Origin of the sequence: Streptomyces sp. KL109B, from assembly GCF_030766935.1 — a bacterium.
Lineage (GTDB): Bacteria > Actinomycetota > Actinomycetes > Streptomycetales > Streptomycetaceae > Streptomyces.
The window spans coordinates 341,878-398,807 of the sequence record NZ_JASERL010000008.1 but is presented as its reverse complement, the minus strand read 5'-3'; the positions used below and the strand labels follow the sequence as shown (position 1 = coordinate 398,807).

General features: G+C 70.3%; 50 protein-coding genes (1 of these 50 running past the window's edge). 19 read left to right on the top strand and 31 right to left on the bottom strand.

What is annotated here, in order from left to right; translation table 11 throughout:
- Together RBJ65_RS27435 and RBJ65_RS27430 are read right to left on the bottom strand one after the other, a co-directional pair.
- On the bottom strand, positions 1 to 309 hold the 5' portion of the coding sequence (locus tag RBJ65_RS27435) for a hypothetical protein (protein ID WP_306322576.1). 3 nt of this gene lie to the left of the window's left edge; 309 of the gene's 312 nt are visible here — the first part of the coding sequence; it begins with the start codon at positions 307 to 309; its stop codon lies beyond the left edge, outside the window.
- 94 nt (positions 310 to 403) lie between these two features.
- Positions 404 to 1,354, bottom strand: coding sequence for a heme o synthase (locus tag RBJ65_RS27430; RefSeq protein ID WP_306322639.1), 951 nt, complete (start codon positions 1,352 to 1,354; stop codon positions 404 to 406).
- A 403-nt stretch (positions 1,355 to 1,757) separates the two neighbouring features.
- Here RBJ65_RS27430 and tkt point away from each other — a divergent pair, with 403 nt between their 5' ends.
- Genes tkt through pgl form a run of 5 tightly spaced genes read left to right on the top strand, consistent with a single transcriptional unit; the run spans position 1,758 to position 8,443 of the window.
- Positions 1,758 to 3,845, top strand: coding sequence for a transketolase (tkt, locus tag RBJ65_RS27425; RefSeq protein WP_306322575.1), 2,088 nt, complete (start codon positions 1,758 to 1,760; stop codon positions 3,843 to 3,845).
- A gap of 34 nt (positions 3,846 to 3,879) precedes the next feature.
- Positions 3,880 to 4,998, top strand: a complete 1,119-nt coding sequence (gene tal, locus RBJ65_RS27420) for a transaldolase (RefSeq protein ID WP_306322574.1) — start codon at positions 3,880 to 3,882, stop codon at positions 4,996 to 4,998.
- 4 nt (positions 4,999 to 5,002) lie between these two features.
- Positions 5,003 to 6,538 carry a glucose-6-phosphate dehydrogenase gene (gene zwf / locus RBJ65_RS27415; RefSeq protein WP_306322573.1) on the top strand — a complete coding sequence of 512 codons (1,536 nt, stop codon included), beginning with the start codon at positions 5,003 to 5,005 and terminating at the stop codon, positions 6,536 to 6,538.
- Positions 6,535 to 7,611: a glucose-6-phosphate dehydrogenase assembly protein OpcA gene (gene opcA / locus RBJ65_RS27410; RefSeq protein WP_306322572.1), complete on the top strand. Its 1,077-nt coding sequence runs from the start codon at positions 6,535 to 6,537 to the stop codon at positions 7,609 to 7,611. Before zwf ends, opcA begins: the two co-directional genes overlap by 4 nt.
- 52 nt (positions 7,612 to 7,663) lie before the next feature.
- Positions 7,664 to 8,443 carry a 6-phosphogluconolactonase gene (gene pgl / locus RBJ65_RS27405; RefSeq protein ID WP_306322571.1) on the top strand — a complete coding sequence of 260 codons (780 nt, stop codon included), beginning with the start codon at positions 7,664 to 7,666 and terminating at the stop codon, positions 8,441 to 8,443.
- A gap of 60 nt (positions 8,444 to 8,503) precedes the next feature.
- Here the strand turns inward: pgl and RBJ65_RS42160 are convergent, their stop codons facing one another.
- The 14 genes from RBJ65_RS42160 to RBJ65_RS27335 form a co-directional block, all read right to left on the bottom strand.
- Positions 8,504 to 8,986 (bottom strand): DUF2087 domain-containing protein, encoded by a 483-nt coding sequence (locus RBJ65_RS42160; protein WP_372341410.1) that lies wholly within the window; start codon positions 8,984 to 8,986, stop codon positions 8,504 to 8,506.
- Between the two features lie 72 nt (positions 8,987 to 9,058).
- A complete protein-coding gene (pgi, locus tag RBJ65_RS27395) occupies positions 9,059 to 10,714 on the bottom strand; it encodes a glucose-6-phosphate isomerase (protein ID WP_306322570.1) in 1,656 nt (551 codons plus the stop codon).
- Positions 10,715 to 10,869: 155 nt separating this feature from the next.
- Positions 10,870 to 11,205: an RNA polymerase-binding protein RbpA gene (locus tag RBJ65_RS27390; RefSeq protein WP_072483070.1), complete on the bottom strand. Its 336-nt coding sequence runs from the start codon at positions 11,203 to 11,205 to the stop codon at positions 10,870 to 10,872.
- Positions 11,206 to 11,435: 230 nt separating this feature from the next.
- Positions 11,436 to 11,666 (bottom strand): preprotein translocase subunit SecG, encoded by a 231-nt coding sequence (gene secG, locus RBJ65_RS27385; protein WP_306322637.1) that lies wholly within the window; start codon positions 11,664 to 11,666, stop codon positions 11,436 to 11,438.
- A 113-nt stretch (positions 11,667 to 11,779) separates the two neighbouring features.
- A complete protein-coding gene (tpiA, locus tag RBJ65_RS27380) occupies positions 11,780 to 12,535 on the bottom strand; it encodes a triose-phosphate isomerase (RefSeq protein WP_306322636.1) in 756 nt (251 codons plus the stop codon).
- Between the two features lie 39 nt (positions 12,536 to 12,574).
- On the bottom strand, positions 12,575 to 13,786 hold the full coding sequence (pgk, locus tag RBJ65_RS27375) for a phosphoglycerate kinase (protein ID WP_306322569.1): 1,212 nt from the start codon (positions 13,784 to 13,786) through the stop codon (positions 12,575 to 12,577).
- A gap of 154 nt (positions 13,787 to 13,940) precedes the next feature.
- Positions 13,941 to 14,951 (bottom strand): type I glyceraldehyde-3-phosphate dehydrogenase, encoded by a 1,011-nt coding sequence (gene gap, locus RBJ65_RS27370; RefSeq protein WP_306322568.1) that lies wholly within the window; start codon positions 14,949 to 14,951, stop codon positions 13,941 to 13,943.
- A gap of 192 nt (positions 14,952 to 15,143) precedes the next feature.
- The gene (locus RBJ65_RS27365; RefSeq protein ID WP_306322567.1) at positions 15,144 to 18,083 is read right to left on the bottom strand and encodes a M14 family metallopeptidase; all 2,940 of its coding nucleotides are present in this window, start codon (positions 18,081 to 18,083) and stop codon (positions 15,144 to 15,146) included.
- A 161-nt stretch (positions 18,084 to 18,244) separates the two neighbouring features.
- Positions 18,245 to 19,270 (bottom strand): DNA-binding protein WhiA, encoded by a 1,026-nt coding sequence (whiA, locus tag RBJ65_RS27360; RefSeq protein ID WP_306322566.1) that lies wholly within the window; start codon positions 19,268 to 19,270, stop codon positions 18,245 to 18,247.
- Entirely contained in the window at positions 19,261 to 20,298 is a 1,038-nt protein-coding gene (yvcK, locus tag RBJ65_RS27355; protein ID WP_306322565.1) for a uridine diphosphate-N-acetylglucosamine-binding protein YvcK, read from the bottom strand. Before yvcK ends, whiA begins: the two co-directional genes overlap by 10 nt.
- Positions 20,295 to 21,299: an RNase adapter RapZ gene (rapZ, locus tag RBJ65_RS27350; RefSeq protein WP_372341409.1), complete on the bottom strand. Its 1,005-nt coding sequence runs from the start codon at positions 21,297 to 21,299 to the stop codon at positions 20,295 to 20,297. The genes yvcK and rapZ overlap by 4 nt, the downstream gene beginning before the upstream one ends.
- Positions 21,300 to 21,406: 107 nt before the next feature.
- Positions 21,407 to 23,488, bottom strand: coding sequence for an excinuclease ABC subunit UvrC (gene uvrC / locus RBJ65_RS27345; protein WP_306322564.1), 2,082 nt, complete (start codon positions 23,486 to 23,488; stop codon positions 21,407 to 21,409).
- An 80-nt stretch (positions 23,489 to 23,568) separates the two neighbouring features.
- Positions 23,569 to 24,372 carry a hypothetical protein gene (locus RBJ65_RS27340; protein WP_306322563.1) on the bottom strand — a complete coding sequence of 268 codons (804 nt, stop codon included), beginning with the start codon at positions 24,370 to 24,372 and terminating at the stop codon, positions 23,569 to 23,571.
- 5 nt (positions 24,373 to 24,377) lie between these two features.
- Positions 24,378 to 24,995, bottom strand: a complete 618-nt coding sequence (locus RBJ65_RS27335) for a papain-like cysteine protease family protein (protein WP_306322562.1) — start codon at positions 24,993 to 24,995, stop codon at positions 24,378 to 24,380.
- A gap of 263 nt (positions 24,996 to 25,258) precedes the next feature.
- On the opposite strand from RBJ65_RS27335, the gene RBJ65_RS27330 reads away from it, so the two are divergent.
- Entirely contained in the window at positions 25,259 to 26,209 is a 951-nt protein-coding gene (locus RBJ65_RS27330; protein ID WP_306322634.1) for a hypothetical protein, read from the top strand.
- 57 nt (positions 26,210 to 26,266) lie between these two features.
- On the opposite strand, the gene RBJ65_RS27325 is transcribed toward RBJ65_RS27330, so the two are convergent.
- Positions 26,267 to 26,689, bottom strand: a complete 423-nt coding sequence (locus tag RBJ65_RS27325; RefSeq protein ID WP_306322561.1) for a Rieske (2Fe-2S) protein — start codon at positions 26,687 to 26,689, stop codon at positions 26,267 to 26,269.
- A 281-nt stretch (positions 26,690 to 26,970) separates the two neighbouring features.
- On the opposite strand from RBJ65_RS27325, the gene RBJ65_RS27320 reads away from it, so the two are divergent.
- On the top strand, positions 26,971 to 27,912 hold the full coding sequence (locus RBJ65_RS27320) for a carbohydrate kinase (protein WP_306322560.1): 942 nt from the start codon (positions 26,971 to 26,973) through the stop codon (positions 27,910 to 27,912).
- A 110-nt stretch (positions 27,913 to 28,022) separates the two neighbouring features.
- Here RBJ65_RS27320 and uvrA read toward each other — a convergent pair whose 3' ends face one another.
- Positions 28,023 to 31,100, bottom strand: a complete 3,078-nt coding sequence (uvrA, locus tag RBJ65_RS27315; protein ID WP_306322559.1) for an excinuclease ABC subunit UvrA — start codon at positions 31,098 to 31,100, stop codon at positions 28,023 to 28,025.
- Between the two features lie 296 nt (positions 31,101 to 31,396).
- On the opposite strand from uvrA, the gene RBJ65_RS27310 reads away from it, so the two are divergent.
- Positions 31,397 to 32,128 (top strand): maleylpyruvate isomerase family mycothiol-dependent enzyme, encoded by a 732-nt coding sequence (locus RBJ65_RS27310; RefSeq protein ID WP_306322558.1) that lies wholly within the window; start codon positions 31,397 to 31,399, stop codon positions 32,126 to 32,128.
- 9 nt (positions 32,129 to 32,137) lie between these two features.
- Positions 32,138 to 32,794: an MBL fold metallo-hydrolase gene (locus RBJ65_RS27305; protein ID WP_306322557.1), complete on the top strand. Its 657-nt coding sequence runs from the start codon at positions 32,138 to 32,140 to the stop codon at positions 32,792 to 32,794.
- 52 nt (positions 32,795 to 32,846) lie between these two features.
- Here the strand turns inward: RBJ65_RS27305 and aroQ are convergent, their stop codons facing one another.
- The 8 genes from aroQ to RBJ65_RS27265 form a co-directional block, all read right to left on the bottom strand.
- A complete protein-coding gene (gene aroQ, locus RBJ65_RS27300) occupies positions 32,847 to 33,320 on the bottom strand; it encodes a type II 3-dehydroquinate dehydratase (protein WP_306322556.1) in 474 nt (157 codons plus the stop codon).
- Between the two features lie 99 nt (positions 33,321 to 33,419).
- A complete protein-coding gene (locus RBJ65_RS27295; RefSeq protein WP_306322555.1) occupies positions 33,420 to 34,520 on the bottom strand; it encodes a calcium:proton antiporter in 1,101 nt (366 codons plus the stop codon).
- A gap of 101 nt (positions 34,521 to 34,621) precedes the next feature.
- Positions 34,622 to 34,924 (bottom strand): hypothetical protein, encoded by a 303-nt coding sequence (locus RBJ65_RS27290; RefSeq protein ID WP_306322554.1) that lies wholly within the window; start codon positions 34,922 to 34,924, stop codon positions 34,622 to 34,624.
- 129 nt (positions 34,925 to 35,053) lie between these two features.
- Positions 35,054 to 36,028: a TerC family protein gene (locus tag RBJ65_RS27285; RefSeq protein ID WP_306322553.1), complete on the bottom strand. Its 975-nt coding sequence runs from the start codon at positions 36,026 to 36,028 to the stop codon at positions 35,054 to 35,056.
- A 244-nt stretch (positions 36,029 to 36,272) separates the two neighbouring features.
- Positions 36,273 to 38,150 (bottom strand): TerD family protein, encoded by a 1,878-nt coding sequence (locus tag RBJ65_RS27280; protein WP_306322552.1) that lies wholly within the window; start codon positions 38,148 to 38,150, stop codon positions 36,273 to 36,275.
- Positions 38,151 to 38,160: 10 nt separating this feature from the next.
- On the bottom strand, positions 38,161 to 38,739 hold the full coding sequence (locus RBJ65_RS27275) for a TerD family protein (RefSeq protein ID WP_306322551.1): 579 nt from the start codon (positions 38,737 to 38,739) through the stop codon (positions 38,161 to 38,163).
- 151 nt (positions 38,740 to 38,890) lie between these two features.
- Positions 38,891 to 41,032 carry an excinuclease ABC subunit UvrB gene (gene uvrB, locus RBJ65_RS27270; protein ID WP_306322550.1) on the bottom strand — a complete coding sequence of 714 codons (2,142 nt, stop codon included), beginning with the start codon at positions 41,030 to 41,032 and terminating at the stop codon, positions 38,891 to 38,893.
- A gap of 73 nt (positions 41,033 to 41,105) precedes the next feature.
- The gene (locus tag RBJ65_RS27265; protein ID WP_306322549.1) at positions 41,106 to 41,957 is read right to left on the bottom strand and encodes an MHYT domain-containing protein; all 852 of its coding nucleotides are present in this window, start codon (positions 41,955 to 41,957) and stop codon (positions 41,106 to 41,108) included.
- A gap of 281 nt (positions 41,958 to 42,238) precedes the next feature.
- Between RBJ65_RS27265 and RBJ65_RS27260 the strand changes: the two genes are divergently transcribed.
- From RBJ65_RS27260 to RBJ65_RS27250, 3 genes are all read left to right on the top strand, one after another.
- On the top strand, positions 42,239 to 43,114 hold the full coding sequence (locus RBJ65_RS27260; protein WP_306322548.1) for a glycerophosphodiester phosphodiesterase family protein: 876 nt from the start codon (positions 42,239 to 42,241) through the stop codon (positions 43,112 to 43,114).
- 76 nt (positions 43,115 to 43,190) lie between these two features.
- Positions 43,191 to 43,778 carry a methylated-DNA--[protein]-cysteine S-methyltransferase gene (locus RBJ65_RS27255; protein ID WP_306322547.1) on the top strand — a complete coding sequence of 196 codons (588 nt, stop codon included), beginning with the start codon at positions 43,191 to 43,193 and terminating at the stop codon, positions 43,776 to 43,778.
- A gap of 266 nt (positions 43,779 to 44,044) precedes the next feature.
- Positions 44,045 to 45,301: an MFS transporter gene (locus RBJ65_RS27250; protein WP_306322633.1), complete on the top strand. Its 1,257-nt coding sequence runs from the start codon at positions 44,045 to 44,047 to the stop codon at positions 45,299 to 45,301.
- Between the two features lie 47 nt (positions 45,302 to 45,348).
- On the opposite strand, the gene RBJ65_RS27245 is transcribed toward RBJ65_RS27250, so the two are convergent.
- Positions 45,349 to 45,723 (bottom strand): cupin domain-containing protein, encoded by a 375-nt coding sequence (locus tag RBJ65_RS27245; RefSeq protein ID WP_306322546.1) that lies wholly within the window; start codon positions 45,721 to 45,723, stop codon positions 45,349 to 45,351.
- Between the two features lie 215 nt (positions 45,724 to 45,938).
- Between RBJ65_RS27245 and fdhA the strand changes: the two genes are divergently transcribed.
- The 3 genes from fdhA (at position 45,939) to RBJ65_RS27230 (ending at position 49,166) form a co-directional block, all read left to right on the top strand.
- The gene (gene fdhA, locus RBJ65_RS27240; protein WP_306322545.1) at positions 45,939 to 47,165 is read left to right on the top strand and encodes a formaldehyde dehydrogenase, glutathione-independent; all 1,227 of its coding nucleotides are present in this window, start codon (positions 45,939 to 45,941) and stop codon (positions 47,163 to 47,165) included.
- Positions 47,166 to 47,355: 190 nt separating this feature from the next.
- Positions 47,356 to 48,261, top strand: coding sequence for a pseudouridine-5'-phosphate glycosidase (locus RBJ65_RS27235; protein ID WP_306322544.1), 906 nt, complete (start codon positions 47,356 to 47,358; stop codon positions 48,259 to 48,261).
- Positions 48,258 to 49,166, top strand: coding sequence for a carbohydrate kinase family protein (locus RBJ65_RS27230; RefSeq protein WP_306322543.1), 909 nt, complete (start codon positions 48,258 to 48,260; stop codon positions 49,164 to 49,166). The genes RBJ65_RS27235 and RBJ65_RS27230 overlap by 4 nt, the downstream gene beginning before the upstream one ends.
- A gap of 547 nt (positions 49,167 to 49,713) precedes the next feature.
- Here RBJ65_RS27230 and RBJ65_RS27225 read toward each other — a convergent pair.
- Positions 49,714 to 50,514 (bottom strand): methyltransferase domain-containing protein, encoded by an 801-nt coding sequence (locus RBJ65_RS27225; protein ID WP_306322542.1) that lies wholly within the window; start codon positions 50,512 to 50,514, stop codon positions 49,714 to 49,716.
- Between the two features lie 182 nt (positions 50,515 to 50,696).
- Here RBJ65_RS27225 and RBJ65_RS27220 point away from each other — a divergent pair, with 182 nt between their 5' ends.
- Entirely contained in the window at positions 50,697 to 51,824 is a 1,128-nt protein-coding gene (locus RBJ65_RS27220; protein ID WP_306322541.1) for a magnesium and cobalt transport protein CorA, read from the top strand.
- 21 nt (positions 51,825 to 51,845) lie between these two features.
- Here the strand turns inward: RBJ65_RS27220 and RBJ65_RS27215 are convergent, their stop codons facing one another.
- Positions 51,846 to 52,487: a uridine kinase gene (locus RBJ65_RS27215; RefSeq protein ID WP_306322540.1), complete on the bottom strand. Its 642-nt coding sequence runs from the start codon at positions 52,485 to 52,487 to the stop codon at positions 51,846 to 51,848.
- Positions 52,488 to 52,522: 35 nt separating this feature from the next.
- On the opposite strand from RBJ65_RS27215, the gene RBJ65_RS27210 reads away from it, so the two are divergent.
- The 3 genes from RBJ65_RS27210 (at position 52,523) to RBJ65_RS27200 (ending at position 55,567) form a co-directional block, all read left to right on the top strand.
- A complete protein-coding gene (locus tag RBJ65_RS27210) occupies positions 52,523 to 53,308 on the top strand; it encodes a DUF2293 domain-containing protein (protein ID WP_306322539.1) in 786 nt (261 codons plus the stop codon).
- 62 nt (positions 53,309 to 53,370) lie between these two features.
- Positions 53,371 to 53,856 (top strand): DUF1772 domain-containing protein, encoded by a 486-nt coding sequence (locus tag RBJ65_RS27205; RefSeq protein WP_306322538.1) that lies wholly within the window; start codon positions 53,371 to 53,373, stop codon positions 53,854 to 53,856.
- A 148-nt stretch (positions 53,857 to 54,004) separates the two neighbouring features.
- Positions 54,005 to 55,567, top strand: coding sequence for a glutamate synthase subunit beta (locus RBJ65_RS27200; RefSeq protein WP_306322537.1), 1,563 nt, complete (start codon positions 54,005 to 54,007; stop codon positions 55,565 to 55,567).
- A gap of 160 nt (positions 55,568 to 55,727) precedes the next feature.
- Here the strand turns inward: RBJ65_RS27200 and RBJ65_RS27195 are convergent, their stop codons facing one another.
- Positions 55,728 to 56,000: a DUF397 domain-containing protein gene (locus tag RBJ65_RS27195; protein ID WP_306322536.1), complete on the bottom strand. Its 273-nt coding sequence runs from the start codon at positions 55,998 to 56,000 to the stop codon at positions 55,728 to 55,730.
- Positions 56,001 to 56,870: a helix-turn-helix transcriptional regulator gene (locus RBJ65_RS27190; RefSeq protein ID WP_306322535.1), complete on the bottom strand. Its 870-nt coding sequence runs from the start codon at positions 56,868 to 56,870 to the stop codon at positions 56,001 to 56,003.
- Positions 56,871 to 56,930: the final 60 nt, after the last annotated feature.

The window sequence follows — 56,930 nt, the reverse complement described above, 5'->3', positions numbered from 1 at the left end:
GCCGCCGAGCTGGATGCCCGCCATCCGCTTCCACTCGTACGGGCCGGTCTCGACCTTGGCCGCGAAGTCCCCGTCGAAGTCCTCGTGGACGGTGATGCCCGCCTTCTCGACGGCCTTCTGCGCGATCTCGTACGTGCGGGCCACCAGGTCGCCCCAGCCGCCGTCCTCGCCGACGAGGACGATGCGCGTGCCGTGCTCGCCGATGTACGCGAGCTGTCCCTCGGCGCCGCCGTGCGCCTTGGCGAACACGCCGATCTCCTTGGCCAGCTTGGCCGCGCGCCGCTCATCCTTCACCGCTGTCTCTGCCATGGACAGGATGCTACCGACGAGTAGCCGAACAATCGAGAAGTGGGGTGCGTGGCCTGGGCCACGCACCCCACTCCCAAGGGAACTTCTCAAGCGGTCAGCGCAGGAACGGGTCCACCGCGATCGCCACGAACAGCAGCGAGACATAGGTGATGGACCAGTGGAACAGCCGCATCTCCTTGAGCTTCGCGCCCGTGATCTCGGCCTTGGCGCGGGTCTGCAGGCCGTGCGCCTCCCACAGCCAGAAGCCGCCGGCGAGCACTGCGACCGCCGTGTAGAACCAGCCGGTGTAGCCGAGCGGCTGAAGCAGCAGCGACACCGCGACCATCACCCAGCTGTAGGCGACGATCTGCTTGGCGACCACCTTGTTGGAGGCGAGCACGGGAAGCATCGGAACGCCCGCGCGCGCGTAGTCGTCCTTCACCTTCATGGAGAGCGGCCAGTAGTGCGGCGGCGTCCAGAAGAACATGACCCCGAAGAGGATGATCGGCGCCCACGACATGGAGTTCGTGACGGACGACCAGCCGATGAGGACGGGCAGGCAGCCCGCGATGCCGCCCCACACGATGTTCTGCGCGGTACGCCGCTTCAGGATCATCGTGTAGACGACTACGTAGAAGAGCAGCGCGCCCAGGGACAGCCAGGCCGACAGCCAGTTCACGGCGAAGCCGAACAGTAGCGTCGAGATCACCGCGAGGGAGATGCCGAAGACCAGGCATTCGTTGGGGCTGACCATGCCGGTCACCAGTGGCCGCTGCGACGTGCGCTCCATAAGGGCGTCGATGTCGCGGTCGTACCACATATTGAGGGCATTGGCCCCGCCTGCCGAGAGGTAACCGCCGAGGCAGGTGATCAGCACCAGCCAGAGGTCGGGAACGCCCTGTTCGGCAAGGAACATCACCGGAACCGTGGTGATGAGAAGCAGCTCGATGATTCGCGGCTTGGTCAGCGCCACGAACGCCTTGACGCGGGCCCCGAACGGCCGCTGGCCCCGACTGCTGCTGGTCAGCGCTCCCGCTGGACGGGATTCGACGGCCGTCACGCACACCCCTGACAGAGACTCCAGCGAGCCCCCGTTACGGACCACTTGATGTGAAGTCCCGGTAAAGGCTCGCGCGTACCACGCCACTCTAGACGTTGCCCATACCCAGCCCTTCGTGGGGGTGGGTCGTGTTGGCCCGCATGCCGTAAAGCCTCTTCGACGGCCTCTTCGACGGCCTCTTCGCGGACCCCATCGGATGAGCTTTTCCCGCCACGCATGAGCCCCCATATGAGCAGCTCCGTATTCACGTGTCGAAAGCGCGTCGATCCCTGTCAGGAGGCGGATCCGACAGACTCCCGGCAGTCTGGAATGAGTCGAAAAAAAGCACGTTCCAGCGAGGGTAGGCTCGACAGCGGCCGGTGACAGACGTCACCGGCATGAGACATGTGGAGAGGAGCCCTGACTCAGGGTGAGCACCAAGCCGACCACCACAGACTTCGAGTGGACCGAAATGGACCAGCGGGCCGTTGACACCGTCCGCGTCCTGGCCGCCGACGCCGTACAGAAGGTCGGCAACGGCCATCCCGGTACGGCGATGAGCCTGGCCCCGGCCGCGTACACCCTCTTCCAGAAGGTGATGCGGCACGACCCGGCGGACGCCGACTGGGTCGGGCGCGACCGGTTCGTCCTTTCCGCGGGCCACTCGTCCCTGACGCTCTACATCCAGCTCTACCTGGCCGGTTTCGGCCTGGAGCTGGACGACCTCAAGGCGTTCCGCACCTGGGGCTCCAAGACGCCTGGCCACCCGGAGTACGGGCACACCACCGGCGTCGAGACCACCACGGGCCCGCTCGGCCAGGGTGTCGCCAACGCCGTGGGCATGGCGATGGCCTCGCGCTACGAGCGCGGTCTCTTCGATCCGCAGGCCGCGGCCGGGGAGAGCCCGTTCGACCACTACGTCTACGCGATCGCCGGTGACGGCTGCCTCCAGGAGGGCATCTCCGCCGAGGCGTCGTCGATGGCCGGTCACCAGCAGCTCGGCAACCTGATCCTGCTGTGGGACGACAACCACATCTCGATCGAGGGCGACACCGAGACCGCCGTCTCCGAGGACACCTGCAAGCGCTACGAGGCGTACGGCTGGCACGTCCAGCGCGTGGAGCCGAAGGCGGACGGCGACCTGGACCCCGAGGCGGTCTACAACGCCATCGAGGCCGCGAAGGCCGTCACCGACAAGCCGTCGTTCATCGCGCTGCGCTCGATCATCGCCTGGCCCGCCCCGAACGCCCAGAACACCGAGGCCGCGCACGGCTCGGCGCTCGGCGACGACGAGGTGGCCGCCACCAAGCGCGTCCTGGGCTTCGACCCGGAGAAGACCTTCGAGGTCTCCGACGAGGTCATCAACCACACGCGTGGCGCCCTGGAGCGCGGCGCGCAGGCGAAGGCCGAGTGGGAGAAGTCCTTCCAGGAGTGGCGCACGGCGAACGCGGAGCGGGCCGCCGAGTTCGACCGCATCAACGCGGGCGAGCTGCCGGCCGGCTGGGAGGAGAAGCTCCCCGTCTTCGAGACCGGCAAGGGTGTCGCCACGCGCGCCGCCTCCGGCAAGGTCCTCCAGGCGCTCGGCGGTGTGATCCCCGAGCTGTGGGGCGGCTCCGCCGACCTCGCGGGCTCGAACAACACGACGATCGACAAGACGTCGTCGTTCCTCCCGGCCGGCAACCCGCTGCCGGAGGCCGACCCGTACGGCCGCACCGTGCACTTCGGTATCCGTGAGCACTCCATGGCCGCGGAGATGAACGGCATCGCGCTGCACGGCCACACGCGCATCTACGGAGGCACCTTCCTGGTGTTCTCCGACTACATGCGCAACGCCGTCCGCCTCTCCGCCCTCATGTCGCTGCCCGTCACCTACGTGTGGACGCACGACTCCATCGGCCTCGGCGAGGACGGCCCGACCCACCAGCCGGTCGAGCACCTGGCCTCGCTGCGCGCGATCCCCGGCCTCAACGTCGTCCGCCCCGCGGACGCCAACGAGACGGCGATCGCCTGGCGCGAGATCCTGCGCCGCGGCAAGAAGGAGTACGGCGTCTCGCACCCGCACGGCCTGTCGCTGACCCGCCAGGGCGTGCCGACGTACGAGGCGAACGAGGACACCGCCAAGGGTGGTTACGTCCTGGCCGAGGCCTCCAAGGAGACCCCGGACCTGATCCTGATCGCCACCGGCTCCGAGGTGCACCTGGCCGTCGAGGCCCGCGAGCAGCTGGAGGCCGAGGGCATCGCCACGCGCGTCGTCTCGATGCCGTGCGTCGAGTGGTTCGACGCCCAGGACCAGGGGTACCGGGACAGCGTCCTGCCGCCCGCCGTGAAGGCGCGTGTCGCGGTCGAGGCCGGGATCGGTCTGACCTGGCACCGCTTCGTCGGGGACGCCGGTCGCATCGTTTCGCTGGAGCACTTCGGTGCGTCCGCCGACGGCAAGGTGCTCTTCAAGGAGTTCGGCTTCACTGCCGAGAACGTGGCCGCCAAGGCGAAGGAATCCCTCGCCGCGGCTCAGCGCTGACGCCCGTACACGACACGTAGGAGATGCAATTTCCATGACAGACGCACTCAAGCGCCTCTCCGAAGAAGGCGTCGCGATCTGGCTGGACGACCTGTCGCGCAAGCGGATCACGTCCGGCAACCTCGCCGAGCTGATCGACCAGCAGCACGTCGTGGGCGTCACCACCAACCCGTCGATCTTCCAGAAGGCGATCTCCAGCGGTGACGGCTACGAGCAGCAGCTCGCCGACCTCGCCGCCCGCAAGGTCACCGTCGAAGAGGCCATCCGCATGATCACGACGGCGGACGTCCGCGACGCCGCCGACATCCTGCGCCCGGTCTTCGACGCGACGGGCGGCCAGGACGGCCGCGTGTCGATCGAGGTCGACCCGCGCCTGGCGCACAACACCAAGGCGACGGTCGCCGAGGCCCGCCAGCTGGCGTGGCTGGTGGACCGGCCGAACACGCTGATCAAGATCCCGGCGACCAAGGCGGGCCTGCCCGCGATCACCGAGACGATCGGCAACGGCATCAGCGTCAACGTCACGCTGATCTTCTCCCTGGAGCGCTACCGCGAGGTCATGGACGCCTACCTCGCGGGCCTGGAGAAGGCGAAGGCCAAGGGCCTGGACCTGTCCCAGATCCACTCCGTCGCGTCCTTCTTCGTGTCCCGCGTGGACACCGAGATCGACAAGCGGATCGACGCCCTGGGCACGGACGAGGCCAAGGCCGCGCGCGGCAAGGCCGCCGTCGCCAACGCCCGGCTCGCCTACGAGGCGTTCGAAGAGGTGTTCAGCAGCGACCGCTGGGCCCCGCTCGACAAGGCGCAGGCCAATAAGCAGCGTCCGCTGTGGGCCTCGACCGGCGTGAAGGACAAGGCGTACAAGGACACCATGTACGTCGACGACCTCGTCGCGCCCGGCACGGTGAACACCATGCCGGAGGCCACCCTTGAGGCGACCGGCGACCACGGCCAGATCACCGGCAACACGATCGCGGGCACGTACGACCAGGCCCGCAAGGAGATCGCGGCCGTCGAGAAGCTGGGGATCTCGTACGACGAGGTCGTGCAGCTTCTGGAGGACGAGGGCGTCGAGAAGTTCGAGGCGTCCTGGAACGACCTGCTGAAGTCGACCGAGGCGGAGCTCAAGCGCCTCGCCCCCTCGGAGGGCTGATCCCTTGACCGCACACGGAGCGAACGGCAATCCGCTCCGTGACGCCGCCGACCGACGGCTCCCGCGCATCGCGGGGCCGTCGGGCCTGGTGATTTTCGGCGTTACGGGCGATTTGTCACGTAAAAAGCTGATGCCTGCCGTCTATGACCTCGCGAACCGGGGTCTGCTCCCGCCCGGCTTCTCGCTGATCGGGTTCGCCCGCCGCGAGTGGCAGGACGAGGACTTCGCGCAGGAAGTGCACGACGCGGTCAAGCAGCACGCGCGCACGCCGTTCCGCGAGGAGGTCTGGCAGCAGCTCATCCAGGGGATGCGCTTCGTCCAGGGCAACTTCGACGACGACGACGCGTTCGAGCAGCTCAAGGCGACCATCAACGACCTGGACAAGTCGCAGGGCACGGGCGGCAACTTCGCGTTCTACCTCTCCGTACCCCCGAAGTTCTTCCCCCAGGTCGTGCAGCAGCTCAAGAAGCACGAGCTGGCGGACGCGCCCGAGGGCTCCTGGCGGCGCGCCGTCATCGAGAAGCCCTTCGGCCACGATCTCGCCTCCGCCAAGGAGCTGAACGCGATCGTGCACGAGGTGTTCGACCCGGACCAGGTGTTCCGGATCGACCACTACCTCGGCAAGGAGACGGTCCAGAACATCCTGGCGCTGCGCTTCGCGAACCAGATGTTCGAGCCGATCTGGAACCGGTCCTATGTCGACCACATCCAGATCACGATGGCCGAGGACATCGGCATCGGCGGCCGGGCCGGCTACTACGACGGCATCGGCGCCGCGCGCGACGTCATCCAGAACCACCTGCTCCAGCTGATGGCACTGACCGCCATGGAGGAGCCCGCCTCCTTCGACGCCGACGCGCTCGTCACGGAGAAGGCCAAGGTGCTGGGCGCCGTGAAGCTGCCGAAGGACATCGGCAAGGACACGGTGTTCGCGCAGTACGCGGCCGGGTGGCAGGGCGGCGAGAAGGCCGTCGGCTATCTCCAGGAAGACGGCATCGACCCCAAGTCGAAGACCGACACGTACGCGGCCGTCAAGTTGGAGGTGGACAACCGCCGTTGGGCGGGCGTGCCCTTCTACCTGCGCACCGGCAAGCGTCTCGGCCGCCGCGTCACCGAGATCGCCGTCGTCTTCCAGCGCGCCCCGCACTCCCCCTTCGACCACACGGCGACGGAGGAGCTGGGCAAGAACGCGATCGTGATCCGCGTCCAGCCGGACGAGGGCATCACGGTCCGCTTCGGGTCCAAGGTGCCGGGCACATCGATGGAGATCCGGGACGTGTCGATGGACTTCGCGTACGGCGAGTCCTTCACGGAGTCGAGCCCGGAGGCGTACGAACGGCTCATCCTGGACGTCCTGTTGGGCGACGCCAACCTCTTCCCGCGCACGGAGGAGGTCGAGCTGTCCTGGAACATCCTCGACCCGATCGAGGACTACTGGGACACGCACGGCAGGCCCGCGCAGTACCCGTCCGGCACGTGGGGGCCCGCCGAGGCGGACGAAATGCTCGCACGAGACGGACGGAGCTGGCGCCGGCCATGAAGATCGATCTCACGGACACCACCTCCAGCAAGGTCAACAAGGCGCTCGTACAGGCCCGTCGGGCGCTCGGCACCCCTGCCGTCGGCATGGTGCTGACCCTCGTCATCGTCACCGACGAGGAGAACGCCTACGACGCCCTGAAGGCGGCCAACGAAGCCTCGCGCGAGCACCCTTCGCGCACGCTGGTCGTCATCAAGCGCGTCTCCCGCTCGCCCCGCGACCGTACGAAGTCGCGCCTCGACGCCGAGGTACGGGTGGGCGCCGAGGCGGGCACGGGCGAGACCGTCGTGCTGCGCCTGTACGGCGAGGTCGTCAACCACGCCCAGTCGGTCGTGCTCCCGCTGCTCCTGCCGGATGCCCCCACGGTCGTCTGGTGGCCCGTGGACGCCCCTCTGGACCCCGCGAACGACCCGCTGGGCGCCCTGGCCCAGCGCCGCGTCACGGACACGTACGCGGCCGAACAGCCGGTTCACGAGCTGGAGGCCCGCGCGGCGTCCTACTCCCCCGGCGACACGGACCTGTCGTGGACCCGGATCACGCCGTGGCGCTCCATGCTGGCCGCCGCGCTCGACCAGGTGACCTGCGACGTCACCTCGGTCGAGGTCGAGGGCGAGGAGTTCAACCCGAGCTGCGAGCTGCTCGCGATGTGGCTCGCGGACCGGCTCGACGTCCCGGTGAAGCGCTCGCTGTCGGCGGGCCCGGGCCTGACCGGCGTACGCCTTGAGTCCACCTGCGGCCCCATCGTGCTCGACCGGGCCGACGGCACCCTGGCCACGCTCTCCATCCAGGGCCAGCCGGACCGCGCGGTCGCGCTCAAGCGCCGCGAGACGTCCGAGCTGATCGCGGAGGAGCTGCGCAGACTCGACCCGGACGACACGTACGCCGCTGCGCTGAAGTTCGGCGTGGACCGGCTGGGCGAGCCGGAGGAGCAGAAGACGGTGCCGGAGTCGGTGTCGTCGTCGGCCTCCGCCGCTCCCACCGCGGCGCCCGCCCAGAAGGCCGCCGCGAAGAAGGCACCGGCCAAGAAGACCCCCGCCAAGCGGGGCGCGGCCAAGAAGGCCTCGACGAAGTGAGCGCAGAAGAATGAGCGCAGAGAAGTGAGTACAGACAAGTGAGTGCAGACAAGTGAGCGCAGCACCCCAGCTCGTCGTCCACCGCGACAAGGAGCTGATGGCGCAGGCGGCCGCGGCCCGGCTGATCACCAAGATCGTCGACGCCCAGTCCGCCCGCGGCTACGCCTCCGTCGTCCTGACGGGCGGCCGCAACGGCAACGGCCTGCTGGCCGCGTTGAATTCGGCGCCCGCGCGGGACGCGATCGACTGGGGCCGCCTCGACCTGTGGTGGGGCGACGAGCGGTTCCTGCCGGACGGCGACCCCGAGCGCAACTACACGCAGGCGAAGGAGGCGCTGCTCGACGCGGTGCCGCTCGACCCCGCGCGCGTGCACCCCATGCCCGCGTCGGACGGCCCCTTCGAGGCGGACGCCGCGGCCGAGGCGTACGCGGCCGAACTCGCCAATGCGGCGGGCCCGGAGGACCACGGCCCGGTGCCGACCTTCGACGTCCTGATGCTCGGCGTGGGCCCGGACACGCACGTCGCGTCGCTCTTCCCGGAGCTTCCGGCGGTTCGCGAGACGGAGCGCACGGTCGTCGGCGTGCACGGCGCCCCCAAGCCCCCGCCCACCCGCACCACGCTCACGCTCCCGGCGATCCGGGCGGCGCGCGAGGTGTGGCTGCTGGCGGCGGGCGAGGACAAGGCGAAGGCGGCGGCCATCGCCCTGTCCGGCGCGGGCGAGATCCAGGCCCCGGCGGCGGGCGCGTACGGGCGCTCGCGCACGCTGTGGCTGCTCGACTCGGCGGCGGCCTCGCAGCTGCCGCCGGAGCTGTACCCGCCGGCGATCGCGTAACGCCGCTCTACGTAGGCGCCACGTAGCGCGTAAGGCCCCACCTCCTAAAGAGGTGGGGCCTTACGCATGCTGCGGCACCCGGTAGTCCGAGCCGTCCTTCTCCCGTACGAGGAGGCCGTCGATGACGCAGTAGCGGCGCAGCGCCGCCGTGTCGTCGTGGACGGTGCGCAGCGCCGCGTTGACCTCGCGCTCGCTGTACGTGCGGTCGGCGTCGAAGAGGGTGTCGGTGAGGTGCACGAGGAGTTCGTGCCGCACGGCGGGCCGCACCGGTATGGCCGTGAGCCGGCCGCGCGCGAAGAAGCCGGTGAGGTGGCGCGGCACGCCCGTGGCGGGCTCGGGGGCGCGGTGCCGCCGGAACACCTCGGGGCCGGCCCGCAGCGAGCCGTCGTCGAGGCGCTCGACGAGTCCGGCGGCGATCAGCTTGCCGAGGTGCTTGCGGGCCGCCGGGGAGTCGGCCTCGCGCGGCGGCAGCTCGTCGAGGACGATGCGCGCGTACAGCCTGAGTCGTTCGGGATCGGCGAGCGCCGACATGAGCTGGTCCACTGAGTGCCTCCCGGCTGGGTCACGGAGACGCAGTCTCACCCGCCGGGAGGATTTTGCGCACCCCAATAATCGTTAACGCCCTCGCAGCTCGCGGTACTTCGCGACCAGCGCCTTCGTCGACGTGTCGAGCCCCGGCACGTCCACGCCCTCGGTGAGGGCCGGTTCGACGCGCTTGGCGAGGACCTTGCCGAGTTCGACGCCCCACTGGTCGAAGGAGTCGATGTTCCAGACGGCGCCCTGCACGAACACCTTGTGTTCGTAGAGGGCGACCAACTGCCCGAGCACGGACGGCGTGAGGTTCTTCGCGAGGATCGTGGTCGTCGGGTGGTCGCCCTTGAACGTCTTGTGCGGCACCAGCTCCTCGGGCACCCCCTCGGCGCGCACCTCGTCGGGCGTCTTGCCGAAGGCCAGCGCCTGGGTCTGCGCGAAGAAGTTGGCCATGAGGAGGTCGTGCTGGGCGACGAGCCCCGGCAGCAGGTCGGCCACGGGCTCGGCGAAGCCGATGAAGTCCGCGGGGATCAACTTCGTGCCCTGGTGGATGAGTTGGTAGTAGGCGTGCTGTCCGTTGGTGCCGGGCGTGCCCCACACCACCGGGCCGGTCTGCCAGCCGACCTCCTCGCCGTTCCTCTGCACGTACTTCCCGTTGGACTCCATGTCGAGCTGCTGGAGGTACGCCGTGAACTTCGACAAGTAGTGGCTGTAGGGCAGCACGGCGTGCGACTGGGCGCCGTGGAAGTTGCCGTACCAGATGCCCAACAGGCCCATCAGCAAAGGGACGTTGGACTCGGCGGGCGCGGTGCGGAAGTGCTCGTCGACGAGGTGGAAGCCGTCGAGCATCTCGCGGAACGCGGCCGGCCCGATGGCGATCATCAGCGAGAGCCCGATCGCGGAGTCATACGAATAACGTCCGCCGACCCAGTCCCAGAACTCGAACATGTTGGCGGTGTCGATGCCGAACTCCGACACCTTCTCGGCGTTCGTCGAAAGCGCCACGAAGTGCTTGGCGACGGCTTCCTGACCGGCCCTCAGCTCGGTGAGCAGCCAGTTGCGCGCCGAGGTCGCGTTGGTGATCGTCTCGATGGTGGTGAAGGTCTTCGAGGCGATGACGAACAGCGTCTCGGCCGGGTCCAGGTCCCGTACGGCCTCGTGCAGATCGGCCCCGTCGACGTTCGACACGAAGCGGACGGTCAGCTCGCGGTCGGTGAAGGAGCGCAGGACTTCGTACGCCATCGCGGGCCCGAGGTCGGAGCCGCCGATGCCGATGTTGACGACGTTCTTGATCCGCTTGCCGGTGTGCCCGGTCCACTCCCCCGACCTGACCCGGTCGGCGAAGGCGGCCATCTTGTCGAGGACGGCGTGCACGCCCGGCACCACGTTCTCGCCGTCGACCTCGACCACGGCGTCGCGCGGGGCGCGCAGCGCGGTGTGCAGGACGGCCCGGTCCTCGGTCGTGTTGATCTTCTCGCCGCGGAACATGGCGTCGCGCAGGCCGAACACGTCGGTCGCCGCGGCCAGCTCGCGCAGCAACCGCAGCGTCTCCTCTGTGACGAGGTGCTTCGAGTAGTCGACATGCAGGTCACCGACCCGCAGCCGCCAGCCGGACCCCCGCGCGGGATCGGCCTCGAACAGCTCCCGGAGGTGTACGTCGCCCAACTGCTGCCGGTGCTTGACGAGCGCCTGCCACTCGGGCGTCTGGGTGAGTGCTACCTGCTTGTCGGACGCGTTCATCTCGACCTTCAGCCTTCTGTTGAAACCGCATGCGTACGAACCCCGCCGCTGCCACCCAACCTAATTGATCAGGGTGAATCGGGCCTTTCGGCGCAGCGAATAGGGCCGGGCACGTGAACGTGCCCGGCCCTATTCGCTGGATCAGTTCTACGGAGTCAGATCTCGCCCCGCAGTTTCGCGAGCGCCTCGGCGAGGATCGCCTCGCCGTCCGCGTCGCTGCGCCGCTCCCTGACGTAGGCCAGGTGCGTCTTGTACGGCTCCGTACGCGGCGGGTCCGGCGGACTGTCCCGGTCCTGCCCGGCCGGGAAGCCGCAGCGCGGACAGTCCCAGGTCTCCGGCACCTGCGCGTCGGAGGCGAAGCTCGGCTGCGTCTCGTGCCCGTTCGAGCACCAGAAGGAGATGCGCAGGCGGGGCGCGGACTCGCCGCGCTCGGCCTCACCCATCGGCCCCGCCCCGACCCGACTTCCTCGGATCGCGTTGCCACTTGCCACGGTCGTAACTCCCTGCGTGATGGTGCCGCGAAGCGTGTCGGCGTGTCAGCTTCGCCGCGGAGCGCCTCAGTCTACGTAAGGCCCAACGCGCGTCCAGTGATTGGAGTTACATCGCTCCCCAGACGCAAGCCCCATGATAGGCCGCGTTGTTGAGCGCGTACCGAACATGGGGCTTTACGTAGAGGCGATATGCGATTGTCGCTGCCGACCGGTGGCCGGTCAGGCGCGGATCAATTGTTGATCTTCATCAGAATGCCGAGCACCACGATGCACGCGAACCACAGCAGACCGACCACGATCGTGATCCGGTCCAGGTTTCGCTCGGCGACCGAGGAGCCGCCGACGGAGGACTGCATGCCGCCACCGAACATGTCGGAGAGGCCGCCACCCTTTCCCTTGTGCATGAGCACAAGGAGCATCAGCAGCAGGCTGAAGACGATCAGGGCGATCGAGAACCCCATAACCACGGCTGGACCAACTTCCTCGGACTTATCGGGAGACGGGGCCGGGTGTCAGACCACCCGGCCCCGCAAGGGTACGACGTAAGGCGGCTATCGCCTACTCGCTGCTCGTGTCACTGCTCGTGGAAGCGAACGATCTTGACGAACTCGTCGGCGTCCAGCGAGGCGCCGCCGATGAGCGCGCCGTCGATGTCGGGCTTCGCCATGATCTCCGCGACGTTGCCGGACTTCACCGAGCCGCCGTACTGGATGCGGATCTTGTCGGCGACGTCCTGCGAGTACAGCTCGGCGAGCTTGCCGCGGATGGCCGCGCAGACCTCCTGCGCGTCGTCGGCGCCGCACACCTTGCCGGTGCCGATGGCCCACACGGGCTCGTAGGCGATGACGATGGTCTCGGCCTGCTCGGCCGGGAGGTCCTTGAGGGCGCCCTCGACCTGCGCGAGCGTGTGGGAGACGTGGTTGCCCGCCTCGCGGACGTCCAGCTCCTCACCGACGCACAGGATCGGCGTCAGGCCGTGCTTGTACGCGGCCTTCACCTTGCCGTTGACGATCTCGTCGGTCTCGTCGTGGTACTGGCGGCGCTCTGAGTGGCCGATCGCCACGAAGGTGCACTTCAGCTTGGCGAGCATCGGGCCGGAGATCTCTCCGGTGTACGCGCCGGAGTCGTGCGCCGAGACGTCCTGGGCGCCGTACTTGATCTTCAGCTTGTCGCCGTCGACCAGCGTCTGCACGGAGCGCAGGTCGGTGAACGGCGGCAGGACGGCGACCTCGACGGCCTCGTAGTCCTTGTCCGCGAGAGCGAAGGCGAGCTTCTGGACGTGCGCGATGGCCTCGAGGTGGTTGAGGTTCATCTTCCAGTTGCCCGCCATCAGCGGCGTGCGGCCCTGTACGGGAGCAGTCATGCGGGGTCAGTCCTCCAGTGCGGCGAGACCGGGCAGCGTCTTGCCCTCGAGGTATTCGAGGGAGGCGCCGCCGCCGGTCGAGATGTGGCCGAATGCCTTCTCGTCGAAGCCCAGGGTACGGACCGCCGCGGCGGAGTCTCCGCCGCCCACCACGGTGAAGCCCGGGGAGTCGATGAGGGCCTGGGCGACCGCCTTGGTGCCCTCGGCGTAGTCGGGGTGCTCGAAGACGCCCATGGGGCCGTTCCAGAAGACGGTCTGCGCGTCGGTGAGCTTCGAGGCGTACAGCTTGCGGGTCTCGGGGCCGATGTCCAGGCCCTCCTGGTCGGCCGGGATGGCGTCCGCGGCGACGGTGGTGGGGTTGGCCGGGGTCTTGCCCTTGAGGTCGGGGAACTCGGACGAGACGAGGACGTCCACGGGGAGCACGAGCTCCACGCCGTTCTTCTCGGCGCGCTCCATGTACTCGGTGACGGCAGGCAGCTGGTCCTCCTGGAGCAGCGAGATGCCGACCTCGTAGCCCTTGGCCTTGAGGAACGTGTACGCCATGCCGCCGCCGATGAGGAGGCGGTCGGCCTTGCCGAGGAGCTGGTCGATGACGGCGAGCTTGTCGGAGACCTTGGCGCCGCCGAGCGCTACTACGTAGGGGCGCTTGACGTCCTCGGTGAGCTTCTTCAGGACGCCGACCTCGGTGGCGATGAGGAAGCCCGCGTAGTGCGGGAGGCGCTTCGGCAGGTCGTACACGGAGGCGTGCTTACGGTGCACGGCGCCGAAACCGTCGCCTACGTAGACGTCGGCGAGGTTCGCGAGCTGCTCGGCGAAGTCGCCGCGCTCGGCGTCGTCCTTGCTCGTCTCGCCGGCGTTGAAGCGCAGGTTCTCGATGACGGCCACCTGGCCCGGCTCCAGGCCGTCCACGGCGTCGTTGGCGGCGGGGCCGACGGTGTCCTGGGCGAAGGCGACCGGCTTGCCAAGGAGCTCGGCGAGGCGCTCGGCGGCCGGCAGCAGCGAGAACTGCGGGTCCGGGGCGCCCTTGGGGCGGCCCAGGTGGGAGGCGACGATCACCTTCGCGCCGGCGTCGGCCAGGGCCTTCACGGTCGGCAGGACGGCGCGGATGCGGCCGTCGTCGGTGATGAGGCCGTCGGCCAGCGGCACGTTGAGGTCGGCGCGGACGAACACCCGCTTCCCGTCGACCCCTTCGGCGAGAAGTTCCTCAATCGTCTTCATGGATGGGCTCCTTGAGAGGGCTGGTCGTGCAAGTTCCTGGAGGCTGTGCCTTGACGGCTGACGCGCGAAGGGTCCGGACTGTCGCGCGGCCTCGCGCGGGTCCGGACCCTTCGCTCACATCTAAGTGCCTTGCTGCTCTAGAACCTTAGAGGGCTCAGAGCTGGCCGCCGACAAAGGTGGTCAGGTCGACGAGGCGGTTGGAGTAGCCCCACTCGTTGTCGTACCAGCCGAGGATCTTCACCGTCTTGCCCTCCTGGACCATCGTCAGGGAGGAGTCGAAGGTGCAGGAAGCCGGGTCGCTGACGATGTCGGACGACACGATCGGGTCCTCGGTGTAGAACAGGATGCCCTTGAGCGGACCGTCGTCGGCCGCCTTCTTGAACGCGGCGTTGACCTCGTCCTTGGTGACCTCGCGCTGCAGGTCGACGACCAGGTCGGTGGCCGATCCGGTCGGGACCGGGACGCGCATCGCGATGCCGTCGAGCTTGCCCTTGAGCTGCGGCAGGACCAGGGCGGTGGCCTTGGCGGCACCCGTCGTGGTCGGGATGATGTTCTCCGCGGCGGCGCGGGCGCGGCGCAGGTCCGAGTGCGGGAAGTCCAGGATGCGCTGGTCGTTCGTGTACGCGTGAACCGTCGTCATAAGGCCCTTGACGATGCCGAAGTTCTCGTCGAGAACCTTCGCCATCGGCGCCACACAGTTGGTGGTGCAGGACGCGTTCGAGATGACGTGGTGGTTCGCCGGGTCGTACTGGTCCTGGTTGACACCCATCACGATGGTGATGTCCTCTTCCTTGGCCGGAGCCGAGATGAGGACCTTCTTGGCGCCGCCGGCGATGTGCTTCTCGGCGTCGGCCTTCTTCGTGAAGATGCCCGTGGACTCGACCACGATGTCGACGCCCAGCTGGCCCCACGGGATGTCGGCGGGGTTGCGCTCGGACAGCACCTTGATGGTGTGGCCGTCGACGGTGATGGTGTCCTCGGTGTGCGACACCTCGGCCTTGAGGCGGCCCAGGATGGTGTCGTACTTCAGGAGGTGCGCGGTGGTCGCGGTGTCACCCAGGTCGTTGACAGCCACGATCTCGATGTCCGCACCCTGCTCAAGCAGCGCGCGGAAGTAGTTACGACCGATGCGGCCAAAGCCGTTGATGCCTACGCGGATCGTCACGAACCGATCTCCTCGTTGGTACGCCGGAGTATCGACGCCGGCGAGATTTATTGGGATGTCCCCGACCGCCTCCGACCCTACCCCCCATAAGCGTTTGGGGTGACATCGAGCGACTCTATGTAGGGCACAGCGGCCCGTACTCGTCAGTAACGTACGGGCCGCTGTGTATTTCGCGGGTAATTCCGGCCTTGATCAGTCGCTAATTGAGCGCAGGGCCTTTCTGATGAGCGCATTTCTGTCGGCGGTCGCGGTGACGTGTTCCAGGCCGAATCCGAGGAGCACGGTGTCCGGGGTGCTGATGGCGCCGTACGTCGTGAACAGGTCCTTGGCGAGCGCCCAGTCCTTCACGGCGGGCGGGCTGCCCGCGGGCGGTCCGGGGACGCTCCAGACGCCCAGGGACGTCTCGAAGCCCTCGGTCTCGGTGGCCTGTCCCCCGATGACGACGGAGGCGTTGTCCGCGCGCACGCCCTCACCGCCGGTGCCGGGGTCGCTCACGTAACTCAGGGAGACCTCCACGGTCTTGCCCGCGTAGGCGCTCAGGTCGTACGTGACCGTCTTCCAGTCGTCGGAGGAGCCGGTGAGGCTGTTCCACTGGCCGGAGGTGCCGGTGTTGCCGCAGGCGGAGCCGCTCGGCGTCAGGTAGCGGGTGAGCGCCGGGTGGTCCTGGACGAAGAAGCCCGCCTCGCACTCGGTGGGCACCTTGTTCGAGGTCAGACCGTCCTTGTCGGGGAGCGTCGTCCAGTCCTCCGCTCCGGTGGTGTGCGCCTCCAGGAGTACGTGGTCGTAGCCCGGCTCGGTGTCCCACAGGAGCTGCGTCCGCAGGGACGGCTGCTGGGCCGCGGTGACCTGGGTGAGGTCGATCGTGCGGGTCAGGCGCTTGTACGCGTCGTCGGTGTGGACGGCGGCGGCCATGCCCGCGCCTTCGTACTGGCCCGCCCCCGCGCTGGTGAACTGCGGCAGCGTGGCGGAGGTCGCCTCGTACAGGCCGGGGCTGTTGAGCGGGTTGCCGGGGGCGTCGCCGAGGTCCGCGGCGACGCCGTCGAGGGCGCCGGAGCCGTCGAAGCGGGTCGCCACGGGGGCGGCGGTGCGGGAGTAGGCGCCGAGGTAGTACTGGCTGAAGTCGTTCGTCGTGGTGTCGACGATGTCGACGGAGCCGCCCGCCTTCTCGCCGGCCTCGACGAGCTTGCCGCCCTCGTTCAGGTAGTCGCGGATGGCGAGTTGGGTGGCGAGGGTCGGCCGGTCGGCGCTCGTGTAGTGGACGACCGCCTTGAAGTGACCGAGGACCGCGAGGGGGTCGGGCGCGCCCTGCCTGGCGACGTTCCAGACGACCGGGGAGCGGCCCGCCGCCTTGAGCGCGTCTACGTAGGCGCCTGTTTGGGTACCTGCCGCGTCGTTCTCCGCGACGACAAGAGTGTCACCCTTGTCGCGTACGGCCACGGAGTAGGTGAAGTGCTCACTACTAGTGGGCTTTCCGGATTTCGTTCTCCCGGTGAACCACACCTCTACCTTGTCACCCACATCGGCACCCTCGACCTTCGCCCTATAGGCGTCGAAGTGCAGATTGTCGTCGCCTCCGTAGGTCTCGCCGCCCTTCCAGGCGCGCAATTCCTCATCGTGCGAACGACCGCCATTGATCCGGTAGTTCAGCTCCTTCTCACGGACCGACTTCCGCGCGATCACGGAGACTTCCTGGTCACCACCGCGCGCGTACGAAGTCGTGAACTTCGCCGGGGTGAAGTCGGGCGCCTCCATGCCGACCGAGGACGACGGCTGGTCCGGGTGCGTGGCGGTCTCGGCGACGGACATCGCGAAGGGGATGTTCTTCTCGAACTCGGCCTGGATGAGCTTCTCGTCGTCCGGGAACGTGAAGATGGACGCGCAGTCGGCGGCGTTCCACTCGTCGCCCGGGTCGCTGTTCGACGCGGTCTGGCAGGTGCTCATCTCGGGCGTGAACATCGAGATGCCGTTCACGTTGCCCGCGTGCCCGTCGGCCTCGCCGTTCGTCGTGTACAGCTCGGACGACACCTGCGGGTGGTAGCCGGGGATCGCGGACTTCTCCGGGGTGCCGGCGAGCGCCTTGTAGATCACGTCGTCCGGGGTCGGCGTGGCGACCTGCCAGCCCACTCCGTAGAGGAGCAGTTCGGCCGCGGAGTGGTAGTTGATGGCGTAGTCGAAGCCGATCCGCTTCTCGAAGGCGTCCAGGGCCTTGGTCTCGGGCTCGGAGCCCGGACCCGTGCCGCGGTACGTCTGGCTCGCGGGCTGGGGTGAGGAACCCTCGTCGTCGTAGCCCCACTTGTAGGCGAAGTTGCGGTTGAGGTCGACGCCGTCGCCGGTAGTGTACTTGCCGTCGCCGTTGTTGTCGCGCATGTTCTTGCGCCACTGGCGGTTGGCCGGGTCCTTGAACGTCCAGTCGTAGCCGTCGGGGTTGGCGGAGAGGACGAACCACATCTCCGTGGAGTCGACGAGCTTCTTGATGCGTGCGTCCTTGGAGTAGTTGTCCACGTAGTGGTGCATCAGGCGGCGGGTCATCTCCGGGGTGATCCACTCGCGCGCGTGCTGGTTCGACATGTAGAGCACGGACGGCTTCGCGCCGTCCGTGACCTTCTTGGCGCCCTTGCTGAGCTTGAGCGCGAGGATGTCCTGGCCCTGGAGCGTCTTGCCGATGGAGACGACCTTCGTGAGGTCGGGGTGCTCCTGGCCGGTGCGCAGGATCTCCTCCTGGAGGCCGCCCGCGCCGCTGTACGGGCGGAAGACTCCGTCGCCCGCGGCCTTCACGCGGGCCGTGGCCTTGGCGGTCAGCTCGTGCTCGGTGAGCTCGACGCCCTTCTTACGAAGACTGTCGGCCTGCTTGTCGGTGAGGTAGACCTCGACCTTCGCGGTGCCCTTCTTCGGCGCCTGCTCGCTGAGTTCGTGGCCGTCCTGGCCGGCCTGGAGCAGCAGCGGTATCTGCTCCTTCGACACGTCGGCGCGGAACACCTTGATGGCGTCCGCGCCCGGGTTGTCCTTCGCCGGACCGTTGTCCGCGTGAGCGACGGGCGCGAGTGCCGCGCCGCCCACCCCCAGAACAAGCGCTCCGACAGCGAGGATCGATCTCGCTCTTCGTCCCGCTCTTTGCCCCGCTCTTCGACGCATGAGCCCCCCTTGCAGTTGTCTGCCACGGTTGTGGCGCGATGCCGCAGAAGCGAACAAGCGCCAGACTCATGACGGTTCATGGTCAAGTCAAGGGGGCGAAAAGGCCGGTGGTGACGCCCTCAACTGGGCGTCACCACCGGCCGGTTGAACTTCAGGCGGATTCAGCCCGCCAGGTTGTCCGCCATCTCCTCGGCCATGTCCTCCGCCATGTCCTCGGTCATGTCCTCCGTGATGTTGGACTCCGTGCCGGGGATACCGAGGTCCTGCGCCCGCTTGTCCGCCATGGCGAGCAGCCGGCGGATGCGGCCCGCGACGGCGTCCTTGGTCAGCGGCGGGTCGGCGAGCGCGCCCAGCTCCTCGAGGGAGGCCTGCTTGTGCTCCATGCGCAGCCGCCCGGCGGCGGCGAGGTGCTCGGGCACGTCGTCGGCGAGGATCTCCAGGGCGCGCTGCACGCGGGCTCCTGCGGCGACCGCGGCGCGGGCCGAGCGGCGCAGGTTCGCGTCGTCGAAGTTCGCGAGGCGGTTCGCCGTGGCGCGCACCTCGCGGCGCATCCGCCGCTCCTCCCAGGCGAGCACCGACTCGTGCGCGCCCATCCTGGTGAGCAGCGCGCCGATCGCGTCGCCGTCACGCACCACCACGCGGTCCACGCCGCGCACCTCGCGGGCCTTGCCCGCGATCTGGAGGCGGCGGGCGGCGCCGACCAGCGCGAGCGCCGCCTCGGGCCCGGGGCAGGTCACCTCCAGCGAGCTGGAGCGCCCCGGCTCGGTGAGCGAGCCGTGCGCGAGGAACGCGCCGCGCCAGGCCGCCTCCGCGTCGCAGGTGGCCCCCGAGACCACCTGCGGGGGCAGGCCCCGGATCGGACGGCCGCGGCCGTCCACCAGGCCCGTCTGGCGGGCCAGCTGGTCGCCGCCCGCCACCACCCGTACAACGAACCGCGAACCGCGTCGCAGCCCGCCGGGCGCCATCACGATCAGCTCCGAGCTGTGCCCGAAGATCTCGAGAATGTCCCGCTTGAGCCGCCGTGCGGCCATCGCGGTGTCCAGCTCCGCCTCGATCACGATGCGGCCGCTCACCAGGTGAAGGCCGCCCGCGAACCGCAGGATCGCCGAGACCTCGGCCTTCCTGCAGCAGGTCCGGGTGACGGGAAGCCGGGAGATCTCGTCCTTCACCGCTGCCGTCATCGCCATGGGCCGATCCTTCCATGCATCCGAAAAATACGGTCGTACGCGGCGGCCAACAGCTCCGGATCATGCCTCGGTGTGCCGTCGGGCCTGGCCACCGGCGCCAGCTCGACCGCGGCACCGAAGCGCTCCTTGGCTTCTTCGGTGAGGGACTCGCGATCGGGCACGGCGGCCTCGTCGGCCAGCACCACGTCCAAGGCGAGTTTAGGGGCGTGTCGTCCCAAAACCTCCAAATGACGCTGCGGGGAGAACCCTTCGGTTTCTCCCGGTTGGGGCGCGAGGTTCAGTGAGAGGACCTTGCGGGCCTTCGTCTCGACCAGCGCGTCGAGCAGCTCCGGGACCAGCAGGTGCGGGATCACGGAGGAGAACCAGGAGCCGGGGCCAAGCACCACCCAGTCCGCGTCGCGCACGGCGGCCACGGCCTCCGGAACGGCCGGCGGATCGCGCGGCACCACGTGCACCGACTGGACCTCGCCGCGGGTCAGCGCGACCGTGGCCTGACCCCGTACGGTCTCGATGTCGTCCGGGCGTGTCGGATCGTGCCCCTTGACCTGCGCCTGGAGCTCCAGCGGCACGGCGGACATGGGCAGCACCCGGCCCTGCGCGCCGAGCAGCTTGCCGACCAGGTCGAGCGCCTGGACGTGGTCGCCGAGCTGCTCCCACAGGGCGACGATCAGCAGATTGCCGACCGCGTGCTCGTGCAGGTCGCCCTTGGACTGGAAGCGGTGCTGGATGACGCGGGCCCAGGTCTGGCCCCAGTCGTCGTCCCCGCACAGCGCCGCGAGGGCCTTGCGCAGGTCGCCGGGCGGCAGCACGCCCAGTTCGTCGCGCAGGCGTCCGCTGGAGCCGCCGTCGTCGGCGACCGTGACGACGGCGGTGAGGTTGTTCGTGATGCGGCGCAGCGCGGCCAGGGACGCCGACAGGCCCATGCCGCCGCCGAGGGCGACGACCTTCGGGGTGGTGCCCTTGCCGGGCGTCACCGGTGAGGTTCTGCGGCGGATCCTGCTGGTGAGCCGCAGCGTACGTCCTGTCATTCCCGTCCCATGTCCCGATGGACGACCACCGTCTCGACGCCTTGCGAAGCGAGGCGGGCGGCGAGCTTCTCCGAGGTCGCGACGGAGCGGTGCTTGCCGCCCGTGCAGCCGACGGCGATCGTCACGTAGCGCTTGCCCTCGCGGCGGTAACCGGCGGCGATGAGCTGGAGCAGCTCGGTGTAGCGGTCGAGGAACTCCTTGGCGCTGGGCTGCGAGAAGACGTAGTTCGACACCTCCTCGTTGAGCCCGGTGAAGGGGCGCAGCTCGGGGACCCAGTGCGGGTTCGGCAGGAAGCGCATGTCGACGACGAGGTCGGCGTCGACCGGGAGGCCGTACTTGAAGCCGAACGACATGACGGTGGCCCGCAGCTCGGGCTCCTCCTCGCCGGCGAACTGGGCGTCCATCTTGGCGCGCAGCTCGTGCACGTTCAGGCTGGAGGTGTCGATGACCAGGTCCGCGTCGCCGCGCAGCTCTCTCAGGAGCTCGCGTTCGGCGGCGATGCCGTCGACGATGCGGCCGTCGCCCTGGAGGGGGTGCGGGCGGCGCACCGACTCGAAGCGGCGCACCAGGGATTCGTCGGAGGACTCCAGGAAGACGATGCGCCGTGTGACGTGCTTGGCCTCCAGGTCGGCGAGGGACTGCCGGAGGTTGTCGAAGAAGCGGCGTCCTCGTACGTCGACGACGACCGCGATCCGCGCCACGTTGCCCTGCGAGCGGGCGCCGAGCTCCACCATGGTGGGGATCAGCGCGGGCGGCAGGTTGTCGACGACGAACCAGCCGAGGTCCTCCAGGCACTTCGCCGCCGTGGAGCGGCCCGCGCCCGACATCCCGGAGATGATCACCAGCTCGGGGATGGCGGTGTCGGGGACGCCGGGGGCGCTCGGCGTGTCGGCGGGCTTGCCCGCGCCGGGGTCGCCGCCCGTGCCCGTGCCGGCGCTGGTGCTGGTGCTGGTGCTGGTGTCCTTGCCTTCTCCTGTGCCTGATCCCGTGCCCGTGCTCACTTGTGCTCCGTGCTGTGGTTGCGGCTGTTCGTGTGCTGCGGGGCCCTGTGGCGTGCCGCTCGTGTCACTGTGGTCGCTGTTTTCGCTGCTCTCGTGGTCCTGCTCGCTCATGTCTCCTGCCCCCGTCGTTCCTCCGGGGCCCCCGCTCTGACGGGTTCCCCACTGGTCGGCACGTCCGTCGTACCGACCGCTTCGTCTTCAATGATCTCTCCGGTGGCCGTATTCACAGCCGGAGCCGAGGGCGCGGCCTTGGAGAAGGCCGCCACGATGGCCTCGGCCGTCTTGCGGCCTATCCCGGGAACCTCGCAGATCTGGTCGATGGTGGCAGCCCTCAGCCGCTTCACCGAACCGAAGTACTTGAGCAGCGCCTGCTTGCGCGAGTCCCCGAGCCCCGGCACCTCGTCCAGCGGGCCCGCCCGGAAACGCTTGGCCCGCTTGGTGCGCTGGTACGTGATCGCGAAGCGGTGCGCCTCGTCGCGCACGCGCTGGAGCAGGTACAGCCCTTCGCTGGTGCGGGGCAGGACCACCGGGTCCTCCTCGTCCGGCACCCAGACCTCTTCGAGGCGCTTGGCGAGGCCGCACACCGCGATGTCGTCGATGCCCAGCTCGTCCAGGGCCCGCTTGGCCGCCGCGACCTGCGGCTGCCCGCCGTCGACCACCACGAGCTGCGGGGGGTAGGCGAACTTCTTGGGCCTGCCGTCGTCCTCGGTGAGGCGCGACTCCTCGGGGCCCGTGTCGTCCGCGGTCTCGGCGGCGGCCAGCTCCTCGTCCGACCACTCGCGCGACTTCTCCTGGGCGGCGAGGTAGCGCTTGAAGCGGCGGGTGATGACCTCGTGCATGGAGCGGACGTCGTCCTGCCCCTCGAAGCCCTTGATCTCGAAGCGGCGGTACTCGCTCTTGCGGGCCAGGCCGTCCTCGAAGACGACCATGGAGGCCACGACGTCGTCGCCCTGGAGGTGCGAGATGTCGTAGCACTCGATGCGCAGCGGGGCGCTGTCCAGGTCGAGGGCCGCCGCGATCTCCTCAAGCGCGCGCGAGCGCGTGGTGAGGTCGGAGGCGCGCTTCGTCTTGTGCAGGACGAGCGCCTGCTGCGCGTTGCGGTGGACCGTCTCCATGAGGGCCTTCTTGTCGCCGCGCTGCGGGATGCGCAACGACACGTTCGACCCGCGGCGCTCGGTGAGCCAGGCCTGGACGGGCTCCAGGGGGTCGGGCAGCGCGGGGACGAGGACCTCCTTGGGGACGGCGTCCCCGGACTCCTCTCCGTAGAGCTGCTGGAGCGCGTGCTCGACGAGGCCCGCGCTGGTGACCGCCTCGACCTTGTCGGTGACCCAGCCGCGCTGGCCGCGCACGCGTCCGCCGCGCACGTGGAAGATCTGGACGGCCGCCTCCAGCTCGTCCTCGGCGAGGGCGACGAGATCGGCGTCGGTGGCGTCGGTGAGGACGACGGCGCTCTTCTCCATGGCCTTCTTCAGGGCCTCGATGTCGTCGCGCAGGCGGGCCGCCCGCTCGTACTCCATCTCGTCGGCCGCCGACGCCATGTCCTTCTCCAGGCGCCGGATGTACGTCCCCGTGCGGCCCGCCATGAAGTCGCAGAACTCCTCGGCGAGTTCGCGGTGCTCCTCGGGGGTGACGCGGCCGACGCAGGGCGCCGAGCACTTGCCGATGTAGCCGAGCAGGCAGGGCCGGCCGGTGCGCTCCGCGTTGTTGAACACGCCCTTGGAGCACGTGCGGACGGGGAAGACGCGCAGGAGCAGGTCCACCGTGTCGCGGATCGCCCACGCGTGCCCGTACGGACCGAAGTAGCGCACGCCCTTCTTCTTCTGGCCGCGCATCACCTGGACCCGCGGGAACTCCTCGTTCATGGTCACCGCGAGGTACGGATAGCTCTTGTCGTCGCGGTACTTGACGTTGAACCGGGGGTCGTACTCCTTGATCCAGGAGTACTCCAGCTGCAGCGCCTCGACCTCCGTGGACACCACCGTCCACTCCACGGACGCCGCCGTGGTGACCATCGTGCGGGTCCGGGGGTGCAGGTTCGCCAGGTCCTGGAAGTAGTTCGCCAGGCGCTGGCGCAGGCTCTTCGCCTTCCCGACGTAGATCACCCGGCGGTGCTCGTCGCGGAACCTGTACACCCCTGGGGAGTCGGGGATCTGTCCCGGCTTGGGGCGGTAGCTGGAGGGGTCGGCCATGTCAGACACCCTACTTGCGGGGTGTGACAGTCCGGGGTGCCCGGCGGCGGTCGCGCCGGGCACCCCGGGGCGGGGGACGGTCAGTTCACGCGGCGCGAACGGGCGCGGCGCACGGCGACGCCGGTCAGGCCGAGGGCCGCCGCGAGGACTCCGGCTCCGGCGACCGTGGCGGTCGGTTCCGGGCCGGGCTTCCCGGGTGCCGTCGCGGCCGCCGGGCCGTAGCCGCCCGCCTCGCCCTTCTTCGCGTACGCGGAGCCGGGCAGCTTGTCGCCGTAGGCGCGGGCGACGCGGGCGCGGTAGGCCGACACGGAGGTTCCGGCGCGGCCGACGGCTCGTACGGCGTCCGCGTCGAGCGGCAGTACGCGCGCGTGGTCGGCCACGTACCAGGCGTTGATCTGTGGTTCGTGGAAGACGGTGCCGCCGGGGAGCTCGCGGTGGCCGAGGTCGGCGTAGCGGGTCTCGTCGTCTCCGGAGGCGATGTTGACCACCTTCCAGGAGCCGTTCTGTTCGACGGTCCACAGGGACGCCTTCCGGCCGTCCGACGCCACCGCCTTCGAAGCAAGGAATTCCGGCTCCGCGATGTCCGCGCCCTTCTTGCCCGCGACGAAGTCACGCGACAAGTAGTAGACGGGTACGGCCCGCTCGCCTTCTATGCGGGGCGCGGCGGCCGACTTGGTGAGCGCGCCGTCGCGGGCGAAGAAGCGGGACAGCGTGTCCAGGGTGCCGTCCGCCACCGCCGCGTCGTGGGCCGCCACGCGCGCGTGCTCGGAGACCGGGGTGGGTGTCGTGGGCGTCGCGCTCGCGTGCGGGGCCGCGAGGCCGAGCAGGAGGGTCGCGGCGGCGCCGGTGACGGCGGAGGCGGCGATGCGGGTGCGTCGTGTCATCGCGCTCACGCCCCGATCCGGTACAGCGAGTGGGTCCAGGAGAAGGAGCTGTTGCCGACGTACCAGGCGTGGGACGCCCAGTTGTAGCGGCTGTTGGAGGGCCAGGGGTCGCCCCAGTAGACCCAGCTGTTCGCGTCGTCGTAGCCGTACAGGACGTGCATGTGGCCACCGCCGCTCGACCACTGGATGCGGGTCTCGACGGGCCGGTTGCCGTTGATCTCGCCCTGTACGGTCGGGTAGCGCAGCCAACCGGTCACGTACGAGCCGGGGTTGACGCCCGCCCAGTAGAGGCCGTCCTGCACGTTGCCGAGGGTGGCCTGGTAGTTGGGGCAGTCGGAGCCCTGCGCGCGCCCGAAGGCGGCGTTGCAGAACTGGTTCTGCGAGTAGTTCCCGCCGAACCACGTCGCGATGGTGTTGCCGCTCGCGGCCCAGCACCAGTTCGTCTTCTGCTGCGCCTGCATGGTGATGTTCAGGCGCTTGGATGCGAGGACGGAGTCCTCCGCGTGTGCCGTGCCGACGGGCAGCGTGAGCGCCGCCGTCGCCGCGACCGCCAGGGCCGCCGTACGCAGCCGTCTGCGGCGTCCGACGCCTGTGCGTGGTCGAGTGGTGGGGCTTGTGCGCATCGCGGTCCTCCCTGGACAGTACGAGCGGTACGTGGGGTGAGGAGCGCGTCCGGACGCGAGGACGAGCATCAAGTCTTGTCGGGGGCAGGTCAACACGCTTCAATGCCGGGTGACTTGGGGCGGTGAACGACCTCGTACGCATGTGAAACAACCTCGTACGCCCACCAGCCGCCCCGCTCCGACCGGCGCGAACACCTCGCGCGGCGATGTGAATGTTCACAGCGGCGGCCCGCGGGTGGAGCGCGCACAAGCAGGAGGCCCGGATGCGGCTCGGCGAACGACAGACGGAAGCGGCACAGGTACCGGACCTGGAAGCGGCGCTGCGCTCCGGCCCGTTCCACAGCGCCCTGCGCGCCGCGATCACCGCCCGTAGGCTGCCGCTGCACCGCGTGCGCCACCATCTGGCCCGCCGCGGCGTCAACATCGGCGTCACCAGCCTGAGTTACTGGCAGCAGGGCGCGCGACGACCCCAGCGCCCCGAGTCGATGCGGGCCGTGCGGGCGCTGGAGGAGATCCTCGAACTGCCCGAGGAGTCACTGATCCGGCTGCTCGGCCCGGCTCCCGACAAGGCCGCGACGCAGCGCCCGGCGGCCCGTTCGTACCGTTCGCTCATCGAGGCGTCCGGGGCCGTCGAGCGGCTGCTCGCGGAGCTGGAGTCGCCGCTGGACGGCGGGCTGCACACCGTCGGTCACCACGAGCGGGTGCGGATCGGGGCGCGCCGGCAGCTCCTCGGCAGGGACTCGCAGCAGATCGTGCGGGCACACCGCGACGGCGTGGATCGTTATGTGGCCATCCACCATGGCGACCCGGGGTGCACCCCGTCGAATGTGGCGGTGTCCGCCATGGAGAACTGCCGTACGGGGAGGGTGCGTTGGGACGACGGGGCGGGCGTCCTGGTCGCGGAACTCCTCTTCGACGCGCGGCTTCGGGCCGGTGACACCCATCTGTTCCAGTACGGCTTCGAGGACGGGACGGCGGGCTCCTCCACCGAGTACGTGCGCGGGTTCAGCTTCGCCGGGGGCCAGTACGCGCTCCAGGTCCGTTTCACGGACGACGCGCTGCCCGTACGCTGCCACCGCTTCGCCCAGCAGTCGGCCGCGGGCCCGCGCGGCGGCCGGCACGAGCTGACGCTGAGCGGCCGACACCGGGCGGTGCACGTGGTGGAGCCGCAGGTGCGGGCGGGGCTTGTGGGGATCGGGTGGGACTGGGAGTGAAGCCGCGGGCCGCTTCTCGGGGCGGGCGCCGGGCTGCTGTTGGGGGCGCGCGATTGGCTACTTCTTGGGGCTCGCGACCAGCTTGCCGCTCTTGACCTTCACCGACAGCTCCTCCAGCGGCTCGGTCGCCGGGGCGTGCAGCACCTTGCCGGTCGTGGCGTCGAACTTGCTGCCGTGGCAGTTGCAGGTGAGTTCGGTGCCCTTCAGCATGCCGATCGGGCAGTGCGCGTGGGTGCAGATGGTGCTGAACGCCTTGTAGTCGCCGTTCTCCGTACGGCTCACGACGACGTGCTCGTCCTTGTAGAGCTTCGCTCCGCCCTCGGGCACGGCGTCGGCCTTTCCGAGGTCGACCGGTTCCGTGGGTGCCGCCGCGCCGCCGGACTCCGTGGAGCACGCCGTGAGGCCGAGGCCTGCCGCCCCCGCGACGGCCGCTCCGCGCAGGGCGGTGCGGCGGGACATCGGAGAGGACGGGCCGGGCATGGGGACTCCACGGGTGGGGCGGGACGGGGGCGCCCGCGCGGGGCAACGGGGGGCGCCCGCGCAGGGGAACGAGGGCGACAGATCAGACGATACCGGTGGGGATTCGGGCACTTCACGGGGCCCCTGTGCCCGCCTGGGCCCTCGGCGTGCCCGCTTCGGGAGAGGTGGGTGCCACGGGCGCCGGGAGGCTCTAGCGTCGTCGTTGCCCACAGTTGACCACAGGCGAAGTTGCCCACAGTTGACCACAGGCGAAACCGTCCGCCCGCCCGAGAGGAAGCACCGTGATCGTCGTCGCCGGAGAGGCCCTGATCGACCTCGTCCCGCAGGACGTGGATGCCGACGGCGGCCCGGCCCCCGAGCTGCCCGCCCTCGCCCCACGGCTCGGCGGCGGCCCGTACAACACGGCGGTGGCGCTCGGCCGGCTCGGCTCCCCCGTGGCGTTCTGCTCACGGGTGTCGCGTGACGCCTTCGGCGAGGCCCTGCTGGGCGGCCTGCGGGCGGCGGAGGTGGATGTGACCCCGGTGCAGCGGGGCGACGAGCCGACGACGCTCGCGGTCGCCTCGATCGGCGCCGACGGCTCCGCCGGGTACTCGTTCTACGTGGAGGGGACCGCAGACCGGTTCTTCGCGGCGCCACAGGCGCTTCCGGCCGGTACGCGCGCGGTGTCGTTCGGGACCTGCTCGCTGGCCCTTGAGCCGGGCGCCACGGCGTACGAGGACATGATGCGGTCGGCCGCCGCGCAGGGCGTGTTCACGACGCTCGACCCGAACATCCGGGCCGGACTGATCCCGGACGCGGACGCCTACCGGGCCCGCTTCAAGAGCTGGCTCGCCTCGACGACGCTGCTGAAGCTCTCCGAGGACGACGCCGAGTGGCTCGGTGGCACGCCGCAGGAGTGGCTGGCCGCGGGGCCCGCCGCCGTGGTGGTGACGCGCGGCGGGGACGGGCTCCGTGTCTGCACGCGGGACGGGGGCGAGCACGCGGTGCCGGGTGAGCGGGTCGACGTCGTGGACACGATCGGTGCCGGTGACACCGTCAACGCCGCGCTGCTGCACGGGCTCTCGCGCCAGGGCGCCCTCTCCCCCGGCGCGCTCGCCGGGCTCGACGGCGAGGACTGGTCACGGCTGCTGCGGTTCGCCGCGCGGGCGGCGGCGATCACGTGCTCACGGGCGGGGGCGGAGCCGCCGTATGCGACGGAGCTGGTGGGGCCGGCCTGGTCGTAGCTGCCTAGCTGCCTAGCTGCCTAGCTGCCTAGCTGCCTGAATGCTCAACGCCCGGCGTCCCGTGGGGAGTTCCCACGGGGCGCCGGGCGCTGTCGCGCGTGCCGGACGGCTCAGGCCTTGCGGGCCCGGCCGGTCGCCTTCTTGGCGGCGGGCTTCTTCGCCGCGGCCTTGGTGGTCTTGGCCGCGGTGGTGGACTTCGCCGCCGACGCCTTCTTCGTAGCAGCGGTCGCCTTGGTGGCGGCCGTCTTCGCCGTGGCCGTCTTCTTGGCGGGTGCCTTCGTGGCCGCCACGGTCTTCTTCGCCGCCTTGCGGGGGCGCGCCGCGGGCACGGCCGCGTCGCTGACCCGGTCGGAGCCGAGACTGTCGCGCAGGAACTTGCCGGTGTGGCTGGTCGTGATGGCCGCGACCTGCTCCGGGGTGCCCTCCGCGACGACGAGACCGCCGCCGCTGCCGCCCTCGGGGCCCATGTCGACGATCCAGTCGGCGGTCTTGATGACGTCGAGGTTGTGCTCGATGACGATGACCGTGTTGCCCTTGTCGACGAGGCCGGACAGCACCGTGATGAGCTTGCTGATGTCCTCGAAGTGCAGGCCGGTGGTCGGCTCGTCGAGCACGTACACCGTGCGGCCCGTGGACCGCTTCTGCAGCTCGCTGGCGAGCTTGACGCGCTGCGCCTCACCACCGGAGAGCGTCGGCGCGGGCTGGCCGAGCCGGACGTAGCCGAGGCCCACGTCGTTGAGCGTCTTCAGGTGGCGGGAGATCGCCGGGACGGCCTCGAAGAAGCTGAGCGCCTCCTCGATCGGCATGTCCAGGACCTCGGAGATGGACTTGCCCTTGTAGTGGACCTCAAGGGTTTCCCGGTTGTACCGGGCTCCGTGGCAGACCTCGCACGGGACGTAGACGTCCGGCAGGAAGTTCATCTCGATCTTGATGGTGCCGTCGCCGGAGCAGTTCTCGCAGCGGCCGCCCTTGACGTTGAAGGAGAAGCGCCCCGGCAGGTAGCCGCGGACCTTCGCCTCGGTCGTCTCGGCGAACAGCTTGCGGACGTTGTCGAAGACTCCGGTGTACGTCGCCGGGTTCGACCGCGGGGTGCGGCCGATGGGCGACTGGTCGACGTGCACGACCTTGTCGACGAGGTCGTCGCCGTCCACGCGCGTGTGCCGACCGGGAACGGAGCGCGCCCCGTTCAACTCCCTTGCCAGGTGCGTGTACAGGATGTCGTTCACCAGCGTCGACTTGCCGGATCCGGAGACGCCGGTGACGGCCGTGAGGACGCCCAGCGGGAAGGACACGTCGATGTCCTGGAGGTTGTTCTCCTTGGCGCCGTGCACGGTGAGGCGGCGCCCCGGGTCCACGGGGCGGCGGATGTCCGGGATCGCGATGGCCTTCTTGCCCGCCAGGTACTGGCCGGTCATCGACTCGGCGTTGCTCAGCAGCTCCTTCAACGGGCCGCTGTGCACGACCTTGCCGCCGTGCTCGCCCGCGCCGGGGCCGATGTCGACGATCCAGTCGGCGACCTTGATGGTGTCTTCGTCGTGCTCGACGACGATGAGCGTGTTGCCCATGTCGCGCAGCCGCACGAGCGTCTCGATGAGGCGGTGGTTGTCGCGCTGGTGCAGGCCGATGGACGGCTCGTCGAGCACGTACAGGACGCCGACGAGCCCCGAGCCGATCTGCGTGGCGAGCCGGATGCGCTGGGCCTCGCCGCCGGAGAGGGTGCCCGCCGCGCGGTTCAGGGACAGATAGTCGAGGCCGACGTCGACGAGGAAGCGCAGCCGCTCGTTGACCTCCTTCATGACGCGCTCGGCGATCTTCTTGTCGCGCGCGTTGAGCTTCAGCTCGCTCAGGAAGTCGGCGCAGTCGCTGATCGACATCGCCGAGACCTCGGCGATCGACTTGCCCATGATCGTGACGGACAGGATCAGCGGCTTGAGGCGCGTGCCCTCACAGGTGGGGCAGGGCACCTCGCGCATGTAGCCCTCGAAGCGCTCACGGCTGGTGTCCGACTCGGCCTCGCTGTGGCGGCGCTTCACGAACGGGACGGCGCCTTCGAAGGGCGTCGTGTAGCGGCGCTCGCGCCCGTACCGGTTGCGGTAGCGGACCTCGATCTGCGTCTTGTGGCCGTTCAGGAGCGCCTTCTTGGCGCGCTGCGGGAGGCCGGCGAAGGGGATGTCCGTACGGAATCCGAGGGCGTCCGCGAGTGCGCCGATGAGGCGGCCGAAGTAGTCCTTGGTGTGGCCGTGCGACCACGGGTGGATGGCGCCCTCGTCGAGCGACTTGTCCTCGTCCGGGACGATCAGCTCGGGGTCGACCTCCATGCGCGTACCGATGCCGGTGCAGTCGGGGCAGGCGCCGAAGGGCGAGTTGAAGGAGAAGGAGCGGGGCTCCAGCTCTTCGAAGGACAGGTCGTCGTGCGGGCAGTACAGGTGCTCCGAGTACATGCGCTCGCGCTCGGGGTCGTCCTCGGGGAGGTCGACGAAGTCGAGCACGACCATGCCGCCGGAGAGGCCGAGGGCGGTCTCCACGGAGTCGGTCAGGCGGCGCTTGGCGGTGCTCTTCACGGTGAGGCGGTCGACGACCACCTCGATGGTGTGCTTCTCCTGCTTCTTCAGTGTCGGCGGCTCGGACAGCTGGATGGTCTGCCCGTCCACGCGTGCGCGGGAGTAGCCCTTGGTCTGCAGGTCGCTGAAGAGGTCGACGAACTCGCCCTTGCGCTCGCGCACCAGCGGCGAAAGGACCTGGAAGCGGCTGCCCTCGGGCAGCTCCAGAACCTTGTCGACGATGGCCTGCGGCGACTGGCGGGCGATGGGGCGGCCGCACTCGGGGCAGTGCGGCTTGCCCACGCGCGCGAAGAGCAGCCGCAGGTAGTCGTAGACCTCGGTGATGGTGCCGACCGTCGAGCGCGGGTTGCGCGAGGTCGACTTCTGGTCGATGGAGACGGCCGGCGAGAGGCCCTCGATGAAGTCGACGTCCGGCTTGTCCATCTGGCCGAGGAACTGGCGGGCGTACGAGGACAGCGACTCGACGTACCGGCGCTGCCCCTCGGCGAAGATCGTGTCGAACGCGAGGGAGGACTTACCGGAGCCGGACAGACCGGTGAAGACGATGAGGGAGTCGCGCGGGAGGTCGAGCGAGACATTCCGAAGATTGTGCTCGCGCGCGCCACGGACGATGAGACGGTCGGCCACGCCGGTCCGCACCTTTCTTGAGATAAGTGACAGGGGCGGGCCCCCGCCTCTCGAGGTCTGACTCTCGCGGGCGCTCACGCCGTGATCGGGACGGAGCGGCCCTGAGAAGGCTGTCCTTCGAAGACTAGAGGGAGCCACTGACAACGCCGGTCGGATTCCCTGGTTGGTAACAAAACGCCCCGCCCAGAACTTCCAGCATGCCCGACGCCGCCTTCGACCATATAGCACGCACATTCGATTCATGTGGGCCGTCGGCCACCTTCACCCGAACGTGTCACAGGGCTATCGTCGGCGCCATGAGTGATCATGTGCGCGACCTGGCGTCAGTACGCGAAGCGACCGACCGGCTGCTCGCCGCGGTCGGCACCCTGGACAACGCCGCCGTGGCCGGGCCGTCACGGCTACCGGGGTGGAGCCGCGGGCACGTTCTCGCCCACCTCGCCCGCAACGCGGACGCGCTCGTCAACGTCCTCGAGGGCCGCCCCATGTACGAGAGCGCCCAGGCCCGGGACGCCGACATCGAGCGGGATGCCCCGCGCGGACTGCGCGAGCAGCTCGGCGACGTACAGGACAGCGCCGAGCGGTTCCAGCGCCTCGGGGCCGCGGACGCCGACTGGGCGCGCACGGTGGAGCTGCGCAACGGCGTGAAGGACCTTGCCTCGAACGTGCCGTTCCGGCGCTGGATCGAGGTCGAGCTGCACCATGTGGACCTCGGGATCGGATACGAACTGGAGGATCTTTCGGCCGAGTTCACCCAGCGGGAGATCAACTTCCTCGCGAAGCGCTTCCGGGACCACCCCGGGCTGCCACCCCTGCTGATCAAGCAGGACGACGGCCGGATGATCTCCACCGGGGACGTGCAGAAGTTCTCCCTGGAGGAGATCAAGGCGGGCGCGAAGCCCGACCCCGAGCTCGGCATCGTCGTCACGGGCCGCCAGGCCGACCTCCTGGGCTGGCTCGCGGGCCGCAGGGACGGCGGCGCCCTCGCCGTCGACCGGGGCTCCCTGCCGACCTTGCCCCCGCTATAGGCTGAATCCATGACGTACAGCGGAGCGGTGAAGGTCGGCGGCCCGGCGGATGTGCACGAGTTGCAGGACCTGATGATCTCCAAGGTCGCGGTCGGCCCGATGGACAACAACGCGTATCTGTTGCGGTGCCGCGCGACCGATCAGCAGCTCCTGATCGACGCGGCGAACGAGCCGGAGACCCTGCTGAGCCTCATCGGCGCGGACGGCATCGCGGCCGTCGTCACCACCCACCGGCACGGCGACCATTGGCAGGCCCTCCAGGAGGTCGTGGCGGCGACCGGCGCGCGCACGTACGCGGGGCGCGAGGACGTCGAGGGCATCCCGGTGGCGACGGACGTGGCGGTCGCCGACGGGGGCACCATCGAGTTCGGCCGGATCACGCTCACGGCCCGCCACCTGGTCGGCCACACGCCCGGTTCGATCGCCCTGGTCTACGACGACCCGCACGGCCACCCGCACGTCTTCACGGGCGACTGCCTGTTCCCGGGTGGCGTGGGCAACACGTGGAAGGACCCCGAGGCCTTCGCGAGCCTGATCGGCGACGTGGAGACGAAGATCTTCGGCACGCTGCCGGACGAGACGTGGGTCTACCCGGGACACGGGAACGACACGACGCTGGGCGCCGAGCGTCCCCACATCCAGGAGTGGCGCGAGCGGGGTTGGTGACCTTTTTGGTGCCCCCTATCGGGTAGGCGCGCGTTCGTCGGGGAAGCGCGCGTTACGCCTGCGCCGTCCCCGGCGCGGCGAGCGCCGCCACCCGCTCCACGCCGAACGCGTAGCCCTGCACGCCGCACCCGGCGATCACGCCGTCGGCACGCAGCGATACGTAGGAGTGGTGCCGGAACTCCTCGCGCTGGTGGATGTTGGAGATGTGGACCTCCACCACCGGCATGCCGTCGCAGGTGTTGAGCGCGTCCAGGATCGCCACGGAGGTGTGCGAGTAGGCGGCGGGGTTGATGACGATGCCGACGTGGTTCTCGCGTGCCTCGTGGATCCAGTCGACCAGCTCGCCCTCGTGGTTGGACTGCCGGAAGTCCACGGTGGCGCCGTGCGCGGTGGCGGCCTTCACACACAGGGCCTCGACGTCGGCGAGGGTGTCGCGGCCGTAGATCTCCGGCTGGCGCTTGCCGAGCAGGTTCAGGTTCGGGCCGTTGAGAACCATGATCGGGGCGTTGGCGAGCGTGCGCGGCACGATGACCTCCGTAGAAGAGCGTTTGCTCCTTGAGGGTCTATCACGGCGCCACTGCCGCCCGAAGGGCGGTGGGTGCACAGGCGACCACGCGCGCAACGGTCAGGGCGTGACCGCGAGTTCGATGTACGCGGCGAGGATCACCAGATGCACGCCTCCCTGTAGAGGCGTGGCACGGCCGGGCACGATGGTGAGGGTGGCGACCACCATGGTCAGCGCGAGCAGCACCATGTGCGTGGCGCCGAGCCCGAGGACGAGCGGGCCTGTCAGCCAGTACGAGGCGATGGCGACGGCCGGCACCGTGAGGCCGATGCTCGCCATGGACGAGCCGAGCGCGAGGTTGAGGCTCGTCTGCACGCGGTCCCGGCGCGCAGCGCGCAGAGCAGCGATGGTCTCGGGCAGCAGCACGAGCAGCGCGATGATCACGCCGACCACCGCCTGCGGCATCCCGGCCGCCGCCACTCCGTGCTCGATCGTCTTCGAGACGCCCTTGGTGAGCCCGACGACGGCGACCAGGGCGAGCGCGAGCAGGCCGAGGCTGATCAGGGCGGTCTTCGTGCTCGGCACCTCGGCGTGGTCGTCGGCGTCGATGACCTCGCCGTGCTTGGTGATCGGCAGGAAGTAGTCGCGGTGGCGCACGGTCTGCGTCGCGACGAAGAGTCCGTACAGGACGAGCGCGGCGACGGCGGCGAAGACCAGCTGCGAGGTGGAGAACTCGGGGCCGAGCTTGCTGGTGGTGAAGGTCGGCAGGACCAGGCAGAGCGTCGCGAGCGTGGCCACGGTGGCGAGGGCCCCGCCGGTGCCCTCGGACTGGAAGACGGCCACGCGGTGCCGCAGCGCGGCGGCGAGCAGGCTGACACCGACGATGCCGTTGCAGGTGATCATGACGGCGGCGAACACGGTGTCGCGGGCGAGGGTGGAGCTCTTGGCGCCGCCGTCGGCCATCAGGGTGACGATCAGCGCGACCTCGATGATCGTCACGGCGACGGCGAGGACGAGCGAGCCGAAGGGCTCGCCGACCCGGTGGGCGACGACCTCGGCGTGGTGCACCGCCGCGAGCACGGAGACCGCGAGGACCACCGCGACCACGGCGACCACGGCCCCCGGCAGCTCGCGCCCCCAGGTGAACGCGAGCAACACGATCGCGATCAGTGGCACCACCGCGGTCCACTGCGTACTCAGCGCCCGGACTTTGGTGATCATTCATCGATGGTGCCCGCGGCGGGGCGGGGGCGCGACTTCTCGAAGCGGCGCGGCTTCTCGAAGCGCGGCGCCCGGCGGACGCAGGGCGCCGCGCCCGTACGTCACTTGAGCTCGCGCATGTCCTTGAGGTCGCAGTTGATGAAGGCCGGCGGGCGGCTGCACAGGGCTGTAAGGCGCTGGTTGAGCTCGGCCACCTCGGGGCGTTCGTTGTTGCGCATCGCGTCCTCGTAGGACTCGAACTCGATGATCGCGAGATAGCGTCCCGTGGTGTCCCGGTCCTTGAGCATGATCCGGTGCGTGGGGCCGCCCTCGGTGCCCTTCATGCGCTGCTCGAAGGCCTCGAGGAGCTCGCGCATCTCGCCGAACCGCTGGGACTCGAAGTCGATGATCTGGACGTACTTCATGGGGACCTCCCCCGTCGTGCTCCCACGCCCCTGCGGAACGCGCTCAGGGCACAAAGAAGCACCGGGAGGGGCACGCGACAATCGGCCGCGCACCGCTCCCGGTGCTGGTAATTCCTACGCTCGACGCCGTCAGGCCTCGATGCTGTCCTTCTGAGCCCCTTCGGCCGCGTCCTTCTCGGCCTGCTTCTTCGAGGCGATGAGGCTGGTGATCGTCGTGATGATCAGGACGCCGCAGATGACGGAGAGCGAGACCGGGATGGAGATCTCCGGTACGTGCACCCCCGACTCGTGCAGCGCGTGCAGGATCAGCTTCACGCCGATGAATCCGAGGATCACCGACAGGCCGTAGCTGAGGTGCACCAGCTTCTTGAGCAGTCCGCCGATGAGGAAGTACAGCTGGCGCAGACCCATCAGCGCGAACGCGTTGGCGGTGAAGACGATGTACGGGTCCTGGGTCAGGCCGAAGATCGCCGGGATCGAGTCCATCGCGAACAGCACGTCGGTCATGCCGATGGCCAGCATGACGACGAACAGCGGCGTCATGACCTTCTTGCCGTGCTGCTGGATGAACAGCTTGGTGCCGTGGTACTTGTCCGCGACGCCGAACTTCTTTTCGATCGACTTAAGGACGCGGTTCTCGTCCCAGTCCTCCTCCTCGTCCGACATCGCGTCCTGGATGAGCTTCCAGGCGGTGTACAGGAGGAAGGCACCGAAGATGTAGAAGACCCACGAGAAGCTGGCGATGATGGCCGCGCCCGCCGCGATGAAGATCGCCCGCAGCACGAGCGCGATCAGCACACCGAAGAGCAGCACGCGCTGCTGCAGGTGTGAGGGGACCGAGAACTTCGCCATGATCAGGATGAAGACGAAGAGGTTGTCCACACTGAGCGACTTCTCGGTGATGAATCCCGCGAAGAACTCGCCGCCGGCCTGGCCGCTGCCCCAGATCGAGACGCCGACGCCGAACAGCGCGGCGAGCGCGATCCAGACGACGGTCCAGATGCCCGCTTCCTTGATCGATACGTCGTGGGGCTTTCGCCCGATGAAGAAGTCGACCGCGATGAGGGCGCACAGACCGAGAACGGTCAGCACCCACACAGTCATTGATACGTCCACTACTGCGCCTCCGGCGTCGTACGGCTACTGATCAGCGTCGTCGCTGCCGGAGGTCTCTTCCACCCGAGCGCCTGAGCGCGCCTCGGGCCGACGCCCCGGGATCGCAGGCACAGGGCCTGTGTCCGTACTGACGGGAACGCCGCGTTGGAATACTCCCCTCCGCGTCAAGGAGCGTACTCGAAACACCCATGAAAGGTAAAGGGAAAGGTAAAAAAGTCACCAAGTTCGCAGGTCAAAGGCCTCTCTCCCGACGGGCTTCCGCCACCTCCGCGAGCACGTCCCGGAGGATTCCGCTGCCCTGCGGGACCAGCGACGGCTCGTACGTCCACGCGTGCCCCACCCAGGGGTCGGCCAGGTGGTCGTCGGGCACCGGCGTGAGGCGCAGCAGCGCGCGCCACAGCGGATCGAGCAGCGGCCCGTACTCGGCGGCGTCCTCGCGGTCGGCGACGAGCATCAGATGCACGCCGACCCGCGGCCCTTCGTCCGCCAGATAGCGCAGCCTGGTGATGGACCGGTCGTCGAAGCCGTGCGGGAAGTCGTGCACGATCAGAAGCTGCTCGGCGACGTCCAGGTCCGCCGGCAGCGCGTCGGCCGCGCCCGCGCGGACGGCCATCTGGACGAGGTCCACGCGCTCGGTCAGGCGCGTCAGCGTCTCCGCGACGCCCGCCGCTCCCCCGGCCGGAGGCCCGGCGAGCACGCCCGCGTCCACGAGCGGGGCGAGCGCGCCCGCCGCGGCACCCGCCGGGTCGATGACGTGGACGCTGAACTCGCCCGCCGGGTACGCCGCGAGCAGCCGCGCCGCATGGAGGACGGCGGTGTGGGCGGCACGCGCGCGTAGTGCGTCGGCGTCGGTGAGGCTGTCGGCGGCGGAGGCCCCCGCGTCGATCCACAGTCCGCGCTCCAGCGGCAGCCGTACGAGCATGGGGACGCGCAGCCCCACGCTTTCGCTCTCGGGCAGGCTCAGCTCCCCGATGCGGACGGCCATGGCGGGCTCCGAGGGGCTGCGGTAGGCGTGCCAGCAGGGGCTGTCCCAGCCCGCGTACGCCGCCGGGAGCGCGGGGTCGACGACCTCGGCCTCGGCGGTGAGCTGCGCCAGGTCCCGGTCGAGCGCCTCCCGCGCGCGGTCGACGAGGTCGCCGTGCTTGGCGCGGGCGGCCTCGCGCGCGGCGTCGCCGGCTCCGCCGAGGCGGCCGCGCGGATCGGAGAGTGCCTGGTCGAGCTCCTGCTCCAGGCGGGAGTCGGCGAACTCCACGGCACCCCGGTACGCGGCCGTGGTGCGGGCCAGGTCCTCGAACATGCCCCACACCTGGTTGTAGAGCCGCTCCTCGGGGGTCCAGCCCGTCGCGTCCCCTGCGACCGGTGGCGCGGGCCGCTGGGCCGGTGCGGACGGCGGGGGCTGCCTGCGGCCGGGGTGCGTGTAGTCGACGGGGCCGCCGGGCGGCGAGGCGGGCGGCGACGGGGTCGTGGGCGGCAGGGCGCCGGAGGCGTGGCCCGCCGTGGCCGCCGCGCGGACGTGGGTCTCGTCGCTCGTACGCGAGGAAGGTGTCGCCGCGCGGTCACGGCCATCGGAGACGGCGTCGTGGATGGCGCCCGCGACGGCCTGCGCGTCCGGCAGGCCCTGGTCGGCGAGGAGCGCGGCGAGGCCCTCGGCGTAGCCCTGGCCGACGGCGCGCACCTTCCAGGCGCCCTGCCTGCGGTACAGCTCCAGGGCGACGACGGCCGACTCGGTGTCGAGGTCGGTGATCGTGTAGCTGGCCTGCTCCGTGCCGTCAGGCCCGGTGACAGCGAGGAACGGGGCCGCCGCCGCGCCGAACCTGACCGGGCCACCGCCGCCCACGGGCAGCGCGAGCAGCACGGCGACGCGGTGCACGTCGTGCGGCATCGCGTCCAGGTCGACGGCCAGGCGGTGGTCGGCCGCGGCCAGACGCGGGACTTCGAGGCCCGGCAGCGTGGGCGCGCCGGGGTGGGCGATCCGGTCGGTGGCCCGCACGGCACCCCGGTCGTCGGCGAGCGTGGCGCCCGCGACGACCGGGTGGCCGGCCGACACACGGATCTCCAGACAGGTCTGGGTGAGGGGGTGGTTCTGCCCCCTCACCAGTTCGGCCGCCATCGTGGGTCCGCTACAGGCCGGGCAGGATCGAGGGCATCAGGTCCTGGAACGTGCGGCCGTTGGCCGCCGCGCCCAGGGCCGTCATCTTCCAGCCGCTGCCCGCCCGGTGCACCTTGGCCATGATCTGCGCCGTGTACTGGCCGCCGCCGTCGAGCGTGTAGCGGGCGAGTTCCTGGCCCGTCGTCTCGTCGACCAGGCGGCAGAACGCGTTCTGCACTTCCTGGAAGGTCTGTCCCGTGAAGGAGTTGACCGTGAAGACGATCTGGTCGATGTGGACCGGGACGCGCTCCAGGTCGACGAGGATCGACTCGTCGTCGCCGCCCTGTCCCGCGCCGCCGACCAGGTTGTCCCCGGTGTGCCGCACCGAGCCGTCGTCGCTGACGAGGTGGCGGAAGAAGACCACGTCGACGGGCTGCTTGTCCGCGAAGAGGACCGCTGACGCGTCGAGGTCGACCTCGCGCGTGCGGGTGCCGAACAGGCCGCGCCGCGGGGCCGCCTGCCAGCCGAGCCCCATCCGTACGGCGGTGAGGGATCCCCCGCCCTGCTTCTCCAGGCTGATGGCCTGACCCTTGGTCAAGTCGATGCCCACGTGCTGTCCCCTCTCGAACCGTCCCCTGTTGCCGCGGTGTACGCGCGGTTGGCCCAAACCCTAGAGGGCTGCACTGACAGCGCCGCCACCGCGGGCGGGGTTTTGTGGCGGTGTTGCAACACGCTCCCGGTACCCCGCCCGTCGTGGCAGGTCAGGCGATGCCTGCCTCCTTCATCTGCCGCAGTTCCTTCTTCATCTCCGACACCTCGTCGCGCAGCCGTGCCGCGACCTCGAACTGGAGGTCCGCGGCGGCCGCCCGCATCCGCTCGGTCAACTCCTCGATCTGCTCGGACAGTTCGGCCGCGGGGCGGTCGGTGGGAACCGTCTCGTCGGCCTTTCCGCGCTTCTTCTTGGCCGGTGCCTTCTCCGCCTTGCCTGCCGACGGCACGGGGGCCTTGGCGCCCTTCCCGTCCTTGCCGCCCTTGCGGTATCCGGTGCCGAGCAGCGCCTCCGTGTCGACGTCCTCGCGCGCGATGGACGCCACGATGTCGTTGATCTTCTTGCGGAGGGGCTGGGGGTCGATCCCGTTCGCCTCGTTGTAGGCGATCTGCTTCTCCCGGCGGCGGTTGGTCTCCTCGATGGACTTCTCCATCGCCGGGGTGATCTTGTCGGCGTACATGTGGACCTGGCCCGACACATTGCGCGCCGCGCGGCCGATCGTCTGGATCAGGGCCGTGCCGGAGCGCAGGAAGCCCTCCTTGTCGGCGTCGAGGATCGCGACCAGGGAGACCTCGGGAAGGTCGAGGCCCTCACGCAGCAGGTTGATGCCGACCAGGACGTCGAACTCGCCCGCGCGCAGCTCGCGAAGGAGCTCCACACGGCGCAGCGTGTCGACGTCGCTGTGCAGGTAGCGCACCTGGATGCCGAGCTCGACGAAGTAGTCCGTGAGGTCCTCGGCCATCTTCTTGGTGAGTGTGGTGACCAGGACGCGCTCGTCCTTCTCGGTGCGCGTACGGATCTCGTGCACCAGGTCGTCGATCTGCCCCTCGGTGGGCTTCACGACGACCTCCGGGTCGACGAGTCCTGTGGGGCGGATGATCTGCTCCACGTAGCCGTCCGCACGCGAGAGCTCGTACTTGCCCGGGGTCGCGGACAGGTAGACGGTCTGGCCGATGCGCTCCTGGAACTCCTCCCACTTCAGGGGGCGGTTGTCGAGCGCGGAGGGCAGCCGGAAGCCGTGGTCCACGAGGGTGCGCTTACGGGAGGCGTCGCCCTCGTACATGGCGCCGATCTGCGGCACGGTGTTGTGCGACTCGTCGATGACGAGCAGGAAGTCGTCCGGGAAGTAGTCGAGCAGCGTGTTCGGCGGGGAGCCGGGCTCGCGGCCGTCGAAGTGCATCGAGTAGTTCTCGACGCCGGAGCAGGAGCCGATCTGGCGGAGCATCTCCAGGTCGTACGTGGTGCGCATGCGCAGGCGCTGGGCCTCCAGCATCTTGCCCTGCTTCTCCAGTTCGGCGAGGCGCTCCTCCAGCTCCTTCTCGATGTCGTTGGCCGCGCGCTCCAGGCGCTCGGGGCCCGCCACGTAGTGCGTCGCCGGGAAGATGTACAGCGACTCGTCGTCGCTGATGACCTCGCCGGTGAGGGGGTGGAGCGTGGAGAGCGATTCGATCTCGTCGCCGAACATCTCGATGCGGACCGCGAGCTCTTCGTAGACGGGGAAGATCTCGATGGTGTCGCCGCGGACCCGGAAGGTGCCGCGCTGGAACGCCACGTCGTTGCGCGTGTACTGGATGTCGACGAAGCGGCGCAGCAGGTCGTCGCGGTCGATCTCGTCGCCGACCTTCAGGGGGACCATGCGGTCCACATACTCCTGCGGGGTGCCGAGGCCGTAGATGCAGGAGACGGAGGCGACCACGACGACGTCCCTGCGGGTCAGCAGTGAGTTCGTCGCGGAGTGCCGCAGGCGCTCCACCTCCTCGTTGATCGAGGAGTCCTTCTCGATGTACGTGTCCGACTGCGGAACGTACGCCTCGGGTTGGTAGTAGTCGTAGTACGAGACGAAGTACTCGACCGCGTTGTTCGGCAGCAGCTCGCGGAACTCGTTCGCCAGCTGGGCGGCCAGCGTCTTGTTCGGCGCCATCACGAGCGTGGGGCGCTGGAGCTTCTCGATCATCCACGCGGTGGTGGCGGACTTGCCGGTGCCGGTCGCGCCGAGCAGGACGACGTCCTTCTCGCCCCCGGTGATGCGCTTCTCCAGCTCGGCGATGGCCGCGGGCTGGTCACCGCTGGGCTGGTACGGGCTGACGACCTCGAAGGGCGCCACCGTGCGTTCGATCTTGGATACGGGCCGCATGGAACCAACCGTACGACCCACCACTGACAACCGGGCCCGAACCACTGCCGGACCGGCCCTCGGGGGCTCCCGGTCACCAGTCCTGCGGGGCGCGCGGGGCCTGCCGGCCCAGGGGGCGGCGCAGGCGCTTGACGGTCGGCGCCGGGGTGCCGAGCCGGTCCTGCGCGGCCCGGGCGTCGCGCCAGTCGGGGCGGCCCGTGACCAGCATCGGGTCGAACATGACGACCACACCGGCGAGGAGCAGGAAGCTCAGCGGGCCGATCAGCATGGGGGCGAGGAGGGAGGCGGCCGAGTCCCCGCCGGGAGAGCCGACGGGATCGGTGTGCACATGGACGCTGACGCCCGCCATCGCCATGTAGTGCATGCCCGAGACGGCGAGGCCCATGATCAGACTCGCGCCGAGGCTCCACATGATGCCGCGCACCTGGACGGCGGCCCACAGTGCGGCGGTCGCGGCCACCATGGCGATCACCACGGAGGCGGTGACGGTGAACGTGCTGTAGCTGATCGTCCCGTGAAGACGCATTCCAGCCATTCCCAGGTAGTGCATTGACGCCACTCCGAGGCCCGTAATGGTGCCTCCGGTGAACAGAGCGGTGCCGGTCGCGCCCTTGTAGCCGACGATGAAGACGCCGATGCCGACCATCACGATGGCCAGACCGAGACTCGCGAAGGTGGTCGTCGGGTCGTAGCGGATCGGCATGCCCTTCACGCTGAAGCCCATCATCGCGATGAAGTGCATCGTCCAGATGCCGGAGCCGATCGCGGCGGAGCCCAGCGCGAGCCAGCCCACCCGCCAGGTGTTGGCGACGAGCAGGGATCTGGTGGTGCAGCGCAGCCCCAGGGCCCCTCCGAGACAGGCCATGACATACGCCACCACCGGGGTGACGAGCCCGTAACTGAAGCCGTCGACCGAGCCCTGCATAGGTGGCAGCCCTTCCGCCTGTTTTTCCGTGAGATGTGCAGCTCGTCCCCTCGCGCGCGGCTCGCGCACGGCGGCCGGAGCGGCCGCGGTTGAGGCAGAGATTAAAGCGCACGCGGGAACGCTCGAACGATTTTCCGGCAAAGAAGCCCAGCCCCCAACACTGGGGTCGGCCGCAGGCGGGCGAATCCGTTCAACTCATGACCATCCTGCGCCTACTTTTTGTTCGCTCTCCGGTGTCAACCTCATACAGTCCGTGAACAAACGACGCATGAGGAGCACACGTGTACGTACGCGCAGCAACCGCCCTGACCTCAGTGGCGGCCTCCGTCGTCATCGGTGTCCTGGTCCTGCCCACCGCCGCACAGGCCGCCACCGCACACAACAGAACCGTGGTCGTCGCCCACCGCGGGGCCTCCGCCTACGCCCCCGAGAACACCCTTGCAGCCGTCGACAAGGCACACGACCTGGGGGTCACCTGGGTCGAGAACGACGTGCAGCGCACCAAGGACGGCGCCCTGGTCGTCATCCACGACACCACGCTGGCGCGCACCACCAACGTCGAGCAGGTGTATCCCGACCGCGCGCCGTGGAACGTGGCGGACTTCACCTCGGCCGAGATCGCCAAGCTGGACGCGGGCGGCTGGAAGGGCGCCGAGTTCGCGGGCGCGCGGATCCCGACACTCCACGACTACCTGCGGCGCGTCGAGCGCAACCACCAGAAGCTGCTCATGGAGGTCAAGGCGCCCGAGCTGTACCCGGGCATCGAGGACCAGATCCTGGGCCAGCTGCTCACCGAGGGCTGGCTGGACCACCGGCACGTCAAGAACCGGCTGATCGTCCAGAGCTTCAACGCGGACAGCGTGCGGACGGTGCACCAGCGGCGCCCGGACATCAAGACGGGCTTCCTCGGCAAGCCCGCCGTCTCCGATCTGCGCGCGTACGCGAAGTTCGCCGACCAGATCAACCCGTCGTACACGACGCTCACGTCGGACTACGTCGACGCGGTGCACAAGCTCAAGGGCCCGCACGGCAAGCGGCTCCAGACCCTGGCCTGGACCGTCAACGACGCGGCGAGCGCCCAGCGGGTGGCCGGCTACGGCGTCGACGGGATCATCAGCAACGCCCCCGACGTCGTCCGGTCGGCCGTCCGCGGCTGAGCCGTCCACGGCTGACAGGACCGGGTGTTTTCGCTGGTCGGGGCCGTTGTCAGTGGCAGGCCGTAGCTTGGTCGGCATGAACGCCACTGAGCTGAGCGAAAGCACCCCCGCCGCGCCGCGGCAGGCCGTGTGGGCCGTCGTGCGCAGCGGCGGCGGCAGCGTCGACATCGGGCCGCTGCTGCTCGCCGCGACGGACACCGGTCTGGTGAACGTGGTCTTCCACGCCACCGACGCGGTGCGGGACAAGGCGCTGGACCGACTCGCGGCCCGGCTCGGAGCCGCGCCGGTCGAGGCGCCCGACTCCCCGCTGCTCGCCGAGGCGATACGGCAGCTCGCCGAGTACTTCGCCGGGCGGCGGCGCGACTTCGAGCTGCCGCTCGACTGGTCGCTGATCACCGGGTTCAACCGGGAGGTGCTGCGCGAGCTGGCCGCCGGGGTGCCGTACGGGGCGGTCGCCGGGTACGGGGATCTGGCCCGCCGGGTCGGGCAGCCGGGCGCCGCGCAGGCCGTGGGCATGGCGATGGGGTCGAATCCGCTGCCGGTCGTGGTGCCGTGCCATCGGGTCGTGGAGCGCGACGGCGGGATCGGCGGCTTCGGGGGCGGCCTGGAGACGAAGCGGAAGTTGCTCGCGCTGGAAGGGGTGTTGCCAGAGCCGTTGTTCTGAGACGGTCCTGGGCGGGGCGGACCTGCGGGGTCCGCTGATGCCGTGGGGTTCACAGGGGCGGGGGTTGTGCGTTGAGCACGGATGAGGGGCGGATCGGGCGGCCGAAGGACGCCTCGGCGCCAAGCCGGCGCGCGGTGGACGGCGGGCCTGCCGAGAGCCGAGGGCCGGACGAGGGCGGTGAGTCGGCCGAGAGCGACGGGCCTGCCGCGGGCAGCGACTGCGTGGGGAACATCGGCCTCGCCGAGGCCCTCGGACGCGGCGGCGGCATCGGGCGGGACACGGGGTCCGGACCCGCGCCGGAGACCGGGGCCCTGCAGCGGCGTACGCAGCGCGTGCTCGTCGCCTCGCAGATACTCGGCGGGCTCGGTACCGCCACCGGCGTCGCGCTGGCCGCCGTGCTCGCCAAGAAGGTCAGCGGGGACGAGGCGCTCTCCGGGCTCGCGTCCACGGCGAGCGTCGTGGGGTCCGCGGTCCTGTCGATGCCGTTGGCCTCGCTCATGAATGCCCGCGGGCGGCGCGCCGGCCTCGTACTGGCCTATCTGATCGGCACGTTGGGCGCCGTGGTGAGCGTCGTCGCCGCGGCGATCGGGAACTTTCCGCTGCTGCTCATCGGCCTGATGGGGTTCGGCGCGGCCTCCTCCGCCAACCTCCAGGCCCGGTACGCGGCCGCCGACCTCGCCGCGCCCGACCGGCGGGCCCGCGCCATCTCGACCGTCGTGTGGGCCACCACCATCGGCGCCGTCCTCGGGCCGAACATAGCGGCGCCCGCCGGTCGCAGCGTCTCCGGGCTCGGCATACCGGTGGAGGCGGGGCCGTTCGTCTGGGCGGCCGGAGTGTTCCTGATAGCCGCGGTCGTGGTGCACGTACTGCTGCGCCCCGACCCGCTGTTGACCGCGCGGGCCCTGGCCCCCGCCGAGGAGCGGTCGCCCGCCGCGCGTTCCATACGGGCGGGGTTCGCGGCCGTGTCCACGTCCCCGCGCGCCCGCCTCGCCCTTGTGACGGTGGCGGTGTCGCACACGGCGATGGTGTCCGTCATGTCGATGACTCCGGTGGACCTCGAACACCACGGCGCGGGCATCGAGTTGATCGGGCTCGTGATCAGTGGGCACATCGCGGGCATGTACGCGTTCTCGCCGATCATGGGGCGGCTCGCGGACAAGTTCGGGCGGCTCACCGTGATCGGGCTCGCGGTGGCGCTGCTCGCGTGTGCCGCGCTGCTCGCCGGGACCGCGGGCGGGCACCACGGGCAGAGCGCGGCGGCGCTGTTCCTGCTCGGGCTCGGCTGGTCGGCCGGGCTCGTCGCGGGCTCCGCGCTGCTCACCGACTCGGTACCGCAGGCCGCGCGGGCCGCCGCGCAGGGCCTGTCCGATCTGACGACGAGCCTGGCGGCGGGGATCGGCGGTGCGACGGCGGGCCTCGTGGTGGCGACGGCGAGCTACGCGTGGCTGAACCTGGCGGCGGCCTGCCTGCTGCTCCCGCTCGGGGCGCTCGCGCTGTTCACGCGGCGCACCCAACACTCGTAGCCGGAGAGGGAGTTCGTACGGGGATCAGCTCAAGGTGAGGACAGGGATCAGCTCAGGGTGATGTGGTACGCCTTGCGCAGCGTCTCGTGCACGGTCCACGTCGTGCGGTCGCCCTCGCGCAGCACGGCGGCCGTGCCGGGGCCGAGTTCCAGGGTCCCGCCGCCCTCGACCGCGACGGTGGCGCGGCCACTGACGACCACGAACAGTTCGTTGGCCTCGGTATCGGTGACCACGCCCGGCGTGATCTGCCAGATGCCGCGCAGCTGTTTGCCGTCGGCCGACTCCCACAGCACCGTGCCGGTGACCTCGGGGGTGCCGGAGACGATCTGGGCGGGGTCGAGCGGCTCCGGTTCGAGGTCCGCGTCGGGGACGTGGACGGCGAAGGAGCCGGGGGCGGTCGCGGGGCCGTCGTTCGTGGTCATGGGCAGTCACCGTAGATGACCTGCGCCTCTCCTCTCACTCGACGGCCTGTGACATACAACGCCCGCCGACTGGACGGCTCGTCGAGGCTTCAACGACCCCGCCCGGCAGGTCTCCTCAGAACGCCGTTTCGGTAGCAGACTCCGCCGTGCGCACAGCCGGAGCATCCGCCGTAGACGAGTCGACGAGTCACGAGCCGAAGGGACGGCGATCAGGCATGAGCGGAAACAGGGCAGTCGCATATCTCAAGCCGGGCACGGTGGAGGTCAGGACCATCGAGCACCCGACGCTTGAGCTGAAGGACGGGCCCGGGGTGGCCCCGCAGAACGTGGGCAGGACCTGTCGGCACGGCGTGATCCTCAAGGTGCTCGCCACCAACATCTGCGGCAGCGACCAGCACATGGTGCGCGGCCGCACCACCGCGCCCGAGGGCCTCGTCCTGGGCCACGAGATCACCGGCGAGATCGTGGAGAAGGGCCCGGACGTCGAGTTCCTGGACGTCGGGGACCTCGTCTCCGTGCCGTTCAACATCGCCTGCGGGCGCTGCCGCAACTGCAAGGAACGCAAGACCGGCATCTGCCTGAACGTCAACCCGGCCCGCCCCGGGGCGGCTTATGGCTATGTCGACATGGGCGGCTGGGTCGGCGGTCAGGCCGAGTACGTCATGATCCCGTACGCGGACTTCAACGCGCTGCGCTTCCCCGACGCCGACCAGGCGCGCGAGAAGCTCCTCGACCTGACCATGCTCTCCGACATCTTCCCGACCGGCTTCCACGGAGCGGTGACGGCGGGCACGAAGGTCGGTTCGACGGTGTACGTGGCCGGGGCCGGGCCCGTCGGGCTCGCGGCGGCGGCATCGGCGCAGCTGCTCGGCGCGGCCGTGGTGATCGTCGGCGACATGAACCCCGAACGGCTCGCGCAGGCCCGCAGCTTCGGCTGCGAGACGGTCGACCTCACGCGCGCCGCCGTGGAGGAGCAGGTCGCCGAGATCCTCGGCGTGCCCGAGGTGGACGCGGCCGTGGACGCCGTCGGCTTCGAGGCCCGCGCGCACGGCCCGGACGCGCCCGAGGCACCGGCCACGGTCCTCAACTCCCTGATGGGGCTCACCACGGCCGGCGGCGCGCTCGGCATTCCCGGCCTGTACGTCACCGACGACCCGGGCGGCGTCGACCAGGACGCGCGCACCGGGACGCTGAAGGTGCGGCTCGGCCGCGGCTGGGCGAAGAGTCACCGGTTCACGACCGGCCAGTGCCCGGTGATGGAGTACCACCGGGGCCTGATGATGGCGATCCTGCACGACCGCGTGCACATCGCGAAGGCCGTCAACGCGACCGTGATCGGCATCGAGGACGCGCCGCGCGGCTACGCGGAGTTCGACCAGGGCGCGAGCCGCAAGTACGTCCTCGACCCGCACGGCGCGCTGAACGGCGTCCGGCCGGTCTGAGGTTCCGCGGGGGAATTGGGCTCCACGGTGCGCTCCACGCGCGCGTGGAGCCCAATTTCCGGTTCGCGGGCCGTGCACGACCTGGAGGTGGTGCGGTCAGGTGTTTGAACGCGAGTCGCGTTCGCCAGGGATGTCAGTGGTGCCTCAGAGGTGACTCGTACGTGACAGCCAACTGGCAGGAGGCGGCGGCATGTTGATCGTTTCGGACGAGGTGCGGGACGCGGTCGAGGCGGGGCGCCCGGTGGTGGCACTCGAGTCGACGATCATCGCCCACGGGCTCCCGAGGCCGCGCAATCTACGGGTCGCGCACGAGCTGGAGCAGGCCGTACGCGACGAGGGCGCCGTCCCCGCCACGATCACGGTGCTCGACGGGCGGCCGCATGTCGGCCTGGACGAGCGGCAGTTGGAGCGGGTCGCGAGCGAGGACGGGTTCCGCAAGCTCGGCACACGCGATCTGCCGCCCGCGGTGGCGACGGGCGCGAGCGGCGCGACGACCGTGTCCGCGACGGCGCTGCTCGCGTCGCGGGCCGGGCTGCGGGTGTTCGCCACGGGCGGGCTCGGCGGGGTGCACCGGGGGTGGACGCAGACGCAGGACGAGTCGGCGGACCTGGGCCTGCTCGCGCGCACCCGGATCACCGTGGTGTGCGCGGGGGTGAAGTCGATCCTGGACGTGCCCGCGACGTTGCAGCGCCTGGAGACCCTGGGCGTGACCGTGGCGGGCTACCGGACCGGGCGCTTCCCGGGGTTCTACCTCGCCGACTCCGGTGAACCGGTGGACTGGACGCTGCACACTCCGGGCGAGGTCGCGGCGGTGATGCGGGCCCAGGACGGTCCGGCCGGGGGCGATACGGCGCTGATCGTCGCCAATCCCGTACCGGAAGCGGAGCAGTTGGATCCGGCGCTGCACGCGCGCGTGCTGGAGAGCGGGCTGCGGGAGTGCGAGCGGCGGGGCGTCGGCGGGCAGGCGGTGACGCCGTTCCTGCTGGACTACTTGGCGCGGCAGACGAAGGGCGCGTCCCTGGAGGCCAATCTGGCGGCGGTGCGCGGGAACGTACGGCTCGCCGGGCGGATCGCGGCGGCCTGGGCCGCGGCGTGACGGCAGCCGGGGGCGGGGGCCTGCTGGTGGTCGGTGACGTCGTCACGGATGTCGTCGCGCGGCACCGCGGGCCGCTCGCCACGGGTACGGACACGGTGGCGGCGATCCGTACGGTGCCGGGTGGCGCGGGGGCCAACGTGGCGTGCTGGGCGGCGTATTCGGGCTGCGAGGAGGTGGCGCTGCTCGGCCGGGTCGGCGCGGATTCCGCGCGCTGGCACGAGGAGGAGATCGTACGTTGCGGGGTGCGGCCGCGGCTCGTGGTGGACGCGGAGGCGCCTACGGGGGCGGTGATCTGCCTCGTGGACGGGGCGGCCGGGGCCGAGCGGACGTTCCTGACGGACAGCGGGGCGTCGCTGCGGGTGGGGCCCGGGGACTGGTCGCCGGAGCTGCTCGACGGGATCGGCTGGCTGCACCTGTCCGGGTACCTGTGTTTCTCCACCACGGGGCGGGAGTTGGTGTCGGTCGCGATCGCCGACGCACGCGCGCGTGGAGTGCCGGTGAGTGTGGATCCGGCGTCGGCCGGGTTTCTGCGGGAGCTCGGGGCCGGGCGGTTCCTGGCGCTTGTGGACGGCGTGGACGTGCTGGTGCCGAGTCGCGACGAGGCCGCGCTGCTGAGTGGGGTGGAGGGTGCGGAGGAGGCGGGGGCGAAGCTGAGCGGGCGGTTTCCCGTGGTGGTGGTGAAGGCGGGGGCGGCGGGGGCGTGTGTGGCGCGTGGTGGGGTGGTCCGTGAGCGGGTGCCGGCCCGGTGCGGGGTGGTGGTGCGGGATTCCACGGGGGCGGGGGACGCGTTCACCGGGGCGGTGCTCGCTGCGCGGCTTCGGGGGGAGGGGTGGCGGGATGCGGTGGGTGAGGGGTGCCGGGCGGGGGCGTTGGCGGTGGGGCGGGTGGGTGGTCGGCCGGGGTAGGCGGTGCCGGGGCGGCGCCGACGTTCCTGTTGCGCGGCACCGGGCATCGGACCTGTGCCGGGGTCGGCGCCCGACGTCCCTGTTACGCGGCACCGGCGCATCGGACCTGTGCCGAGGTCGGCGCCCGACGTCCCTGTTACGCGGCACCGGGGGCCGCCTTGCCCACCCTGCCGCCCAAGGCGGCAGATTGCCCAAGGCGGTGGCGCCCACCGTCAAGGCGCAGGTCACCCAAGGCGGGGGCGCCCAAGGCGGTGGCGCCCACCGTCAAGACGCACGCGACCCAAGGCGGGGCGCCCAAGGCGGTGGCGCCCACCGTCAAGACGCAGCCCCCAGGGCGGGTGGCGCCCACCCTCAATACGCACGCCACCCAAGGCGGGGGCGCCCAAGGCGGTGGCGCCCACCGTCAAGACGCAGCCCCCAAGGCGGTGGCGCCCACCCTCAAGGCGCAGGTCACCCAAGGCGGGTGGCGGCCACCGTCAAGACGTATGCCGCCCAAGGCGGGCGCGGGCGACTGCCCTGGACGCCTGCCCGGAGGGACGCCCCATTCCTACCCCTTCCTCCCCCACGCCGAAATCAACGGCGCCGTCGCCAGGTCCATCGAGCCATTGGCGACATTCGCCAGGTGCTGGTCGATCTCGTCGTTGGTCGCGAGGCCCGCCGTCACGAGCCGTTCGCGGATCTGCGCCACCGTCGCCGTCTCCAGCGCCGTGCAGGCCGGGGACGCCAGCGGGAAGTAGGCGTCCGCCTCGACCTGGCGCAGGCCCGCCGCGCGCAGCAGTCCGGGCAGCTTGCGGCCGTACGACAGGTCGGCGCCGCGCTCCGCGAGCAGCGAACGGAAGCCGTGGCGCAGGCGGTTGGCCAACTCCTGCGCGGGGCCCGTCTCGTCCGGGCAGAGCAGGGGCTGGAGCGCGGGGTCCGCGTCCTCTACGAGGAGCCGCCCGCCGGGGCGCAGCGCGCGGATCATCGACGCCAACGCCCGCTCCCGGTCCGGGACATGGACGAGGACGAGCCGGGCGTGCACCAGGTCGAAGCTCTCCGCGGGCGGCTCGTCGACGCCGATGTCGTGGCGGCGCACCTCGACGGGCGCGCGGGGCGTGGCGGTCTGCCAGGCCGTGTCGATGTCGGTGGCGAGGACCCGGCCGGTCGGCCCGACCTTCCGCGCGAGCCACGACACCACCGACGTACCGCCGGCCCCGACCTCCCAGCAGCGCCAGCCGGAGCCGATCCCCAGACGTTCGACGTGCCGGAACGTCGTCGGGTCGAAGAGGACCGAGAAGGCGTCGAAGCGCTGCCCGGCCTCGGCCTGCTGGTTGTTGAGGAGGTACGCGTGCTCACCGGATCGCATCATGAGCCGATCATCCCAGCCCAAACGGAAGATACGGAACATTGCGCAGCGGAGCGGAATCTTCCGTTCCCACAGGAGCCGACAGGGGTAGACGCGTTGTCGGTGGTCGCTGGCAGACTGGCCCACCAAGTCGACTTCAGGACGAGTCAGGGGACGAATCAGGGATGGGACGGGAGGGGCCGAGCATGTCGATGGCGGGCAATCTGCGCAAGGTCGGTGGCCTGCGCAAGGTGGGCGGCCTGCGCAAGGTCGCGCGACTCGCGCGGCGCAGTCCCAAGGTCGACCTGAGCCACCCGGCGCGCTCCCCGCTGGGCTCCGCGGTGGTGAACTGCGTGACGTACCGGGAGGGCGTGCGCGAGTCGGGCGACCGCGATCTCGTCGATTCGGTGCGCGCGGTGCGCAAGGCGGAGGACGGATTCGTCTGGCTGGGCCTGCACGAGCCTTCGGAGCTGGAGTTCGCGGACATCGCCGAGCTGTTCGACCTGCACCCGCTGGCCGTCGAGGACGCGGTGCACGCGCACCAGCGCCCCAAGGTGGAGCGGTACGGGCAGACGCTCTTCGCGGTGCTGAAGACGGTCTGTTACGTCGACCACGCGGAGCTGACCGCGACCAGCGAGGTGGTGGACACCGGCGAGATCATGGTGTTCCTCGGGCAGGACTTCGTGATCACGGTGCGGCACGGCCGGCACGGTTCGCTCGGCCCCGTGCGCGAGCGGATCGAGGCGGACACCGAGCAGCTCGCCAAGGGGCCGGCCGCGGTGCTGCACGCGATCGCGGACAGCGTCGTCGACGACTATCTGACGGTGATCGACGAGGTCCAGGGCGACATCGACGAGGTCGAGGCGGACGTCTTCGCGGCGAACGGCGCGAAGGCCGACCCCGGCCGGATCTACCAACTCAAGCGCGAGCTCCTTGAGTTGAAGCGCGCCGTGGTGCCGCTGTCGCGGCCGATACTGGAGCTCTCCAGCCGCCCCTACCCCGCCGTACCGCCCGAGATACAGGCGTACTTCCGCGACGTCTCGGACCATCTGCTGCGGGCGGCCGAGCAGATAGCGTCCTTCGACGAACTGCTCAACTCGATCCTGCAGGCCCACTTGGCGCAGGTGACGGTCGCGCAGAACGAGGACATGCGCAAGATCACGGCCTGGGCCGCGATCGTGGCGGTGCCGACGATGGGCTGCGGCGTCTACGGGATGAACTTCGAGCACATGCCGGAGCTGCACTGGCGGTTCGGCTACCCGCTGATGATGTCCGTGATAGCGGCGATCTGTTTCGTGGTGTACCGGGGCTTCAAGCGCAACGGCTGGCTGTAGCACGACAGTTGGGCCACGTACTCACCCGCTCCACGCCGGATGGCGCGGCTTGTCCGCGCGGACGACGACGTCGGCGCTCGCGGCGGGCCCGGTCTCGGCGTCGTAGCGCTCGAAGGCCGGGAGCGTCCACTGCTCGGGCTCGGGCGTACGTCGCCGCAGCGCGCCCTGCGACAGGCTCACGTGCACGGTCAGGTCGAAGGGAAACCAGTGGTTCAGGAGGAAGGGGCCATGCATCAACAGCACGCCGCCGGGCGGGAGCCGGACGTACTCGCTGCGGGTCGCGCGGTCCGTGGCCGGGTCCCACAGATCGGGCAGGACGCGGCCCGTGCCGTCCGGTTCGAGCGGGCCGAACACCTCGCGCCACAGGGCACCCGTGTCGAACCAGCCGCTGTAGTACGACTCCACGTCCCGGTGCCCGTACTCGAAGCGGAGCGAGGCCGGGCGCAGGAAGCCGTCCTCGGCGACCGTGAGCGAAGACCGGCCGCGGGTGCGCAGGGCCTCGGAGACGAGCGCCGCGAGTTCGCCGGGGCGCGCGGCCGGCGCGCCGTCGAAGGCGACCTTCGGCCAGGGGCCGCCGTCGGCCGGCTTCAGGTCGAGCAGCCGCTCGGCGAGGGCGTCGCCGAGCCGTTCCCAAGTGATCGCTTCGAGTCGCACGCACTCCATGATGCCGGGCGGGCCGGGGCGGGCATCACGCCCGTATGACCAGAGCCGTCCCGCGGCGACCCCCGTGCGCCACCACGCCGCCACCGCCACCGCCACCGCCACCGCCACCGCCACCGACGACCACCGCCCACGCCCCCGTCGTCTTCCAAGCGGTCAAGCGCAAGCGGTGCGGCGCCTGTCGGCGCGGGCCGCTCGGGCTGCTGGTCATGGAGCGCGGGCACCCGCGGTGCCTGGACTGCGCCGACCTGGGACACCTCGTGTTCCTGCCGCGCGGCGACACGGCGCTGACCCGCAGGGCCCGCGAGGAGAGCGCGCTGTCGGCGGTCGTCGTGCGCTTCCACCGGCGGCGCGGACGGTACGAGCGGCAGGGCGTGCTCGTCGAGGAGGCGGGGCTCGCGCGGGCCGAGGCGCGCTGCCTGGCGGACGCGGAGGCGAGGGCCAGGCGGCGGGCGCGGGACGCGGCGCGGCGGGCGGCGCGGGACGCGGAGTTCGTGGCGGAGTTCGCGGACCGGATCCGCCGGCTGTTTCCCGGCTGCCCCGAGGACCGGGCGGCGGCGATCGCCGGGCACGCCGGTGCGCGCGGCAGCGGGCGGGTGGGCCGGAGCGCGGCGGGGCGGGCGTTCTCGCAGGGCGCGGTCGTGGCAGCGGTGCGGGCCGCCGTGCGTCATGTGGACACGCCCTACGACCGGTTGCTGATGGAGGGCGTGCCCCGGAGGGAGGCGAGGGCGCGGGTGGCGGAGGCCGTGGCGTCGGTCATGGCGGGGTGGCGGGGACCGTTTCCCCCCGGAACCGTCACAACCGGGCCCGCTCGCTCAACGTAATCGTGAAATCACTGTCCACATCCGACAAACTGCGGCATGATCCCTCATGAAGAGGGGGGCGCATGATCGAAGGTCCGTATTTCTTGCTGGTCGTGTTGGGTGCCGTCTGGTGCGCGGTGAGTTCCGGGGTGTTCATCGCGTTCTCCACGTTCGTGATGCGCGGGCTCGGCGCGCTGCCCGCCGCGCAGGGGATCGCCGCGATGAACGCCATCAACATCGCCGCCCTCACACCGCCGTTCATGGTCGTCTTCCTCGGCGCGGCGGTGTTGTGCGCGGTGATCGCGGTCGTGACGTTCGTGCTGTGGCCCGACGCGGGCACCGTCGAGCTGCTGCTCGGCTGCGCGCTGTATCTGGCGGGGTCGTTCGGCGTGACGGTCCTGGCGAACGTTCCGCGCAACGCGGCGCTGGCCGGCCTCTCCGGCACCGAGGAGTCCGAGGGCAGCGCCGCGCAGTGGCGGGCGTATCTCGTCGAGTGGGTGCGGTGGAACCACGTACGGGCCGCGGCCGGGGCCGCCGCCGCGGCGCTGTTCGTGCTCGCGCTGACCTGAGCGTCCCGCCCCGAGGCCCCTTACCGCTCCGAGTCACCGCTCCGAGTTACCGCTCCGAGCCTGAGCGCCCCGACCCCGCCCGACGTATCGTGGCGGAAAGAGGAGCGAAGAGAGCCACAGCGCACGAGTACGGCGTAGGGAGACGGCCATGGCCGACCCCAAGGGCTTCCTCACCACACCCCGGCGGGACGCTCCGCGCCGCCCCGTCGAGGAACGGGTCCGCGACTGGGACGAGGTGTACGTCCCCGGCGGCTTGCTGCCGATCGTCGGCGCGCAGGCCGACCGTTGCATGGACTGCGGGATCCCGTTCTGCCACGAGGCGTGCCCGCTGGGGAATCTGATCCCGGAGTGGAACGACCTGGTCGCGCGGGACGACTGGCAGGCGGCGAGCGAACGGCTGCACGCCACGAACAACTTCCCGGAATTCACCGGCCGCCTGTGCCCCGCCCCCTGCGAGGCGAGCTGCGTCCTCGCCATCAACCATCCCGCCCGTCTCCCGCCACCACCCTCAACCGAGGCCCTGCGGGCCGCCCCTCCAAGTCCCGTGACCATCAAGAACGTAGAGGTTGCCATCGCCGACCGCGCCTGGGACGAGGGCTTCGTGACCGCGCAGCCGCCCGAGCGGCACAGCGGGCGGACCGTCGCCGTCGTCGGCTCGGGCCCCGCCGGGCTCGCTGCGGCGCAGCAGTTGACGCGGGCCGGGCACACGGTCGCCGTGTACGAGCGGGACGACCGGCCCGGCGGGCTGCTGCGCTACGGGATCCCGGCGTTCAAGATGGAGAAGCGCCAACTGGACCGCCGCCTCGACCAGTTGACGAAGGAAGGCGTGCGGTTCCGTACGTCGACGGAGGTCGGCGGGGACATCGGCGCAGCGGACCTGCGGGCCCGCTACGACGCCGTGGTGATCGCGACCGGCGCCACGGCCTGGCGCGAGCTCGACGTACCAGGTAGGGAGTTGGCGGGCATCGAGCAGGCGATGGAGTACCTGCCGTGGGCCAACCGCGCGTACGAGAACGGCCGGGAGCCCCCACCGCCACTCCCACCGGCACCGCTCAGCGCCACCGGCAAGCACGTCGTCATCGTCGGCGGCGGCGACACCGGCGCCGACTGCCTGGGCACGGCGGTGCGCGAAGGGGCCGCGTCCGTCACGCAGTTGGACATCTACGGGATGCCGAGTGAGGCGCGCGACGAGGATGCCGAGCCCTGGCCGACGTACCCGAAGCTGTACCGGCTCTCGGCGGCGCACGAGGAGGCCGGGGAGCTGCGGACGGCCCCGGCGGCCGACGCGGACGCCCGGCTCTTCGCCGCCGCCACGCTGTGCTTCACCGGGGACGAGGCGGGGCACGTGCGCGCGCTGCACCTCGTCGAGGTGGACGCGGCGCGCAGGCCGCGGCCCGGGACCGGGCGGACGCTGCCCGCCGATCTGGTGCTGCTGGCGCTCGGCTTCCACGGACCGGAGCGTCGATCCGGCGGCCTCGTCGACCAGTTGGACCTGCGCGTCGACCGGAGCGGCCGGCTCGCGCGGGACGCCGCCTTCGCCACGGACGTGCCGGGCGTGTTCGTCGCGGGTGACGCGGGGCGCGGCGCGTCGCTCGTGGTGTGGGCGATCGCCGAGGGGCGCGCCGCGGCCGCCGCGGTCGACCGCTGGCTGACGGGCCGCACCCGGCTGCCGGCACCGATCGGGGCGCACGACCGCCCGATGACCGCCTGACAATCGCCCGACAATCGCCTGGAGAATCGGGTAACACTCCGTCACATCCCGTGTCGACGCCCGGCGTTGACCTCCGTACCCGAAGTCGATCCCGCCACGTAGACGGTCGTGGACGGCACGCCCCCGATCGCGTACGCCCGCCGCCAACAGCGGGTGACGCTCACGAGAGCAGAAAGTCCGCCGCCCCCGCCTTGGCCCCCTCGATGAACGCCGTGATCTCCCCGACGGTGTAGATCAGGGCCGGCCCGTCCGGGTCCGAGGACTGTCGTACGGCGACGCGCCCGTCGGCGAGCTTCATGGCTTCGAGACAGTTGCCTCCGTTGCCGCCGCTCCACGGCTTGTGCCAGCCCTCGCTGCCGAGTTCACGCGCGGGCATGCCGTTGTAGATCGGCTCGCCGTCGACGCCTCGTATTCGGTCCTTGATCGAGTCCATTCACAGCTCCTTGCGGAGATCGCGGAGGATCTCCTTTGTGCGTTGCGCCGTCGCGGCATGCGCCGCCATGCGGTCCATGACTTCCAGGTGGGTGGCCACCTCGGGGCGCGCGTCGAGGTAGACGGCGCCTGTCAGGTACTCGCTGTAGACCATGTCCGGCAGTTCCGTCATGGCGAACCGGAACAGCACGAAGGGTCCGTACGTGCCCGGGTGCGGGCCCGCCGCGAACTCCGCGATCTGGAGCGTCACGTTCGGAAGCTCCATCGCGTCGAGCAGCCGGTCGATCTGGGCGCGCATCACGTCCGCGTCGCCGACCGGGCGGCGCAGGGCGGTCTCGTCCATCACGAACCACAGGCGGGGCGCGTCCTCGCGGGTGAGCAGGTCCTGGCGCTGCAGCCGCAGCGCGACGTGCCGTTCGACGACGTCCGGGTCCTCGGCGAGCGCCCGCCCTATCGCGCCGGATTCGAGCACGCCGCGCGCGTAGTCCTCGGTCTGCAGCAGGCCGGGCACGAAGTGCGGGTCGTACGACCTGACGAGGCGGGCGGCGCCCTCCAGGCTCACGTACATGGAGAACCAGCCCGGCAGGATGTCGTGGTACCGCTGCCACCAGCCCGGCTTGTTCGCGTCCTCCGCGAGCTGCACGAACGACTCGGCCTCGTCGTCGGAGACGCCGTACGACTTCAGGAGCAGCTGGACGTACGGGATCCGCAGCGAGACCTCGGCGGTCTCCATGCGGCGGACCGTCGCGGCGGTCACGCGGAGTACTTTCGCGGCCTCCTCGCGCTTGAGTCCGGCACCCTCGCGCAGCTCCTGCAGTCGGCGGCCGAGGACGACCTGGCCGACGGTCGGCGCGGACCGCGGTTCACTCACGACCCCTTACCTCCCAGTAGTCCCGGTGCCTGACTCCCGCCACTTTTCACCTTGAGAAAA

Excerpts from the sequence above, each read along its gene's own strand:
- tal (WP_306322574.1), top strand. The coding sequence starts at position 3,880 with ATGACAGACGCACTCAAGCGCCTCTCCGAAGAAGGCGTCGCGATCTGG.
- opcA (WP_306322572.1), top strand. The coding sequence starts at position 6,535 with ATGAAGATCGATCTCACGGACACCACCTCCAGCAAGGTCAACAAGGCG.
- pgi (WP_306322570.1), bottom strand. The coding sequence starts at position 10,714 with ATGAACGCGTCCGACAAGCAGGTAGCACTCACCCAGACGCCCGAGTGG.
- secG (WP_306322637.1), bottom strand. The coding sequence starts at position 11,666 with ATGGGGTTCTCGATCGCCCTGATCGTCTTCAGCCTGCTGCTGATGCTC.
- tpiA (WP_306322636.1), bottom strand. The coding sequence starts at position 12,535 with ATGGCGGGCAACTGGAAGATGAACCTCAACCACCTCGAGGCCATCGCG.
- pgk (WP_306322569.1), bottom strand. The coding sequence starts at position 13,786 with ATGAAGACGATTGAGGAACTTCTCGCCGAAGGGGTCGACGGGAAGCGG.
- RBJ65_RS27365 (WP_306322567.1), bottom strand. The coding sequence starts at position 18,083 with ATGCGTCGAAGAGCGGGGCAAAGAGCGGGACGAAGAGCGAGATCGATC.
- whiA (WP_306322566.1), bottom strand. The coding sequence starts at position 19,270 with ATGGCGATGACGGCAGCGGTGAAGGACGAGATCTCCCGGCTTCCCGTC.
- yvcK (WP_306322565.1), bottom strand. The coding sequence starts at position 20,298 with ATGACAGGACGTACGCTGCGGCTCACCAGCAGGATCCGCCGCAGAACC.
- uvrC (WP_306322564.1), bottom strand. The coding sequence starts at position 23,488 with ATGGCCGACCCCTCCAGCTACCGCCCCAAGCCGGGACAGATCCCCGAC.
- RBJ65_RS27340 (WP_306322563.1), bottom strand. The coding sequence starts at position 24,372 with ATGACACGACGCACCCGCATCGCCGCCTCCGCCGTCACCGGCGCCGCC.
- RBJ65_RS27335 (WP_306322562.1), bottom strand. The coding sequence starts at position 24,995 with ATGCGCACAAGCCCCACCACTCGACCACGCACAGGCGTCGGACGCCGC.
- RBJ65_RS27330 (WP_306322634.1), top strand. The coding sequence starts at position 25,259 with ATGCGGCTCGGCGAACGACAGACGGAAGCGGCACAGGTACCGGACCTG.
- RBJ65_RS27325 (WP_306322561.1), bottom strand. The coding sequence starts at position 26,689 with ATGCCCGGCCCGTCCTCTCCGATGTCCCGCCGCACCGCCCTGCGCGGA.
- RBJ65_RS27310 (WP_306322558.1), top strand. The coding sequence starts at position 31,397 with ATGAGTGATCATGTGCGCGACCTGGCGTCAGTACGCGAAGCGACCGAC.
- RBJ65_RS27305 (WP_306322557.1), top strand. The coding sequence starts at position 32,138 with ATGACGTACAGCGGAGCGGTGAAGGTCGGCGGCCCGGCGGATGTGCAC.
- RBJ65_RS27295 (WP_306322555.1), bottom strand. The coding sequence starts at position 34,520 with ATGATCACCAAAGTCCGGGCGCTGAGTACGCAGTGGACCGCGGTGGTG.
- RBJ65_RS27290 (WP_306322554.1), bottom strand. The coding sequence starts at position 34,924 with ATGAAGTACGTCCAGATCATCGACTTCGAGTCCCAGCGGTTCGGCGAG.
- RBJ65_RS27285 (WP_306322553.1), bottom strand. The coding sequence starts at position 36,028 with ATGACTGTGTGGGTGCTGACCGTTCTCGGTCTGTGCGCCCTCATCGCG.
- RBJ65_RS27280 (WP_306322552.1), bottom strand. The coding sequence starts at position 38,150 with ATGGCGGCCGAACTGGTGAGGGGGCAGAACCACCCCCTCACCCAGACC.
- uvrB (WP_306322550.1), bottom strand. The coding sequence starts at position 41,032 with ATGCGGCCCGTATCCAAGATCGAACGCACGGTGGCGCCCTTCGAGGTC.
- RBJ65_RS27265 (WP_306322549.1), bottom strand. The coding sequence starts at position 41,957 with ATGCAGGGCTCGGTCGACGGCTTCAGTTACGGGCTCGTCACCCCGGTG.
- RBJ65_RS27255 (WP_306322547.1), top strand. The coding sequence starts at position 43,191 with ATGAACGCCACTGAGCTGAGCGAAAGCACCCCCGCCGCGCCGCGGCAG.
- RBJ65_RS27245 (WP_306322546.1), bottom strand. The coding sequence starts at position 45,723 with ATGACCACGAACGACGGCCCCGCGACCGCCCCCGGCTCCTTCGCCGTC.
- fdhA (WP_306322545.1), top strand. The coding sequence starts at position 45,939 with ATGAGCGGAAACAGGGCAGTCGCATATCTCAAGCCGGGCACGGTGGAG.
- RBJ65_RS27235 (WP_306322544.1), top strand. The coding sequence starts at position 47,356 with ATGTTGATCGTTTCGGACGAGGTGCGGGACGCGGTCGAGGCGGGGCGC.
- RBJ65_RS27225 (WP_306322542.1), bottom strand. The coding sequence starts at position 50,514 with ATGATGCGATCCGGTGAGCACGCGTACCTCCTCAACAACCAGCAGGCC.
- RBJ65_RS27220 (WP_306322541.1), top strand. The coding sequence starts at position 50,697 with ATGTCGATGGCGGGCAATCTGCGCAAGGTCGGTGGCCTGCGCAAGGTG.
- RBJ65_RS27215 (WP_306322540.1), bottom strand. The coding sequence starts at position 52,487 with ATGGAGTGCGTGCGACTCGAAGCGATCACTTGGGAACGGCTCGGCGAC.
- RBJ65_RS27210 (WP_306322539.1), top strand. The coding sequence starts at position 52,523 with ATGACCAGAGCCGTCCCGCGGCGACCCCCGTGCGCCACCACGCCGCCA.
- RBJ65_RS27205 (WP_306322538.1), top strand. The coding sequence starts at position 53,371 with ATGATCGAAGGTCCGTATTTCTTGCTGGTCGTGTTGGGTGCCGTCTGG.
- RBJ65_RS27200 (WP_306322537.1), top strand. The coding sequence starts at position 54,005 with ATGGCCGACCCCAAGGGCTTCCTCACCACACCCCGGCGGGACGCTCCG.
- RBJ65_RS27195 (WP_306322536.1), bottom strand. The coding sequence starts at position 56,000 with ATGGACTCGATCAAGGACCGAATACGAGGCGTCGACGGCGAGCCGATC.